The following is a 57,320-nucleotide window of genomic DNA, read 5'->3' on the forward strand; positions in this document are numbered from 1 at the left end:
AGTCGCTGACCGTGATGCCGGTGGCGGAGGCCGCCGCTGCCGCGTTCCCCCGCTGGGACGTCGACGAGCGGCGCGGCAAGCTGCTCCTCAACGGCGTACGTCTGGACATGCCCGAGCAGTACGCGGGCAGCGGGCCCGTCGCCGTGTTCGGCGCGGAGGGTCAATTCCTCGCCCTCGTCGAGGAGTCGAAGGGGAAGGCGAAGAGCCTGGCCGTGTTCGGCTGACGGCTTCGCACGATCGCGGTGGAGCGGCGGTTGCCAGGTCTTCTTGGTGGCCGCCGCTCCACGTCCCCCCTGTTCCCCCTCCCAAGGGTCTATCCGCCGCGCCCCTCCACTTCACCCCATCGAGCAGGCGCTCGGAGTGAAGCGGGGGAGCGGAAGGGGGCGCGTTCGCCTCGCGTCCTGTCCTGCTGATCACCGCGCGCCTACCGTCGACATCAGGGGGCGTGGCGGAGAGCGGCGGGAGGGTCGCGGCATGGTGGATCCGCCGCTGGTTCGGATCTGTGATCTGGCCGGGCGGCCGCGCGGAGCGGGCTTCGTCGCGGACGACCGGGGGACGGTCGTCACCAGCCATGAGGCGGTGGACGGACTCGCGCGCGTGGTGCTGCACGCGCCGGGCGGTGCGACGTGTGTGGTCGGGCCCGAGTCGGTCGTCGAACTGCCGGACGTGGACCTGGCGTTGGTGCGGACCGAAGGGCTCGGCGGGGCGCCGTTGCCGGTGGGTGCCAACGGGCTCATGGAGGCGGGCGCGTACGTCCGGATCCCCGCCGGAGGGTGGCGCGAGGCCCGCGTCCTCGGGCACACGGACGTCACGTACACGGCCACGGACCGCTTCCATCTCCTGGACAGCGCCATGGAGCTGGCGGTCGGCACCGCCGGTACGGATGCGCTGCGGCTCGGCGGCGGGGCCGCGGGCGGGCCCGTGCTCGACGCGGCGACCGGCGCCGTGGTCGCCGTCCTCGGCACCGCGCTGCAGTCCGGGCAGCGGGCGGCCGGGTTCGCCGTGCCGCTGCGCGCGGCCGCCGCTGGGGACGCGCGCCTCGCCGAGCTCCTCGCCCGCAACGCCGCGACCGTGCCCGCGTACGGCTCGGATCTCAACCTCGCGGGGGTGCTCCATCTGACCGCCGTCTCCGTGGGCAGCGACGGGCCCGGCGAGCCGGCGGTGGAGCCGGTCGAACGGCCGGACGTGGCACGGGAGTTGGCGCGTTTCGAGGCGGGTGGGGCGTCCGTGCTCGCGCTCGTCGGGGACCCCGGCAGCGGTCGTACGACGGAACTCGCGGGCCTCGCCGCGCGGCGGGCCCGGGGGGAGAGCGCCGCGCCGACGCTGTGGCTGCGCGGCGCCGATCTGCGCGGGGACGACGCCTCGGTGATGGACGCCGTCGAGCGGGCCCTGGAGCGGTCCTGCCGGATCGTCGCCGCGTCCCGGGACGCCGACCCCGACGAGCTCGGGGACCTCTCCGCCGAGCGCGTCGCCAAGGTGGCCTGCGACGCGGGGCAGCCGCTCCTGCTGCTGCTCGACGGGCCCGAGGAGATGCCGCCCGTGCTCGCGCACCGGCTCGCCGCGTGGTCGCGGGGCACCGAGCGGCGGCTCGTGGCGTCCGGGGTGCGGCTCGTGGTGGCGTGCCGCGGGGAGTACTGGGAGCAGGCCGGGGCGCTGTTCGGCGAGGACGTGCTGCACGGGGGCGGGCTCGCGGGGCGGCTGCCCGCGTGCGTACGGATCGGGGACCTGGCCGGGGAGCAGGCGCGGCGGGCGCGGGAGCGGTTCGGCCTCGCGGAGGGGGCGCTCGCTCCCGCCGACGCGGGGCATCCGCTCGCGCTGCGGCTCCTCGCCGAGGTGCGGGCGGTGCTGCCCGGGGAGGTGCCCGGCTGCCCCGACCGGGACGAGATCTTCGGGGCGCACCTGGACCTGATGTGCCTGCGGGTGGCGGTGCGGCTGGCCGCGCCCGCGGGGATCAGGGGCGCGGGTGTGCGGCGGCTCGCGGCGCGGGTCTCCGGGCGGCTGCACGAGGCGGCCCGGCGCAGTCTGGGGCCGGGGCAGGGGGAGTTGGACCGGGAGACGTTCGAGGAGCTGTTCCCGTGGGGGGTTCGGGACGGGGTGAGCGGGTGGGCGTCGGCCGTGCTGGCGGAGGGGGTGCTCGTGCCCGCGGGGAGCGGGTACCGGTTCGGGCACGAGGAGGTGGGGGAGTGGATCCAGGGGGTGCATCTGGATCTGGACGCGGCGCTCGACGCGCTGGTGTTCCGGCGGCGCAGCGGGGGTTCGGTGCCGGTGCCTCGGCATCGGGCGGGGCCTGTGGTGCGGGCGTTGCTGTTGCTGGAGCGGCAGGGCGGGGTCGGTGAACTCGGGCTTAAGTTGAGGGAGTTGAGTGATCGGGTCGCTGGGTCTTCGCTGGGGCCCGGTGAGTGCGCGCCCGGTGCTGGGGGCCGCCTTGCCCACCCTGCCGCCCAAGGCGGCAGATTGCCCAAGGCGGGCGGCAGCGAGGCCAGTTGGTGGGCGGGGCATCTGGTGAGTGAAGTGCTGCTGCGGGTTCCGGACGTCGCCGCTCATCTCCCGCTGCTCGAAGAGCTCGCCGACGCCGGGGTGTTCGGGCCCTGGCTCTGGACGGCCCTGGGCGTGGACGACGACGTGCGGTTCGCGTTGTTGCGGCGGCTCGTCGTGCGGGACGCTTCGGAGCCGGGCGGGCGGTATCTGGACGCGGTCGCCGAGGCGCTCGCCGCCGATCCGGGGCGGGTACAGCGCCGCCTCACGCGGTGGTTCGACGACGAGCGGCCGCTGCCCGCGCTGCCCGACGCCACGGTGGCGACGGCGGCGCAGGCGCTGTTGCACACCCATCGGCACCGGGCCGTCGACGACCTGATCGAGGCGCTCGTCGACTGCGCGCACCCGCGCGCCGACGAACTCCTCGCCGCCCTCGCCGACGAGGAACCGTCCGCGCTGTGCCGGGCGGTCGACCGGTGGGCGCACGACGAGCGGCCCGCACGGCACGTGGCGGCGGTGGCGTACGGGCTGCGGGCCGCGGCCCGGGTCACCACCGAGGCCGACCGCGGCCTGCTGCGGTACGCGGCGCTCGCCCTGCTGTCCCGCCCCTCCGACTGCACCCTGCACGGCGCCGCGCTCGCCCTTCTCGTACGGGATCCGCAGTCGCGCCCCGTGTATCTGCCGCGGGCCCTGAAGCGGTTCGCGGCCGGGGACCCGCAGTTGCCCGCCGCGGATCTCGCCGCCGCGCTCGCGACCCACCCGGAGCCGGTGTTCGACGCGTTCCGGACGCGGCTGCGGGAGCCGGGCCCGGGGGCCGGGGACGTGCTGCGGACCCTGGCCGGACTCACGGAGCCCGCCCTGGCCCGGCGCGCGGCCGCGCTGGTGGGCGAGGCGGCCGAGGCGCGCCCCGAGGCGACGGCCGGGCACGTGGCGGCGTTCGTCGACCGGCGCCTCGAGCACGGGCCCCCCGCGCGGGCCGTGCTGCTCCCGCTCGTCGTGGACCTGCTGCGGCAGCGGCCCGAGTCCGTCAGGGCCGCGCTCGCGCCCGTCCTGGCCGCGCCCGGCACCGACGCCTCGCGCGGGCTGCGCGGCGAGCTGCTCGACGTGCTGCTCGGGCAGGAGCGGGAGCCGGCCGTCCTGGACGCCGTGCTGAGCGCCGCCGCGTGGGGCGCGGTGCGGCGCGGGCAGCCGCGGACCCGGGACCTCGTGCACCGCACGGGCGCCCTTCTCGTACGGACCCCGGAGGGCGCCGCGTGCTTCGACCGGCGGCTCGTGGAGCTGGCCAGGACCGTGCCGGGGTTCGCCGCGCTGCTGGCCCGGTGGCTGGCGGCCGCGCCCCAGGAGTGGGCCGCGCTGGTGGGCCCCAGCGCCCGCCGCATGATCGAGAACCTGGCCGGGGTGCGGGTGCCCGCCTGAGCGGACCGGCCGTGACCTACTCTTAGACCTGCCCATTGGGGCAATGAGACGTAACGGTCGTACACAGGTTCGCGAGGAGCAATCACCGTGCAGCGCTGGCGTGGCTTGGAGGACATCCCCCAGGACTGGGGGCGCAGCGTCGTCACCATCGGCTCCTACGACGGGGTGCACCGCGGGCACCAGTTGATCATCGGGCGGGCCGTGGAGCGGGCGCGCGAGCTGGGGATCCCGGCGGTCGTCGTCACCTTCGACCCGCACCCCAGCGAGGTCGTGCGGCCGGGTTCGCACCCGCCGCTGCTCGCCCCGCACCACCGGCGGGCCGAGCTGATGGCGGAGCTCGGTGTGGACGCGGTGCTGGTCCTGCCCTTCACCACCGAGTTCTCGAAGCTGTCGCCCGCCGAGTTCGTGGCGAAGGCGCTCGTCGACAAGCTGCACGCGCGCGTGGTCGTCGAGGGCCCCAACTTCCGCTTCGGGCACAAGGCCGCGGGCAACGTGGAGTTCCTCGCCGAGCAGGGACGGACGTACGACTTCGACGTCGAGGTCGTCGACCTGTACGTGAGCGGCAGCGCGGGCGGCGGCGACCCGTTCTCCTCCACCCTCACCCGGCGTCTCGTCGCCGATGGTGACGTCGAGGGGGCCCGCGAGATCCTCGGGCGGCCGCACCGCGTCGAGGGCATCGTCGTGCGCGGCGCCCAGCGCGGGCGCGAGCTCGGCTTCCCCACCGCCAACGTGGAGACCCTGCCGCACACGGCGATCCCCGCGGACGGCGTCTACGCGGGCTGGCTGCACGTGAACGGCGAGGCGATGCCCGCCGCGATCTCCGTCGGTACGAACCCGCAGTTCGACGGCACGGAGCGGACCGTCGAGGCGTACGCCATCGACCGCGTGGGCCTCGATCTGTACGGGCTGCACGTGGCCGTGGACTTCCTGGCGTTCGTGCGCGGCATGTCGAAGTTCGACTCGCTGGAGCAGCTCGTCGAGGCCATCGCGAACGATGTGAAGCGGGCCCGTGAGCTCGTGGAGGCCTACGACCCCGAGCAGTGACCCAGGTCACGCTCCGGGGGTGTCACAGGCCGGCCCCCCTGTCTCGTCCTGTGTGTGTCAGCAACACCGCACGACGCAACAAGGAGCTCGCCATGGAAGCCCGTCTGAACATGTTCGCCAGCAAGTCGGCGGTCGGCTTCGTCAAGCGCCTGGTCGCCGCGCACCAGCCGCTCGCCGACTCGGGCCTGCCCGCTGCGACGCAGGAACTGGTGAAGATCCGGGCCAGCCAGATCAACGGCTGCTCGGGCTGTCTCGACATGCACACCAAGGAGGCCATCGCCGCGGGCGAGACGCCGCTGCGGCTCGCTCTGATCGCGGCCTGGCGCGAGGCCAAGGTCTTCACCGAGGCGGAGCGCGCCGCTCTCGAACTGGCGGAGGCGGGGACCCGGCTCGCCGACGGAGCGGGTGTCTCCGACGAGGTCTGGGCGAACGCGGCCAAGCACTTCGACGAGGACCAACTGGCCGCGCTGGTCTGCCTCATCGCGGGCATCAACGCGTTCAACCGGCTCAACGCGATGGTCCGGCAGCCCGGGGGTGACTATCAGGTGGGGATGAAGTCGCCGCTCGAGTAGTCGCTGGTGGGCGAGCGGAGCTCGCTTCAGGGGCGCGGGGAACTGCGCGAAGCAGGACCACCGGGCTGCGGTCGGCATGCGACCGCAGCCCGGCAGACGCTAATCCGCGTTCTTGGCCATGGCCCAGTGACACGCCACCTGCGACCCGCCCCCGCCGGACAACACCGGCAGATCCTCCGACCGGCACCGATCCGCGACCCCGGCCCGATCCGCCTCCCCTCCGGCAAGGACCTGGCACCGCACGTGGAACCGGCACCCCCCGGGAATCCGCGACGGGTCCGGCGGCTCCCCGGTGAGGACGACCGGATCGCCCGGGGCCTCCGGGAGGACCGACAACAGAGCCTGCGTGTACGGGTGTTGGGGCGAGGTCAGGACGTCCTCGACCTTGCCCGTCTCCACGATCCGGCCCAGGTACATGACCGCCACCCGGTCCGCGATGTTCCAGGCGAGCCCCAGGTCGTGCGTGACGACCAGCGCCGAGAGCCCCAGTTCGTCGCGGAGCCGCAGCAGCAGCGCCAGGATCTCGCCGCGTACCGACGCGTCCAGCGAGGCGACCGGCTCGTCCGCGACGATCAGCTCCGGGTCGAGGACCAGCGCGCCCGCGATCACGACGCGCTGGCGCTGCCCGCCGGACAACTCGTGCGGGTAGCGCAGGAAGAACCGCTCCGGGGGGCGAAGTCCCGCCCGGGACAAGGCACTTGAGACCGCCTCGCGCTCGTCCCCCGCGTACCCGTGGATCCGCAGGCCCTCCGCCACGGCGTCGTAGACCGTGTGGCGCGGGTTGAGCGAGCCGCTCGGGTCCTGGAGCACCAGCTGGACCCGCTTGCGGTACGCCTTCAGCGCGCGCGAGGCGTACTGCAGCGGCTCACCGGCGAAGGTGACCCTGCCCGACGTGGGCCGCTCGAGTCCGAGCAGCGTGCGGGCCAGGCTCGTCTTGCCGCAGCCGGACTCGCCGACCAGGGCCACGATCTCGCCCGGCGCGATGTCCAGGTCGACACCGTCCACGGCCCGCGCCTCGGGGGCACCGCGCCGGCCCGGGAAGGTCAGCTTCAACCGATCGGCCGAGAGCAGGGGTTGAGTGGCCGTCAGGGCACTCGTCTCGGTGTCCGTCATGCCTTCGTGCTCCTTGCCTCGACGTCTCGCACGCCGGTCTCGCCCGCCACGTGCACACACGCCGCCCGCCGCCCCGGCTCCGCGTCCCGCAGCGCCTGGTCCTCACGCGCGCACACGTCGAGCGCCACCGGGCAGCGCGGATGGAACGTGCACCCCGACGGCAGCGCCGACGGGTCCGGTGGATCGCCGGGAAGGCCGCGCGGGGCGAACCGGGACGCCGGGTCGCCGATCGTCGGGAACGCCCCGGACAGGGCCTTTCCGTACGGGTGCAGCGCGTTCTCGTACACCTGCTGCGCCGGGCCCTCCTCGACGACGCGGCCCGCGTACATCACCGCGAGCCGGTCGCAGGTGTCGGAGAGGACCGCCAGGTCGTGGCTGATCATGACGAGCCCGAGGTCCTGCTCCGCCACCAACCGCTCGATGAGGCGCAGGATCTGGGCCTGGATCATCACGTCCAGGGCCGTGGTCGGCTCGTCGGCGATGATCAGCGCCGGGTCGCAGGCGAGGGCCATCGCGATCATCACGCGCTGGCGCTGGCCGCCGGAGAGTTCGTGCGGGTAGGCGTTCGCCCGTGCCGCCGGAAGACCCACGTGTTCGAGGAGCTCGGCGACCTTCTTCTTCGCGCCCGCCTGCGTCGCCTTCTTGTGCAGCAGGATCGGCTCGGCGATCTGGTCGCCGATGCGGTGCACGGCGTTGAGCGAGTGCATGGCGCCCTGGAAGACGATCGAGGCGCCCGCCCAGCGCACCGCGCGGACCTGGCCCCACTTCATCGTGAGGACGTCCTCGCCGCCCAGCAGGATCTCGCCGCCGACCTTGGTGCCCGCGGGCAGGAGCCGGAGCAGGGCGAGCGCCAGCGTGGACTTGCCGCAGCCGGACTCGCCCGCGATGCCGAGCTTCTGGCCCGCTTCGACGGACAGGTCCACGCCGCGGACGGCCCGGGCCCCGCCGGCGTACGTCACTTCGAGGTCGCGTACTTCGAGCAGCGTCACGACCGGCCTCCCAGCTTCGGGTTGAGGACGGATTCGATCGCGCGGCCGCAGAGGGTGAAGGAGAGCGCCACGACGGCGATGGCGATGCCGGGCGGGGCCAGGTACCACCAGTCACCCGCGCTGACCGCACCGGCCTCGCGCGCGTCCTGGAGCATGCCGCCCCACGAGGTGACCGTCGGGTCGGACAGGCCGAGGAAGGCGAGCGTCGCCTCGGTCAGGATCGCCGAGGAGATGATCATCGTGGTCTGGGCGAGGACCAGCGGCATCACGTTCGGCAGCACGTGCCGCGTCATGATGTGGCCGTGGCCGCCGCCGAGCGCCCGGGCGCGCTCGATGTACGGGCGGGACTCCACGGACAGCGTCTGGGCCCGGACGAGACGGGCCGTCGTCGGCCAGGTCGTCACGCCGATCGCGATGATGACGGTCCACATGGATCGGTCCATCACCGTGGCCAGCGCGATGGCGAGCACCAGCGTCGGCATCACCAGGAACCAGTCGGTGATGCGCATCAGCACGGTCGAGTACCAGCCGCGGAAGTGCCCCGCGACGATCCCGATGACCGTGCCGATCGCCACGCACAGGAACGCCGCGAGCAGGCCCACGGTGAGCGAGACGCGGGCGCCGTAGATGAGCAGCGCGAGCACGCTGCGGCCGAACTGGTCGGTGCCCAGCGGGAATTCACCGCTCGGCCCCTCGAGCGGCCCGCCGGGCGCGTCGGTCACGGACTGCGCGTCCTTGCCCGCCAAGGCCGGTGCGAACACGGCGACGAGCGCGATCAGGATCAGCAGGCCGAGACCCCACAGACCGCCCTTGTGCGAGCGGTACGAGCGCCAGAAACGGGCCAGGGACTGGCGCTTGCGGGCGCGGGCCAGGGCGCGCGCGTTGCCCGTCTTCGCGACGGGAACGGACTCGGTCGTCATCGGCCCACCCTCGGGTCGAGCAGCGGATAGAGGATGTCGGCGAGGGTGTTCGCGAGGATCACCGCGGTGGCGAAGACGAAGAACAGCCCCTGGACGAGCGGGAGGTCGGGCACGGACAGGGCCGAGTAGAACAGCCCGCCGAGGCCCGGCCAGGAGAAGACCGTCTCGACGAGGATCTGCCCCGCGACCACGTGCCCGAGGTTCACGAACATCAGCGTGAACGTCGGCAGCATCGCGTTCGGCACCGCGTGCTTGCGGCGCACCGCGTCGTCGCGCAGGCCCTTGGCGCGCGCCGTCGTCAGATAGTCGCTGCCCATCTCGTCGAGGAGGGAGGAGCGCATGACGAGCAGCGTCTGTGCGTAGCCGACCGCGACCAGGGTGATGACGGGCAGGACCAGGTGGTGTGCGACATCGACGACGTACGCGAATCCGGTCTCGCCCCCCGATTCCAGGCCGCCCGTCGGGAACATGCCGGGGATCGGGCCGAGGCCGACCGAGAAGATGATGATCAGGAGCAGGCCCAGCCAGAACGACGGGATCGAGTAGAGGGTCAGCGCGAACGCCGTGTTGAAGCGGTCGCTCTTCGACCCGTTGCGCCAGGCCGTGCGCGTGCCCAGCCAGATGCCGAGCGCCGAGTACAGGACGTACGCCGTGCCGGTGAGCAGCAGCGTCGCCGGGAGCGCGTCGGTGATCTTGTCGATGACGGGCGAGTGGTACTGGTACGAGGTGCCGAAGTCGCCGGTGAGGGCGTCCCCGATGTACGAGGTGAACTGCTTCCACATCGGCTGGTCGAGGCCGAACTGGTGGCGCAGGTTCTCCAGTTGCTGCTCAGAGACCCGCTTGCCGCCGGTCATCTGCTTGACCGGGTCGCTCGGGATGAGCCGGAACAGGAAGAAGCTCGTGACGAGGACGGCGAAGAGCGAGACGACCGCGCCCGCGATCTTCGCCGCCACGTACCGCAGGTACGCCTTGGTGTTGCGGGCCCGTGGGCCGCGGGCCGCCGACGGCGCCCCGGCCAAGGAGGCCGGGGTGCCGTCGGTGCCGTCCGCGGGCTGCACGAGCGCCGGAGTGCTGTCAGCTGTCATGGTTCATGCGAACTCTCGTTACTCGTGCGGGTGTCGGTCCCGGGACGTGCACGGTGTCCGTGCCGGTTACTCCCGATCGTCCGCCGTGGTCCGGCGGCGCATCGCCACGAACACGCCGCCGCCGATGACGACGAGCGCGGCGATCACGATGCCGATCACGACGCCGGTCGAGCTGGAGCCCGAGCTGTCCGAGGACGACGCGGACGCAGGCTCGGCCGACCACCAGCTCCAATACCCGTCCTGGCCGTAGATGTTGCCGGCCGCGGTGGGCATCGTCTGGATGGACTTGATCTGGTCGGTGCGGTACGCCTCGACCGCGTTCGGGTACGCCATGACGTTCATGTACCCGGAGTCGTACAGCCAGGACTCCATCTGCTTGACGTAGTCGGCGCGCTTGGCCGGGTCGTACTCGGCGAGCTGCTTGTTGTACAGGTCGTCGTACGTCTTGTTGCAGATGCCGTTGTCGGTCGCCGCGGTCTCCTTGGCCTTGGTGGGCAGGGCCGCGCAGGTGTGGATGCCGAGCACGAAGTCCGGGTCGGGGTTGACCGACCAGCCGTCGAAGGCGAGGTCGTACTCACCGGCGTACCAGGGCACGGAGACGTCGTCGACGCAGTTCAGCTTGAGGCCGACGCCGATCTTGCCCCACCACTCCTTGAGGTACTTGCCGACCGCCTTGTCGTTCGGGTCGGTCGCGTGGCACAGCATCCGGAGGTCGAGCGGCTTGCCGTCCTTGCCGACGCGCTTGCCGTCCTTGAGCGGGTAGCCGGCCTCGTCGAGCATCTTGCCCGCGGCCGTGGCGTCGTACGACAGCTTCTGGCTGTCCGACGGCTTCCAGAAGTAGTCGCCGAAGCGCGGCGGGATGTAGCCCTCGCCCTGCACGGCGTGGCCCTGGAAGACCTTGTCGACGATGGTCTTGGTGTCGACCGCGCGGAACAGCGCCTGGCGGACCTTCTGGTCGAGCAGCGCCTTGTTGCCGTCGCCGAACTTCTTGCCGTCCTTGGTCTGCCAGCCCGGGTTGACCGCGATCGCGTAGAACCGGCGGCCCGGACCCTCATTGACCTTGATGTTCTTCTCGCCCTTGAGGGACGCCGCCTGAGCCGGCGTCAGGGCGGGGGAGCCGGCGACGAAGGAGACCTCGCCCTTGCGCAGGGCGGCGACCGCCGCGTCCTGGTCCTTGTACGTCTTGAAGACGATCTCGTCGAACTGCGGGGTCTTCGACTTGCGCCAGAAGTCCTTGTTCAGCTTCAACTTCACGTACTGGTCGGTCTTGTAGTCGGTCAGCACGAACGGACCGTTGCCGACGATCGGGAACTTCTGGTCGTTGTTGAACTTCGAGAAGTCCTTGACGTCCTTCCAGACGTGCTCGGGAACGATCGGCACGTCGAGCGCCGTCATCGTCGCCTGCGGCTTCTTCAGCTTGATGACCAACTGCGTGTCGCTGGGCGCCGTCACCGTGTCGAAGTTGCCGACGAACGAACCGTTGGCGGTCGCCGCGCCGTCGTCCGTCATCATCTTGTTGAACGTGAAGGCGGCGTCCTTGGCGGTCGCTTTCTGGCCGTCCGACCACTTCGAGTCCGACCGGATGGTGTACGTCCACGTCAACTTGTCCGGCGACGATTCCCACTTGGTGGCGAACCCCGGGACGACGTGGTTGTCCTTCGGGTCGTAGTTGGTCAGGTACTCGTACATCAGGCGGTGGATGCTGGTGCTGACCAGGCGCTGCGCCAGGAACGGGCTCAGCGAGTCGACGCTCTGCGCGAGCGCCACGGTCAGCGTCTTCTTACCGCTGTCGGCCTTGGCCTGCGCCTGCTGCGGGGCCGGGTTGAGCGGCGAGGCCAGGCCTGCCGTCAGGGTGAACGCGGCGGCACCGGCCGCCAGGAACAGCCGGACGCCGCGCCGGGCGCGGCCTGCTGTTCTGTGGTGCTGATCGTGCTGAACCTGTGTGTCCATCGGTCGGTGACCTCGCGCATCGCTCGCACAGCATGGCTGGTTCTGGGTTTTCAGGTGGAATGAAGTGTTGGTTTATCAGCGCCAGTTGACGCACGTCAACGGCAGATGAACCCCATGTGGCCTGCGGAAATAACGAGTTGACCTGCATTTCACGCGCATTGGTTGAGACCTCTGACGCTTTGCAGGCCAGGGCGTGGCGCCCAGAAAGCAGGAAAATGCTCCGGTACGCGCGAAAGGCCCGCACCATCCAATGGTGCGGGCCTTTCGGGGAGTTGCTGTTGTTCGTTACTGCTGAGGCGGCTGCTGCTGCCACCCCGGCGGCGGTCCGGGCTGCTGGGGCGGCTGCGGGGCGGGCTGGCCCTGCTGCTGCGGGGGCGGCGGCGGGACCTGCCAGCCGGGCTGCGGGCCCGGCTGAGCGGGCGGCGGACCCTGCGGGGGCATCCCCTGCGGCGGGTACGGCGCGGGCGGCTGCTGGCCGGGGTACGGCTGCTGCCCCGGGTACGGCTGCTGCTGGCCGGGCATCGGCGGGGCCATGGTGGGCGGCTGGTGGCCGTCCGCCTGGGTCCACAGGCCCTGCTGCTGCTGGGCCCGCACGAAGTCCTCGGCGACCATCGCGGAGAGGTTGAAGTACGCCTCGCGCACCTTGGGCCGCATCATGTCGAGATCGACCTCGGCGCCGGCCGCCAGGTGCTCGTCGAACGGGACCACGACGACACCGCGGCAGCGCGTCTCGAAGTGGCTGACGATGTCCTCCACCTTGATCATCTTGGCGGTCTCGCGGACCCCGGAGACGACCGTGATCGAGCGGGACACCAGGTCCGCGTACCCGTGCGCCGACAGCCAGTCCAGCGTCGTACTGGCGCTGCTCGCACCGTCCACCGACGGGGTCGAGATGATGATCAACTGGTCGGCGAGGTCCAGGACTCCGCGCATCGCGGAGTACAGCAGGCCGGTGCCCGAGTCGGTGAGGATGATCGGGTACTGCTTGCCGAGCACGTCGATCGCGCGCCGGTAGTCCTCGTCGTTGAACGTCGTCGAGACCGCCGGGTCCACGTCGTTGGCGATGATCTCCAGGCCGGACGGCGCCTGCGAGGTGAACCGGCGGATGTCCATGTACGAGTTCAGGTGCGGGATCGCCTGCACCAGGTCGCGGATGGTCGCGCCGGTCTCACGGCGCACGCGGCGGCCGAGCGTGCCCGCGTCCGGGTTGGCGTCGATCGCGAGGATCTTGTCCTGGCGCTCGGTGGCGAGCGTCGAGCCGAGGGCGGTGGTCGTGGTCGTCTTGCCGACGCCGCCCTTGAGGCTGATCACGGCGATCCGGTAGCAGGACAGGACCGGGGTGCGGATCAGCTCCAACTTCCGCTGCCGCTCGGCCTCTTCCTTCTTGCCGCCGAGCTTGAAGCGGTTGTTGCCGCCGCCGGGGCGGGTGCTCTTGGTCTTCTGCTTCTTGTTGTTGAGCAGCCGGTCGGCCGACAGCTCCACGGCCGCCGTGTAGCCGAGCGGGGCGCCGCCGACGTTCGTGGGCTGGCGCTGGTCGTGCTGCACGGGCTGCGGCCAGGCGGCGCCCTGGCGCGGGTCGGCCGGGGCCGGGGCGGGGTGCCCGGCTTGCGGTGCCTGCGGTGCCTGCGGGGCCTGCGGTGCCTGCGGTGCTTGCGGGGCGGGCTGCTGCGGGAAGCCGTAGCCGCCCTGCGGCTGCGGCTGCGGCTGCGGGGTCGGAGGTTGGGGCTGAGGCTGCTGGTAGGCCTGCGGGGGCTGCGGCTGCGCCGGAGCCTGCGGGAAACCGTAACCGCCTTGCGGAGCAGGGGCGTTGGGCGCCGGCGGCTGGGGCTGGGGGAAGCCGTAGCCGCCCTGGGGCTGGGGTTGGGGCTGGGCGGCCGGGGGCTGGGCCTGCTGCGGCACCGGCGGGCTCTGCGGCGCGGGCTGCGCGGGCCAGCCGGGCTGCTGCGCCGCGGGTGCCACCGGCGGCTGCGGCTGCGCCGGGGCGTCGGTCCACTGCGGGGCGGCGGGCGGCGCGGCGGGCTGGAACGCGGGCGGCAGCGGCGGAACTCCGCCCTCGGGCGCGGGCGGCGGCGTCCAGGCCTCGGCGGGGGCCGGTCCTTCGGCGAGGGCCACGGGGGCGACGGGCGTCGCGGGTGCTTCGGGGGCCACGGGCGCCGGCTCGCCGACGGCCATGGGCTCCTCCGGTGCGGGCTCCTCTTCGACCAGGTCGACCTCGGCCGTCGGCTCCGCGGCGCTCTCGGCGTCGCTGGTCTCGGCGTTCTCGGCGTTCTCGTCGTTCTCGTTGGCCGGGGCCTCGGCGGCCTCAGGAGCCTCGGGCGCATCAGCGGCGGCCAGCGTGAAGTCCGCACCATCGGACTCCGGGTCCGCGGCAGGGGCGGACCCGGCCGGTTCGGCACTCGGGGCGTTCTCACCGGGAGCGGGGTGGGCGTCGACCCAGGACCGCGGGGTCGGGTCGGCGTCGTCCGTCTCGGTGGCCGGGGCGGCGGCCGGGGAGGCGGTGTCCGCACCCGGCGTCTCCGCGGCAGCCTGCTGCGGCTCCTCGGCCTGCGCGCCCTGCTGATTGCCCTGCTCGCTCTGCTCACCCAGCGCGGCCAGCTCCGCGAACTCCCGCTTCAGCGCGGCCGCGGAGAACTTCATGGTCGCGCCGCTCTCCAGGTCCCCGTTCCCGGCACCGGACTCGGGCGCGACGGGCGCCACCGGGGCCACGGGCGCCGGAGTCGGCGGAACCGGTGCCGGCGCAGGGGCGGGCGCGGGGGCAGCGGGCGCGGGCGGCTCGGGCGTGGCCCCCGCACCCGACGCGTTCTGCGTGTACCAGGCCGGAGGGGCGTAGTCGATGGTGAACTCGCCCGTCATCTCGACACTGGACTCCGCGTCGGACTGATCATCGACGGGTGAATCCCAGCCCCCGCGGATATCGTCCCGATCGCTGTTCACAATGCCTCCTGGTGTGGTCGAGCACCTGCCGTACGCGCGCACACGGGTGCCCGCAACACGTTCAACCCCAGCCTAATCACGAAAACCGGGTGCACGGCAGGCCCATCCACCCCGTCTCGGCTGTCCGCTGCGTCACGTGGGGCCCGGATCGCCGAGAGCGAGGGGCACGTACACCAAAACGTGACGAACGAGCGCTGGCACTTGACATTAAATGCCCGAATTGCCAGTAAAAGTGCCGCAGTTCACTCAGTCCATCCGGCGTGCTGTTCCCAACAGTCCGGTCTCGGCGTCCGTCGCCTGCGTCATCACGTACTGGCGGTCGCGGTCGGTGCACCACAGCGTCACGCCGTCGGCGAGCGTCGGCAGCGACTCGTACTCACCGCGCGGCAGCCCTATCACGCGCCCGATCTCGCTCGCCTCGTCCGGCGACACCCGCTGCACGCCCACGAGCCGGGCCTGGCGCATCAGCCGGGGTGCGACGGGGCTCAGGTACGGAAGCAGCGTGAGGACCGACTGCCAGGGCGCGGAGGCGACGCGGCCGCGCGGCGGGCGCATGCCGCAGTCGCGGATCACGAGGACCGGGCCGCCGGCGGACGCGCCCTGCGGCGGCACCCGGCCCACGTCGTGCACGGTCATCCCGGACTGGCCGCCGCCGACGGCCTGGACGAGCTGGGCCCACTGCTGCGAGCGGCCCGTCTCCACGGCCACCCGCGCACCCGTCGCGGCCGCGCGCAGTGCGAGCACCTGCGCGGTCCACAGGCCGCCGATGAGCACGATGTCGTACGGGGTGGGGCGGTTGATGCCCATCACCGCGGGCTGGCCCTCGGCGTCCACGCCGATGACCACGCCGTCGTCCCCGATGGGCAGGGCCAGGGTGTCGAGGTGCTCGGGGGTCAGGGAGTGGCGCGCGTGGCGCGGTCCGAGCAGGCCGAAGCCGGTGCGCAGGCGCTCACCGAGGTCGGGCAGATGAGTGCTGACGGCCATCAGCGGGCACCTCCGAGCGGCAAAGTGGCCAGAACGCCGGGCAGTTGCTCACGGTCGAGCCGGACCAGGCCCGTGCGCACCTGGCGCGCGGCCCGCTCCAGATCGCGGCGCGCGGTGGTCAGCTCGCTGTCGCTGCGCCCGGTGATCCGCATGTGCCCGGTCAGGGTCACGTCCTGCTGGTCGCCCTTGGCGAGCGTGAGGCTGAACGTCGTGGCCAGCGCGGGCACCGTCGTCAGCTGCGCGACCAGCTGGGGCAACTGGATGGTGGACGCGCCCAGTTGGGGCCAGCGGCGCACCCAGTACGTGGTGTGGCGGCGGTTGTCGCAGCGCCAGGCGCGGCCCGACTCCTCGGTCCTGCGCTGCGGGGCCTCGCTCCGTCCGGCCTGCGCGGTCACCATCGGGTTCGCGCACGCGGACGTGGCGACCGCGGAGATCAGCTCCTCCTCGGTGAGCACGCTGGCCCGGAAGCCCGCGCCGGTGAGCCGGCTCGACAGGTGCTCGGCGACCCGGGCGAGGGACTTCTGTGCGCCGACGACGCCACCGCCGCGGGCGGCGACGGCCTCCGGGCACAGCTCGGGGTCGAGCTTCAGCGCGATCCACGTGATGCGGACGGCGGGCGAACCGGTCTGCGCCTGCAGCGGTGCGTAGTTGCTCACCGCCACCGACTGCTGCGGCAGGTGCAGCGCGGGCGCGGGCTGCGTGTGCAGCACGATCTGCGCCGACTCGAGGCGGATGTCGTCCACGGCGAGGGCGTCCCGCACCAGAGCGACCGGCAGCGGCCTGCGGCTGCGCTCGGCCCGCAGGGCGGTGGCGTCGGACTCGACCTGGAGGACGGCGGTCAGGAAGCCGCCGTCGCCGACCATGCCGACCGGGCGCTGGTCCCGGTCGTCGCCTCTGTTGTGGCTGTACGTGCGCAGGCTCGGGTCGCATTCGACGGCGGGGGCCAGACCCGGCTCGGTGCCGGGCGGCACGGGCGTGCTCGCCGCGCTGCGCCGACGGGCCCGCAGCGCGAGGACGGTGCCCAGCCACTCCGGCAGGGAGCGCCCACGGCGGCGTACGAGAGCGAGGAGCAGGAGGACGGCGGCGACGGCACCGGTCGCGATCATGGCGATCATGTTGTCGGCGACCCAGCCGCACAGGGCGAGGGCCGCGGCCAGCTCGATCAGCACGAGCCGCTGCGAGGCGAACGAACCGCCACGTCCGGAGCGCGACTTCAGGTGCGGCGACACCGGGCCGCGGTAGGGCGCCGCGACTCTGGAACCCGTACGGGAATCCTGCCCGTTCTGTGCAGGCACGTGTGACATCTGTGAAGGAGAAGGGGAGCCCTGCGGCGAACCCTGTCCAGAACGGTCACCCGATCGTGACCTCGATTGCGACCGCGATCGGGCCCGCGTTGCGGAAGCCATCACTCCAAACCCCCCGAACTCTCCCGAAATCCCATACGCAAAGGCCCCTTAGCAGGCTCCACAGTCCTCTTTGGAAAGCCCCAGCACCCTACCCGTGCCACACGCGCCACGGCGTAACAGGCATAGTAGGGGCCGGGTCTGACAGACGGGGGAACTCGCCCCCACGGCTCCGCACGGGGAGAGAGCGGACACAGATGGCATCACGGCGGGACGAACTCAACGCCTACACCTTCGCGAAGCGCCGCACCCTGGCGTCCTTCCTGCAGCCCTCACCTTCGGGCTCGGAAGAGGGCGCACCGCGGCCGCTGCGGGCGGTACTGCCCGGCACGATCGTCGGTGTGGTGGTCCTCGCGGTCTTCGGCGGGATCGGTCTCTTCAGCCCTACGGCCCCCAAGGGCTGGAACGCGACGGCGACGAACGTGATCGTCGCCAGCGACTCCACCACGCGGTACGTCGTCCTGAAGACCGGCGACCAGAAGCAGCTGCACCCCGTACTGAACATGGCCTCGGCCAAGCTGCTCCTCAAGGCGTACACGGACAAGGTCGTCACCGTCGATGAGCAGGTCCTCGACAACGGCAAGATCCCGCACGGCGCCACCCTCGGCATTCCGTACGCCCCCGACCGCCTGCCCAGCGCCTCGGAGGCCGAGGCCGCCAAGCGCTGGATGGTGTGCGAGCGGCCCAGCGACGGCGGCCGCGCCATCCAGAAGGCCGCGTTCGTCTTCGCCAAGAAGCAGTGGGGCAAGACCGAGGGGGCGAACCGGCTCTCCGGCGGCCAACTGATGTACGTCGCCGACTCGGTCACCAAGGCGCAGTACGTCGTCGATGCCGGCGGCACCGCGTACAAGATCGCCGACCCTGCGCAGAAGGGCCTGCTCAGCGCCCTCGACACCCAGGGCCGCGCCCCGCAGCGCGTCTCCCAGGAGTGGCTCGCGACGCTCCACCAGGGCACCCCCGTCGCCATCCCCGAGATCAAGGGCGCGATCGGCTCGACGGCGAACGCGGTCGCGGGCAGCGGCAACGCGAAGTACGACAAGGTCGGCACCGTCCTCAAGTCCCTCGACGGCACCAAGACGCAGTACTACGTGGTGCTGCAGGGCAAGGTCGCGCGGATCTCGGAGTTCACGTCGCGGCTGCTGCTCAACAGCGAGAAGCTCGTCAACGCCAACCTCTCCGGGCAGGCGCAGCAGGTGAACCACGCGGCGGTCGACAACAGCGTCCCGTTCGACGGCGAGGGCGCCACCTGGCCCACGCTCCAGGCCAAGACCGTCAACGACGGCACGAGCGCGACCAGCGGCCGCAACACCGTCTGCAACGTGCTGCGTTCGGTCGGCGGCTCGCAGGGCACGACCCTGTCCACCTGGGCGGGCACCGACTTCCCCGAGGACCTGCCCACCGGCTCCTCCAGCGCGTACGTCACTCCCGGCTCCGGCCAGGTCTTCCGCCAGATCCAGGGCACGGAGACCAAGGCGGGCGGCGTCTTCCTGGTCACCGACAGCGGCCTGCGCTACGCACTGCAGACCAACGGCGACAGCGCCACGGACGACAACGGCATCGGCGCGACCGAGAAGCAGCGCAAGGACGAGCAGCAGCAGGCCGACGTCGCCAAGACGCTGCTCGGCTACGACAAGGTGACACCGGCGCCGATCCCCCTGACCTGGTCGACGTTCCTGCCCACCGGACCCCGCCTGTCGCAGCCGGACGCGCGACAGCCGCAGGGTTCGTAACCGCCGCTCCGGTCGGTCCGAAAGGGACAAGGGGGTCAACTCATGCTGAATCACGGCAACTTCACGCCGCGTCCGGTGCGCCTGCGACGCACGGCCGCCCTGGCCGCGGCCACGGCGCTCACCGCCTCGCTGTCGGTCGTCGCCCTGCCGGCGACGCAGGCCGCGGCGGACAGCGGCCAGTGCACGTTCCCGTCGAAGGACTACAAGGGCCGTCCCTGGGCGCTGCAGCGCGTCAACCTGGACGACCTGTGGGCGACCGCGACCGGCAAGGGCGTACGCGTAGCCGTCATCGACACCGGCGTGGACGTCAAGAACAAGCAGCTCAAGGGCGCCGTGGACGTGGCATCGGGCGCCAACTTCCTTCCGGTGAAGGACGACAAGGGCGAGAAGATCGAGGACCGCGGCAACGCGCACGGCACCACCGACACGGTCGGCCACGGCACCCGCGTCGCCGGCATCATCGCCGCCCGCAAGGCGAGCGGCACCGGCTTCGTGGGCCTCGCCCCCGACGCCGAGATCATCCCGATCAAGCAGAACGACGCGGAGGGCCACGGCGACTCCGACGACCTGGCCAGGGCCATCAACCACGCGGTCCAGAAGAAGGCCGACGTCATCAACATCTCGCAGGACACGGAGAAGGCCCTGCAGGCCGGCTCCAACCTGGAGAAGGCGGTCAACAACGCGCTGAGCAGGGGCATCGTGGTCGTCGCCTCGGCGGGCAACGACGGCCTCGGCGGCAACGTCAAGGAGACGTACCCCGCGGCGTACAAGGGCGTCCTGGCCGTGGCCGCCTCCGACCGCAACAACGAACGCGCCTCGTTCTCCCAGTCCGGCGACTTCGTCGGGGTGGCGGCCCCCGGCGTCGACATGATCTCCACGGTCCCCGGCGGCGGCCACTGCTCCGACAACGGCACCAGCTTCTCCGCCCCGTACGTCGCCGGCGTCGCCGCCCTCCTCAAGGAGGACCACAAGGACTGGTCGGCGCAGGAGATCGCGGCCCAGATCGAGCAGACCGCGGAGCGCTCGACGCCCGACCACGACCGGCTGGTCGGCTGGGGCGTGGTCGACCCGGTCAAGGCCGTCACCGACATCTCCGACCCGAAGAACCCCCTCGAGGCCCCCCACCGCGACCAGACCGTCATCAACGCCGAACCCCCGGACGTCGTCCCGGTCCACTTCGGCGAGACCGCGGACGAACGCAACTCCCGGCTCGCCACGTACGTCCTGGTGGGCGGCCTGGTGGCAGTCGCCGCCCTCGGTGGCACGGCGGTGGCGGTACGGGACGCCCGCCGCAGGCGGGGGCAGTCGGGGAGCGGCGCGTGACGGGCATGGCGGTGACGCTGTTCGTACTGGCCGCGGTCCTCGTGGCGATGACGTGCGTCAAGGCGGACTGGATCCGCTCGGTCCGCAGCCGCACCCACCCCTCGGGCGAGGAGCTGTCCACGTCGACGTTCGTGGTGGCGCGGGTGACGCTGCTGGTGATGGCGGCGCTGTGCATCTGGCAGGGTGCCGATGCGACGGCGATGTCCGCCGACAGCGAGTGGAGCGACGACGAACTCACCAGCGCGGTGAGGGAGACGACGGACGACCTCGACGGCTGGATGTACCGTGACGACGGCTACACGACGAAATCCGCCTACTTCGACGACTACGAGTCCCTGCTGCGCGACAAGGTGGTCCGCTACGGAGGCGGCGGCGCGCCCCAGACGGGCGTGAACGTGACACCGGCTCCCACGAACTCGGAATCGGACGCGTCCTTCACACTCTCCGCGTCGGGCACATCGGCCACGTTCTGCACGCACATCCAGCGCACCCGCTCGAAGAAGGACGACCACACGCCGCCGGGCATCGCGGGCGGGGAGTCGTCGATCACGGAGCGGGCTTATGTGTTGGGGGTTGCTTCGCGGGTGGGGGAGTGCTGACGGGGCACGCCTCGTCAGGCTCTACTGGAGCAGCGCCCCTGCCAGTCCGAGCACGATCATCGCCGTCACGAACACTGCGGCTGCGGGCCTGACCTGCCGACGGCGACTGAGTTCGGTACACGCGAGACACACCACGAAGGCAAGACCCATCAGACCGGCCATGAGCCCGGCGCCCTTCTGCACCTGCTTCACGGCGCCGACGAGCATGCCTGCCGCCATCACCACGCCGATCAGGATGTAGGCGCGGTGTTTGTCCTCGGGGTCGCCGGACTCCCGGCCGGGAAGCTCCACGGCTACATCCTCCCCACGAGGGCGCCCACGATGAGCCAGCCGACGCACGCGCCGCAGGCGATGACCAGGGGCCTCCAACTCGAACTTCGACGTGCCTTGATCACCAACCACACGGACGCGGCGGTCACTCCGAGACCCAGCGCGGCCGTGGCCACTTGAAGGGCGCTGTAGTGCGGTCCGCTGCCGGCCAGGGCCCGGCCGATGAGCAACACCGAAGCGAGGCCGAGCAGAGCGGTGAACAGGCTCGTCAGGCCGGAGAAGAGGCGTCGATTGCGGTCGTCCGTCGCTGCCATCGCATCTGAACGATCGCCCAGACGGACACCGTCGCGGAATCTCCCGCTCTCGTTGTTCATCACGCCGGGTACTCTACCGGCACCGCCACCCTGTTTGCTCGTTGCGCTTTGTGTATTGAGAGTGGTGTGCGGCGGGCGGTGAACAGAGGCCTGCCCATGGGGAGTTGGCAGAACGGGTGCGCGAGCATCGGGATGGAATGTCGTAAATGACCTTGAAAGTAACCCCATCTGACCTTGATGGCTACGCCCGGCAGATCGGCCGCGCCGCTGGTGACGCCACGGAATTCAAGAGTCACTGCAACAAGTACACCGGCATCGAGGTCTCGGACCAAGGGCTGCTGAACCTCTTCCTGACCACGCACACGGCCACGGTGCAGACGGTGAACTCGGCTCTGGACAGGCTGCAGGAAGTTCTTTCTGGGGCGAGTTCAGAATTGCGCCTCAGCAAGGCGTATTACGAGAAGACGGACAGGGCTGTCGCGGCGCGCGTCGATGCGACATATCCAGTGGTCAAGCGTCCGGCCGAGTAGGCGCGTTGCCTTCCGGTGTGAGCTGCTGAACATTCACGCCCGTTACACCGTTCTCCATGACGACCAGAAAGATGGCACGGTATCCCTATGGCCGAATTCGCCGACGTTGTTGAGCCGACGACTTTGCTGAAGGCGCCGAGTGCACCGGATGAGTATTCGCAAGGGCCGATCCTGGACACCTTCAATGACTGCGGTGACCTCATGAGCCCGACGTACTGGGTGACGGAGGCGTACAAGGCGGTCTTCGGCTTCAATCCGCTCGACGAGGTGGTGCAGTGGTTCGCCGGTGACTGGGAAGCGTTCGCCAAATGCGCGGACGTCTGGCATCAGTTGGGCGGGGCTGTTGCGGCTGTGTCCGACAATGTCGATGCCGGCAACAAGACGCTCGACCTCACCTGGGACGGCCACGCTGCCGACGCGGCGTACACGTACTTCCACAATTTCGCGTCGAAGCTGGACGCGATCAAGGGCCAGTTCGACAAGCTCAAGACCGAGTACGAGAACCTCTCTCATGCCGCGTACTCCACGGCCGAGGCCATCAGCGGCTACCTCGGCGGCATCATTGACGGTCTGCTGATCACCGCGATCGAGATGGCTGCGGGTACGGCCCTGTCCTGGACAGGTGTCGGCGCGATCGTCGGCTACGGTCTGGCCGGCCTGGAGATCGCCAACATGCTCCGGCTGTGGGGGAAAGCAACGGAAGGCATCGGTAATGCTCAGGGAATTGTGAACGGTGCCGTAGGCGTCGTCGAGACCATTACGGCGACGCTCTACGGAACGATCTCCGATTTCGCGAAAGTCGGCGAGTACGACCATCCGGACCCTTCCGTCTGACCGTACCCACCAGCAAGGCAAGGAACACCGATCAAACATGGCAGACGAATTCCGTATCGGCGACTCTGATTTGATGAGCCTCACCGGGGGCGATCAGGCGAGGGCCCGAGCCCTGCGTAAGTCCCTCCAGAAGCTGGCGGACGACCGGTCGCCTGACGACCCGCTGAGGGAAATGGCCCGCGAGGTACTCAGCGGGCGTATCGGATTGCGTGAAGCATCCCGTGTTCCTGCGTATTCGGAGGCCCTGGGGGACCGCATGCTCCAGGGGTGGCGCGAGTACGACAACCTTTCCGCCCGGGAGCGGAGCGCTCAGGAAGCCGCCGCCCGCGCGTACTTGGCGGAGCAGAGGGCGGAGATCGAGGACGAGCGGCGCGCTCGCTGACGCGTACACGATCGCAATAGCGAAGATCGTTTGCTCTTGACGTGAGGGCCTCGTGAGGTTGAGTGGTTTGCCCCGGTCGCTGGGACTTGCGTCAAGTGTGAAGGCTGTGCGCGCCCTATGCTGAGCGGCCCCGCGCGGGCCGAGTGCACGTCCGGCCCTGCGGTCTCCCCCCTCCTAGGAACGGAACGCGCATGCTCAACTCCCGCCTGCACGCAGCAACTTGGACCCTCGCGGCCGTAGCCGCAGGCGCGCTGCTCGTCGGCTGTTCGGGATCGGTCAGCGTGGGGAATTCCGACCCGAAGATCCCGAAGATGTCGAAGGGCAAGCTGGCCGACCTGGTCGCCGAGAAACTCGCCGCCACGACGGGCCAGCCCAAGCCCGATGTCGCCTGCCCCGAGGACATCGAGGGGAAGGTCGGCACCACCAGCCGTTGCACGCTGACGGCGTCGGACGGCAGTACGTTGGGGGTCACGGTCAAGGTGACGTCCTTGAAGGGCGACACGATCAACTTCGACTTCGAGGCCGACAAGACGCCTACGCCGGCGGCGGGTTGACGGGCGCGGCTACCCGCGTACGGAACGGTTCAGCCGCAGGCCGCCGACTGCTCGACCCCCTTCGTGTAGTCGGTGACCAGCTTCTCCACCCCGTCCTCGTCGTCGATACCGGACGCGAGCACCTGGACGACCGCGTACAGCTTCTGTTCGGGGTGCTTCGACGACGTGCACGATGCGGCCTCGCCGACCCCGCCCGTGCCGGCATGGACGAACCGGCCGTCGTCCGAAGCCGTGCCGTCGTCCAGGCCCGCGTATCCCTTGGCGACGGTCGTCGCGCTCTCCGACGAGGCCCACCACGTCTGACTCAGCCGGAGCGCCTCCTTGCCGTCGACGGACACGTCGCAGCGCTGGGTCCCGCCGTTCGGCTTGGCGGCGGCCGAGGTGAGGGCGTCGCCGCCGGGGAGCAGGGCCTTCACCAGCGTCGGGTCGACGGCGACGCCGCACAGCGACTCGGGGACGGTGTACTTCTTCGCATCCGAGCCGCCCGAGTCGTCGCCGGAGCATGCCGTTGCCGCGGCAGCGAGCACGAGGGCGGCCGACAAGGAGACGGCCGCCTTCTGGGGCGTGCGGTGTCGAAAGAAGGCGGGGACTGACAACTCAGAGGCCTCTCTGGATTTTGGCGGGGCGGAGTGCTTCAGGACCGGCATGCCTTCGTGTCCGCTGCACCGTCGGCGTACGCAGTGACGGCCTTCCGGAGGGCATCCGCGCCGGGCGAGGAATTCTCTGCTCGGATCGTCGCGAACACCTCTTCGCCAGCGGTGTTCTTGGACGCGGAACACCGCACGCGGCTGAGTCCGGTGGTGTCCGACACGGCGGACGGTGCGTGGTCGTCGTCGTGGTGCTGTTCTTCGAGACCGGGCGTGGCAGCCATGACCTTCTGGAACGTGGTGCCGTGCTCCCACCGTTCGACCGCGGCGCTGACGGAGACGCGTCCGTCCACAAGTACCTTGCAGGCGTGCAGCCCGCCGGTGTCCTTCGCCTGCGAGGTGATCTTCTTCCCGCTGGGGAGGAGCGGTTCGAGTACGGGGGACGGCATCGGCACGCCGCAGACGTCAGTGGGTACGGCGTAGTGCGGGCGGTCCTGTTCGGACGACGAGCAGCCCGTGACACCGAGGGCGAGAGCGATTCCGGTGATGGCTACGGCTGCGGCGACGGCGAGGCGCCAAGGTCGGGCGGCTGCGTGTCCAGCGGTAGGGGTCATCCGCGGCATTGCTCCGACTCCTCCACCTGCTTCGTGTAGGTGGAGATGAGCCGCTTCATCGCATCCGCGTCCTTGTGCCGTGATCCGGTGGCTTGAACGGCGGTGTACAGCCTCTGATCGGCGTGCTCACCGCTGTGGCAGTCCTCGGTCCTGCCGAACGCCTCCGTCTCCGAATAGGCGTATCGCCCGTCGTCCGTCCGGTGTTCGGGCTGCTTGTCCGTCAGGCCTTGGGCGAAGTTGAGGACGGACATGTCGTTCCACCACTCCTGGGCGGCGTAGACGATCCGCCGTCCGTCGACCGATACGGCGCAGCGGCGAGCCCTGGAGGTCGACACGGTTTGTTCGACGGCGACTTGTCTTCCAGGCGGGAGGAACGTCGAGAGCGCATCGGAGTCCACTCGCGTGCCGCACAGCGATTCAGGCGTGGTGTACTCGCGCTTCTGCTCGCCCGAGGAGCACGACGTGAGTGCGCCGAGCAAGGCGGGCAGGGCGACGAGGGTGACCGCGAAACGGGCGCGACGTGAGAGCGGGGTGGGGGCCATGTTGTGTAGTCAGAGCTTGGAGTCAGAGTTTGGAGCAGGCGTCCGTGCCGGCCACCCCGTCCGCGTACGCGCGAATGAAGGCCAGCATGTCCTTCGCCTCGGCGGGGTGCGTGGTGCGCGCGGTGACCCACAGCGAGCGTTCCGCCCCGCTCGAACCGGGACACTTCACCTTGCCGACGGCGCCGGTCTTCGCGTAGACGAACCGTCCGTCGTCCGCGACGGAGTCCGTGGGCTCGACGCCCATCGCGGACTTGGCCACGTCCTGCGCCGAGATGTCGGAAGCCCGCTTCTCCACGCTGCTGGAGAACGCCGTCTCGCCGTCGACCTGCAGCCGGCATCGGTCGACGTCCACGGCCGAGGTCGGCTGGGCGGAGAGCTTCTTGCCCGTCGGGAGCAGCGGTTCCAGGGAACTGCTCGGCACCTTCGCGCCGCACAGGTTGTCCGGCACCGCGTACTCACGCTCGGGCGACGACGAGGAGCACGCGGTGGCCGACACGGCCAGCAGCGCCGCGCCGAGCGCGATGGCGGTCAGGCGGCTCCGACGGTGGGGGCTTCCATGCATGTCTTCTTCATTGCCGTTCGTGTGAGCAGGGATGGAGGGGGTGGCGGGGAGGGCGGGGAGGGGTGGGGGGGGGGGGGCGGGGGGCGCCCCCCCCCCCCGGGGGGGGGCGGGGGGGGGGGCCGGGGGGGGGGGGGGGGGGGGGGGGGGGGGGGGGGGGGGGGGGCCCCGGGGGCCCCCCCCCCCACCCCGGCGCGATCAGTCCGGGATCTCCGTGTCGAGATCCTTGGCCATCGCGTGGATGTCGGTGTTCGCGTCGTTGAACCCGGTGGCCGTTCCCTCACTCACCCAGGTGTCGATCTGGTCGGTGTAGTTCGCGTGGTGCGCCTTGGCCGCCTGGTCCGCGGCCGAGTAGTTCACGTTGGTGGTCGTGTCCTTGATGGTTTCCCAGCGCGTCGCGATGTCGTGGCCGGCCTCCGAGCGGTACTGCCCCTGGTCGTCCTTGAAGAAGCCTTCCAGGACCGCGGAGGTGACCGTGCCCGCCAGACCGCCCACGCCCGCGCCCACCGCGGGCGAGGCGATGAAGCTCGTACCGATGCCGACACCGGTTCCTACGATGCCGGAGATCACGTTCTTCTTCTGGCTGACGGCGTAGTCGAAGTCGCCGTCCTTCTCGTTCGCCGGACCGAGGACCGCTTCCTGACGGCCCTGCGCCAGCAGGCCGTTGAACTCGCCGGACTTGCGCGAAAGGCTGGTGATCGTGTCCTTCGCGTCGTGCGGATAGCGCTGGTCCTCGGGCAGGTCCGGGTTGAGGTGGTAGTCCATGAGGCTGGCCGTGTAGGCCTTCTCGCCGACGTTGAGTGCCGCGTAGCCCTCGGGGTTCTGGCTCGCGGTGACCAGGAAACGGGCGACCGCGTTGTGGTCGAGCTTCGCGTCCTCGCCGGCCAGCGGGTAGAGCTTGTTCCAGCTCGACGTGTCGCCGTCGCCCACCTTGGGACCGTCGGCCATCGCCCGGTGGATGTCCGGGAGGTACTCGGCGCCGATCTGGCCGACGCTGTCCGACATGTAGTCGTTGTCCTTGAGGCGGTTCGGGTCCTCGGAGATCGAGTTGACCAGGTCCCGCATGAGACCCGCCTGGTCGGCGTTGTGCGCAGGAGTGTCCGCCGTCGGCAGCTCGCCCGCGGGGTGGCCGGTCGTCGCCGCTTCCAGGGCCAGCGCCAGGTTGTTCTGCCCGGTGTGCAGATCGTCGCCGTGCAGGTCGGTCTCCTCGGGCCACTTCCGGTCCTCGAAGAGGTATTTGAAGTTGTTGACCGCTTCCTTGTCGCCGTCCTTCGGCTTGTACTCCTCGTTGAAGAAGTCGGTCGCCGCGTCGGGGGAGTTGGACAGGCCCTTGAGGTAGCCGGTGAGCGGGTCGGCGCCGCTGTCGTCGCCGATGCGGTTCAGCCACGGCATGTTCATCCCGCGCGTCCACATGCGGTTGTCGAGCTCGCCGTCGTGCGTGATCTTGCGCTCGGTCTCCATGAGCTTCGTGCCGTAGCTCTTGAGGAAGTCGTCGTCGTAGTCGCCCGTGCGCATCAGGTTGCTCATGACCTGGAAGCCGGTCGGACCAAGGCTGTTCGGGCCCACCGTCTGGTCGCCCAGCCTGATCATGTTGCCCTTCCAGCTGGTCATGTCGGCCGAGTCGCTCTTCGTGGCGGTGGCGAGCGTCATGCCGAGGTTGCGCTGGAGGTCGTCGAGCTTGTCGAGGCGCTCGCGGCCCACGTTCGGGTTCACGTGCGGGTCGTTGATGCCCTCCCAGAACTCGAGGGTCTTCTTCGGCCCGAGCTGGGTGGCGAACCGCTCGGCGAACAGCGGGTCGTCCTTGTACTTCTCCAGACCGGCGTTGATCTTGTCGAAGTCGGCGGGCGTGAGGTCCTTGGGATTCTTCGCCGCGATCTTGGCGAGGTCCTCGGCGGCCTGCACGGCGTCCGCGGCGGAGTCGCGGTCCTTGTAATTGGCGTCGGCGAAGCCCATCTGCGCCTGGTCCGCGATCGCGGTCAGGACCTTGCTGGCCGAATTGTCGCTCTCCGAGGCCTTGGTGAGGATTCCCTGCACCTCGTCGCGGAGCGCGGTGACGTCGCTCTCGCTGTGCTCGGGAACGGTGGTGCCCTTCGCGGCCCGGTCCGGATGGATGTTCATGGTGACCGTGAAGCCGCCGTTGCCGGTGCTGGTCACGGTGAGGTTCTTCTTGAGTCCGCGCGAGATGGCGTCGTCAAGATCCTTCTTGTACTGCTTCAGCTCGTCCCGGGTGTCGCTCAGGATGTTGTGGATGGACGTGGCCTGCGTGTGGGCGTCCGCGAACTCGCCGGCCGTCTTGCCGATGAACTCCTTGGACACCTGGGCGTTGACCCCGGCCCAGTTGGCCTTGTTGGCGGCCTGGTGCAACCCGTCCTCGGCGTCCTTCTTCAGGTCCGCGAGGTGCCGTACGAGAAGGTCCCAGTCGGAGACGGCATCGTCGAGCGTCTTGAAGTTGGCGAAACGCAGCGCGTCGAGCTCCATGAGTGATCGTTACTCCTCTTCGTCCCTGATGTCTCTGCGCGTCGCTACTTCTTCTTCGGCTCTTCGTAGACCGGGTTCTTCTCCCCGGGCTTGCCCACCCGCTCGTCGAACCCCGCGTCCAGGGCGTCGATGCTGCTCATCTGCCGCTGGATGTAGTGGTCGTCGCCCGCGTGCACCTTCTTGGTGACCTGCATGTGGTTCGAGATCTGCGCACATGCGTCCATCAGCGACTTCAGCTGCTCGTCCCACCGGTTCGACACGTGCTTGAGACCGCCGCCCAGCGCGAAGCCCTGCCCCGACAGGTCGCCGGCCGCCGTGTCACTACTGGGGATGGAGACGCGCGCCTTGTCCCACAGCTGGTTGTACAGCGTGTGCGCGCTGCTGCCGATCTTGTTCAGATCCGCGTCCGTCACCTTGAGGTCACCGGTCGACCCGGGCAGCGCCGCAGACCCCCCGCCGTCCCCGGGGTCGAGCTGGTTCAACTGCATATGAGTCGACTGCCGTCCGGCGGCATCCGCCTTGAGCTGCTCCCACTCATCCCATGCCATGGGCGATCCTTCCCCCGTGCGACAAGAGCCGTGACGCCTCCGCTGGACGCCTTGGTTCCGGGTCAAGTCAGGTTCCCGGTCAAGTTAGCAACTGGTCAAGAAACCCATACGGGGGAGTCGGGATCGTTCCGGTCCTGGATGTGGACGTTCGGTGGAGAGTTCTCGACCGACTGCGGCTGTTTGTCGGATTCGTCCGCACGAGGATGGTGTGCGCGGCAGGGAGCGGTGAGGGGGTTGTATGCATTCACCCCGGAATGCTGCATCTCTTGATGCAGTCTCGTAACGGAGTGGCTGACGGGCCGCCGCTATTTCCCGGAGACGGGCAGCGGGGTGAGCTTGCCCAGCGTCTTCGGGAGCTTGCTCTCCTTGAAGCAGCCCAGCTCGTTCGCCATCTTCACGGAGGCCGAGTACGCCATGCGCATGGCGGCCTCCCGACGCGCGGCGGAGTCCCCGGACCGGAACGGGTCCGTTCTGAGGGTCGTCGTCACGTACCCCTGCTGCACGACGCCCGCGTCACTGATCGCGCTCGGCGTGCAGGCGAAGGTGATCCGGCCGCTGGTATCGCTCGCCGACGCGAAGCGGGTGAAGTCGTACGCGGTCGCCCGGCGGGTGGACACGGCGGCAGGGCCGGTCGGAGTGCCGTCGTCCGTCAGGGCCAGGGCGAAGCGGAGTTCGGCGGCGGGGCCGGAGTCCTTGCCGGTCGCGCGGAACTCGCAGAGGGTCCGGCCGAGGTCGGGGTCGGAGCCGTTCGACGTCTTCACCAGGTAGTCGGCCACGCCGGAGAAGCTGTCGGTGATGTGGCCCGCCGACACCTCCCGGAACTCCTTCGCGCCGCTCACCGACTCCAGGGCAGCGGCCCCGGAGCCCTGGAAGGCACCGTCGCACACGGCGGGGGCGGCGACCTTCGTGTCCTCTTTGTCGGTGTCGCCCTGCGAGCACGCGACGAGGAGGGAAAGCCCGCCAAACCCGGCGCATGCTCCAACCAGCAGTCGGGCAGGGCGTGTTCGGAGGCGTCGGATGCGCGCGTGCTGCCCGCCCTGGTCCACGGTCTTCGACTCCCTCTTCGTTTCCGACGCCGATTCCGACGTCGTCCGCGGCTTCGTTCTCTGCACGGTTCTCTGCATGGTTCTCAGTTGGTGACCGGGAGGTTCCCGGCCTGCTGCTGGGCGTGGCTGCCCGAGTTGTAGCCCGTCTCCTGCGCGTTCTTCAGGTTCTCGCGGATCTGGTAGTACGGGTCACCCTTCCACTGGTCACCGTCGAGACCCTGGAGGGTCTTGCGGCCGGGCTCCCAGGACGAGGTGAAGCCCGCGTCGTAGATGCGCTTGGACTCGCCCTGGCGGACGTCCCCGAGCTGACGGTGCTGACTCTCCCCGTAGTCCCCGATGTTCTGTTCGATCTGGCCGGAGACCTGGCCCTCCACCGTGTCCGCCGCGATCGGCACCAGGAGGGCGCCCGCACCCGTCTCGGGCTCCGGCATGAAGGCGAACGCGCCGCCGACGATGGCTCCGGCGATGGCCTGGTTGCGCGCGGTCTGGTCGTCGACGGCCTTGTTGTACTCGGCTTCCTTCGCCGCCCCCTCGGCCTCCAACTGATCGGCACGCGACTGATCGATGATTCCCTGCACCTCCGCGCCTGTACGGACAGCGGTCTCGGCGGCGGCCGAATGGACCACGCCGTTCGCGTCGAGGGTGGGCGGGTGCCCGTGGAGCACACTGGTCGTGTAGACCTGCTGGGCCGTGCCCACTTTCGCGTACGCCTCCGGATCCTGCCCGAGCGTGCCGAGGAACCCTCGCACGTCGGAGGACTTCATGTGGGCGCGCTCGTCCATCGTCCGGCCCGTGCCGTCCTGCGCGTACACGGAGCGTTTGTCGTCGTCGTCGAGGCCCCAGTCGAGGTCGTCGATGTACGCGGCGCCGATACGGCCGAGACTGTCCTGGATGCCGTCCTGTTTGTGCATGAGCGCGGCACCGCTGACCTGGGTGCGCTTCTCGTCCGTCCCCTCGGCCGCCTGTCCGTACCGCTCGACGACCTTCTCGGCCACCGATGCGGTGTCGGCGTCACGATGCAGCGCCGGCGGGTGCGCATCGTAGGCGGAGCCCGTGGTCGCGGACTCCAGCGCGTGCCCGAGGGAGTCGTACCCCGCGACGTTCTTCGCGTCGGTGGACACGAAGTCCTTGGGCCACTCGCGGTCCTCGGTCAAGTAGTCGAAGTTGTCACCGGAGTTGAAGAAGTCGGTCGAGGCGTCCGCGTTGTGCCCCATGGCCTCCATGAAGCCGGTCATGGGGTCGGCGCCACCGTCGTTCCCGGCGCCGTAGTGCAGCCGCTCGTACTGCGCCGACCGATCCCACGGCAGCACGTCCTCGCGCATCTTGTTGCGCTGCAGCCCCCCGTACTCGTCGGTCTTGTGCTCCTTCTCGTACGAGATCAGCGCATCGCCGTAGTCGTGCAGGAACTCCCCGTCGTACGTCCCGTGCCGCATGAGGTTGCTCATGACCTGGAAGCCGTACACCTTGTTCTCGCCGCCGGGCCGCACGTTCGCCCCGCCGAGTTCGATCGCGTCCCGCTTCCACTGCGCCATGTCGGCGCTGTCGGAGTGCGTGGCGGTCCCGATGGTGGCGCCGAGCTGCGTCTCCAGGCCGCCGATGAGCTTCTGGCGTTCCTTCTGCACGGCCGAAAGCCCTTGCCGGGAACGGGGGTTGACGGCGAACTGTGCGTCGTCGGTGATCTCCCCGTAGAACTCCATGGTCCGCTTCGGCCCGAGGTCGGTGGCGAGCTTCTCGGCGAACAGCGGGTCGTTCTTGTGCTTGCTCAGGATGGAGTTGAGGGACGCCAGCTCGGTGTTGGAGACGTCGTCCGGGTCCTTCTTGAGCGTCTCCTCCGCCTTCTTGGCCGCGGCGATGGCGTCGGCCGCGTCGTCGCGGTCCTTGTAACTGGCGTCGGAGAAGCCGTACTGGGCCTGGTTGACGATGAGTTGGAGCGCCTCGGCCGCGGTGCTGTCGCTCTGCGTCGCCTTGTCCAGGATGGGCTGGATCCGGTCGCGCAACGCCTCGGCCCTGCTCTTGGCGCCCTCGGGGTCGGTCGTGGGGGCGGGGACGACGCTGAACCCGCCGTTCGCGAGGGTGGCCACGGTCAGGCCCTTCCCGCTGCCCTCGCTGACGACCTGGACGAGCTGCTTGTGGAAGCCGCGCAGTTCGCCCGCGGTATCACTCAGCAGGGCGTGGACCGTCGTCGCCTCGGTGAGGGCGTCGGCGAACTCACCGGCGGTCTTCCCCACGAACTCCTTGCTCACCTGGGCGTTCATACCCTGCCAGTCGGCCTTGTCGGCCGCGCCCTTGAGCCCCTTGCGGGCCTGCTCCTCCAGCTCTTTGAGGTGCGTGACCAGGGTCGACCAGTCGGTCACGGCGGAATCGAGTTTGCTGAAGTTGGCGTGGTACAGCGCGTCGAAGTCCATTCAGATATCCCCGTACGTCCCCGTGGCCGTCCCGGTCGTCCCGGTCGCCCTGGCCGCTCTCGTCACTCTGATCATTTGCTGAAGCCCTCTTCGAGGGTGTCGATGCTGCTCATCTGCCGCTGGATGTAGTGCTCGTCGCCCGCGTGCACCTTCTTGGTGACCTGCAGATGGTTCGAGATCTGGGCGCAGGCGTCCATCAGGGACTTGAGCTGCTGGTCCCAACGGTTCGACACCGTCTGCAGTGCGGCTCCCAGCGCGAAACCCTGCGAAGTGAGGTCGGTGGCCGCGGAATCGCTGCTCTCGATGGGAGTACGGGCCTTGCTCCAGAGGCTGTCGTACAGGGTGTGGGCCTTGCGCCCGATGTCCGTCAGTTCCTCGTTCTTCACCTTGAGATCACCGGTCGTGCTCGGCAGCGCGGCGGGCCCCTCGCCGTCGGGCAGGTGGTTCAGCTGCATGCGCGCCGGAGCGTGCTGGGCCTTGATCTGCTCCCACTCGTCCCATGCCATGAGCGAGGTCCTCCCCGTGAACCGCGATGATCTCGGGCGCGTTGATTTTCAGCACGCTAGCAATGCCCATTCAAGATCGAGTAAATGGTGCCGGTAATGCCAGCTCCGGAAATGGGAGGGAATTCGAAAAGTAACGTGCCGGAAACGGGGCGAGGTCGCGTGCGTGTGAACGCCGCCGATGGTGTGGACGGTGTGTCCGGGGCGTGATGCGGACAACTCGGCTTGTGGCGACGGATGTCGAGCCGGGGACGGCCGTCGGTCCGAGGCCGTACACAAAGTCGTAAGTGAAGGTTGCGCGAAGATCGCGGAAGCGCCCGGTGTGCGTGCGCGCGTGCGTCCGCTGCCCTGCTCCGGCCGAAGCGCGGCGGAGTCGATGCAGCGAGGCCGTCAGGACGGGGCGCACCGCGGGTGCGTGTGGGGTGAACCGGGCAAAACGGCGCCCCTGATGCCGTCTCGTGACGGAGTTATCGCAGAAGCTCGGTTGGAGCCGATGTACGTGATGACTACAGTGGTAATTGCGTTGCAAGGCGCGAGGCTTCTGCGCGCGCGACGACGACGCGCGACAGACGGATGACGGTTGGACGGTCGGACAGCTTCGGCTGAGCCGGGTGTACGGGGAAACGGGGAGGAAGGCGTCGTGCTTCCAGCAGACATGGTGGGGGGACCGTCGGCGACCAGGGCGGCCAACCTGGAGGTCACCAGTGAGGCGCTCACGACGTTCCGGAAGCGTGTGAATGCGGTACTGCGCGACCTGGACGGCTCGGCGGGCAACCCGGCGAAGGTGAACGCGCAGACGATCAACAAGTCCTCGTTGCACAACGAGGGCGCACACGCCTTCCCCGAGGCCGAGAGCCTCTTCACCGCGTACCACTCGGTCCACGGCGAACTCGTCACCCTGTCCAAGACGCTCAACCTGCAGATCGAGGCGATCGGCATCGCCGTGCAGGGCGCACACCAGGGCTTCGACAACCTGGAAGAGGACCAGCGCCGCCGCTTCTGGGCGATTCAGACGCAGGTCTCGGAGATGCAGAAGCAGCAGGACGAGAAGCGTGAAGGCACGCATCGTACGAACGATGCGACGAAGGACGCGGGGCTCTGATCATGACGGACAACAAGCACGAGGCGGACCACGAGCGGGTCTCGCAGCAGAACTCCTTCACGAACTTCGCCCAGGACATCGAGGACAACCGCAAGGGCGGCGGCTGGGTCAACGGGATCTTCCGCGCCGCCGTCGGCGCCACCCCGGTCGGCCAGGCGCTCGCCGGCCGTAAGTCGGACTTCGAGGACCGCGACCTCAACGCGATGCTCGACATGGTCCACCAGACGAACCCGGAAGACCTCGAGGCCTCCGGCACGGCCCTGTGGGACGCCCGCGACGCCATCAAGTCCGCGGCCTCCGAACTCGACGGCCACATCACCAAGGTCCACTGGGTCGGCGAATCCGGCGACAGCTTCCGCCAGTGGGGCGGAAAGCTCGTCACGTACGCCGAGCAACTGAGCACGTACGCGGGCTCCGCAGGCGACCAACTCTCCGCGGCCTCCTCCGGCTTGGCCTCGGTCCGCAGCGCCATGCCCCCGCGCGACACCCGACTCAACGCGGGCCAGCGGCCGAGCCAGATCCCGGTGGTCAAGCAGGTCGAGGGCAACAAGGAGTACGAAGCGGCGGTCGCGGTCGAGAAGGACCGCCAAGAGGCGATCAACCAGATGAACCGCCTGTCGTCTTACTACGTGGTCTCCGCCGAGCAGTTGGAGACGCTGCAGAAGAATCCGCCGAAGCTTGAGGCTATGCCTGATGTGGGGGTGCCGAAGCCTTCTGGCGGTGCGGTCCTCAGGCGTCGGGGGGGAGCCTCCGGTAGTTCTGACGGTACGACCGAAGTCACGACGGGTAGTCAGCACTCTTCCGATGGCACGACCCACCCGCAGGTCGACAGCACCGGCACGACCACGCCTCCGGCCAAGCATGCGACTGGCACGATCACTTATCCGGACCGCCCCGTCGGCACAGAGATCAACAGCATCGACACGCTGCCGTCTCCCACCACCACGCCGCCGACCACCGGGCCCACTCCGGTCACCAGTGGTCCGAACCTCACGGGGCCGTCGGCCACCGGATACAGCAACGGCTACGTCCCGCCGGTGACGAGCACGACCGGCCGCACCATGGGACCGACGGGTACTCGCACGCCGTTCTCGGCGCAAGGGCGTTCCGGCGGTACCTCGGGTACGAACAACTCGGGCACCCCGCGCTCCATGGGACGTGGCGGTACAAGTGAGATGGGCCGGTCGGGATCGACTGCCCGGACCGGCGGCACGACAGGGAAGACGTCGCCCATGACAGGGCGAGGAATTTCGGGCGGGACTCCGCGAGCCACCGGCGGTACGACTCCTCGCACGTCCGGTGGCACGGGCGCAGGCCGCAATGGCGTGGTGGGCGGTCGTCCCACCAACTCCCGCCCGGGGGCGACAGGGCAGAACGGCTCGCGTATCCCACGTGGTTCGGTCATGGGTGCTTCGGAGTCAGCGGGGAACGGTCGATCTACCGCGGGGCGCGTGGGCCAGCGAGGCGTCATCGGAGCACCCGGCTCCACCGGCAAGCAGGCAGGCCCGAACGCGGCCGGGGCGCGGAACGGGATGACGCGCGGCGGCGCAGGCCTGGTCCGTGGCCCAGGCAAGAACGACAAGCCGCACGAGGAAGAGACGGATGCGGCGGAGCGCCCCGACTACGTCGTCGAGGACCCGAACACTCACCTGCCCGCCAACCGGCGCGACGTGCCGCCGGTCGTCAACTGAAGCCGAGCGAGGACAGAAAGCACCATGATGTCAGGGACCAGCCGACGCCCCGATCGCCCGGCAATGCTGAAGGCCTGCGGCGGTAGACGCCTACGCGCGGTCGCGGCAGTCGTTGGCGCCCTGGCTGCAGTGGGTGTCGGGTTCGCGCCCAGCGCCGCGGCGTACGACGCTCAGTCCAAGCAGTGGTACTTGGGGCCGATGCAGACCGAGCAGATGTGGAAGGTCAGCACTGGCAAGGGCGTCAAGGTCGCAGTCATCGATACGGGAGTGAACCCGAATACGTCGTCCCTGAAGGGGCAGGTACTCGCGAACGAAGTCCCCAAGTCGGTCTCGTACCATGCCACCCAGGACTACTCAAGCCATGGAACGACCATGGCGGAGCTGATCGCAGGAACAGGGGCGGGCGGCGGTCTGAAAGGGGTCGCGCCCGAAGCGAAAATTGTCCCCTACCGGATCAAGCTGTCAGAGCTGAAGGACAAGGCAGAGCTGAGCAAGACACCGGATCCGGCAGAGGCGATCAAGGCCGCGGCGGACTCCGACGCGAAGATCATCAACATGTCTTTCAGTTCGGCCACGATTGACCCGGACCAGGAGGCTGCACTTAAGTACGCCGCGGCCAAGGGAAAGCTCTTGATGGTTGGCGTGGGTAACGAAGGAACCACCACCGGGCACATCGGATATCCGGCGGCATATCCCTATGCGATTGGTGTGTCGGCAGTCGACTCGTCAGGCAAGGTCACGAAGTTCTCCTCCAACGGGAACTATGTCGACCTTGCGGCGCCAGGTGAAGACATCCCTGTGTGGTGCGACAACACCTTCCGTTCCTACTGTGACGGGGGACAGGGGACGAGCGCGGCAACCGCCATCGCCTCCGGCTCCGCCGCCCTGATCTGGTCCGCCCACCCCGACTGGACCGCGAACCAGGTCCTGAGCTCGCTGATCGACACGGCGAGCCGCACCTGGAAGAAGAACGACCCGAGCCGCTACCTGGGCTACGGAACGGTCCGTCCCCGCAAGGTGCTCGAGAACCCGAACTACAACGCAGGGCCGGCCCAGCAGGACCCGCTGGCCAAGGAGAACGGCGCCGCGGCGGCAAAGGAGTCCGCTCCTTCCGCTTCTGCATCAGCCTCGTCACAGCCCTCCCAGAAGGCTTCAGAAGTTCCGGCCGAGGCGGCAGGATCGGAAGCGAAGTCCTCAAGTGACAGCAATACGTTGTGGATTGTGCTCGGTGCTGTCGCTGCGGTGATCGTGATCGGGGGCGGCGGATTCGCTGTGATGCGAGCGCGGCGCAGCTGATGAGACTTTCAACCGTGCGTCCCTGCATTTCTCGGACGGGCCACGGGGGAGCAGCTCGGTCCTCAAGTAGGCGATGAGGCAGAGCAGTTACTGGTAACGGAACACCGAAGAAGGGCAGGAGACATGGCCAGCGGCCAGCAGAAGCTCGAAGATCAGCAAGTAGTCCAGCTTGAGAAGCAGATGTCGGAGAAGTACGACGGCATCCGCAAGCGCGTCCACAACCTGCAGGGCATCATCGATGGCCTTGAAGGGCAGTGGAAGGGCATCGGTAAGAGCGCCTTCGACAAGAAGCAGTTCGAAATCAACGAGTCCCTGGGCAACATCGGCCGGATTCTCGCTGACGTCATCGACGCGATGAACAAGACGCGCAACATCAAGGACAGCTCGGAAGACGACGTGCGTGCGTCGGTGGACAAGATCGACGTGAGGGACGGCGCTTCTTCGGTGCCGGGTTCCTCTCTGAGCTCGTACTAGAGCGAGCCGTACCACCAACGACACCACAGGCACAGACGAGCGAGACGAGGTAGGCGGAAATGGTCAGTAACGGTGACGGGCTGCTCGTAACTTACGACGGGCTCGACCAGGCGGCGACCCAGATCGGCAACGAGGCGAAGACCCTCGAGCAGGACCTGCAGGAGCTTCGCCAGATGGTCGTGCGGAGCCAGGAGTTCTGGGCCGGCGAGGCGCAGGGCACCTTCGGCGAGAAGCTGCAGAAGTGGGACAAGGAAGCCGCTGACATCCACACGGCGCTGACCAGCATCGGTCACGTCGTCGGTCAGTCCGGCGGTACGTACATGGACGGCGACAAGAAGGCGTCCAGCTACTTCCAGTAAGCCGAAGCGCTTTCTGTCTCGGGGTGGGCACGTGCGGGAGGTGCCCACCCTTTCTGTTGTCCGAAATCATCCCCACCCGCCACGCGCGACTTCCCGGCGCTGAGACTTCGAAAGGTTTGACCGTCATGAGCTTCGGCCCACCGCCTTCTCCGTTCACGCAGTCGCAGCGTGCAGCGGACGAGCGTGCCAAGCGTCGGCGCACCAGAATGTGGGGTGCCCTTGTCTTGGTATTGGCGGCGATTGTCGGCGGGACCGGCTGGCTTCTTTTGGGCGACAGAGGCGGTGACAACAACTCGCCTCTTGAGGCCAAGTCCACTCACCAGCCCGCGGCCGATGAAGTGCGAGAGACGGTCGAACGCCCGCCAACGGGTGGCGCCGGACGCCTGGTGGCTGCCATCGGCGATGACAAGCTGAAGCCGGTGGAATCGCAAGTCACCGGTGGTACTTGGGCAACGGACAAGGTGCTGGCGAAGGGCATAGGGAGCGTCATCCAGGGCATCAAGATCGATGCCGATGACGAGCTTGTTTGGCACCGGCAACTGTCTGGCGAGATCTGCGGATGGACCCAAGACGTAACCGTTGACGGACGCACCGCTGTTCTGTTCAAGGACAAGGCTGGCGGCGCCTGCACCAAGTTGCTCTTCTTCGAGGTCGATACGGGCGTAAAGGTCTGGGAAGTCGATATTCCCTGGAAGGAATCCGCCTATGACCTGTACCCGAATGTCAGCTTGACCAAGGGCGTCGTCGCAGTCGCCTATGGGTCGGGGTCCGCCGGTTTCGACATGAAGACCGGTAGCAAGCTGTGGACGCGCAAGGGGACGTCAGCATGCCGTGAGGGTGGGTTCACGGGAGGGCGTGCTTTGTTGCTCAGGCAGGATTGCCATACCAAGGACTGGAAGTCCTCCTATCGGGTTCAGAGGATCGAACCTCGGTCCGGCAAGGCGGAATGGACGTACCAGGCGAATGAGCACCTGAACTTTGTCTACCTTGTCTCCTCGGATCCAGTCGTCCTTGCCGTGTCGGCGGGAGAGGTGGGATTGTCGGACTTGATCTCCCTGAACGACGACGGAAAGTACCAGACAACCATTCGTTTCTCCGGTGACCACTATCAGGTGAAATGTGCGGATGGCCTCGAGGGTGCTTCGGAGGACGCGCTGAAGTATTCGGCGGTGAACCAGTGCACCCAGATCGTTGTCTCCGGTGACCAGGCCTTTGTGACCACGGGCGAGGTTACTGAGGGGATCGCGCACGAAACCAATTCCATCGTGGCCTTCGACCTGAAAACCGGGAACACCGGGATCAAGTTCGACGCCGGCAAGGACCAGGAGTTGTTCCCCTTGCGGATGAGCGGCGACCGAATTCTGGCTCTCAAGGTCGGAACGGACAATTTCGCCCCGAACCAATTGGTCAGCCTCGACCCGGCGACGGGCAAAGAGTCCAGCTACTACTCGTTCGAGGCCTTTCAAGAGGTTCGTGCCTTGGTCACTGCAGCCGAGAGCGACGTTGTTGTTGAACACGGAAGGATCTTCTTCGGAAGCCGTGCCGTGCAGGGCGGAGGGACCAAGAATCAGCCGGCCTATGTCTGGCGGGCATTTGGCGTCGGGAGCGCCAAGTAGGTGGTACGCCGGGCCTGTTCGCAGGCTCCCGCGTCCGTCAACCTCAGGGCACACTCCCACCCACCCCCGGATGGTTTGCCGCATGCCCCCCGACCTCCCGTGGCAGATCTCCCGGCGGACGGGCGCGTCTCTCAACGTCGCCCGGAGTCAATGGGAGTGGGAGCACAGCATGAAGTTCCGTACTGCGGTCGTCTCGGTGGTTCTCGTGGTCGGTGGGGTGTTCGGTGCCGCCGGTGCCGCCGTGGCCCACGACGGGGGCGCAGGAGCCCAGGGCGCCGCCGTCGGCTCGCCGGGGGTCCTCTCCGGCAATGTCGTCCAGGTGCCGGTCAGCATCCCGGTGAACGTATGCGGAAACAGCATCAACGTCATCGGCCTGCTGAATCCAGCCGTAGGCAACACCTGCATCAACGGCTGAGCCGTGGGCCGGGGGCGCGAGCCCAAGTCGGCCCCGTTCAGATCCGATCCGGGAAGGTGCCACCCCACCAGCCGCGGGTGGCACCTTCCCGCGTTCCGTTCGGGCATGGCGGCCAGAAGGTCCTCTTGGGCGCTCCCTTGGTCTGCCACGCCGCCCGACCCGCCCGACCCGCCCGGCCCGCCGGGGCTACCGGGGCTACCGGGGCTACCGGGAAGAGGCCGCAGTCGGGGGAGTGGGGAGCGCACCGTGAAGCGACGCACCCGGCGTCGGATCACTTGGGCCCTGGTGGCCGCGACCGCCCTCGGCGTCGCCGCATACGTCGCCGAGCCCGCCGCCCGCGACTGGCTCGCGGCCCGGGGCGTGTGCGACGGGGCCGTCCCGCAGTCCGTGATCGAGCAACTCGCCCCGGAAGACGTGCACTTGAAGGAGTCGCGGGCCCGCCGCTTCGAACCGCTCGGCACCTACACGTGCACCCTCACCGCGATGCCGCGCGAGCGCCAGGCCAAGGGAGTTGGTGGCGGCCGCCGGGTCGCCGACGAGCGTCCGGGTGCTCGCCGGGACACTCCAACAGGGCGCGGCGTCCGCCTCGTCGAGAGCCAGCAGCACGATCACGGTGGTCGTGAGCACGGGCGCACCCGCACCCGCACCCGCACCCGCGGCCCCGGCCGCCACCCGGTGCCGGAGCAACCAGGAGCGGGCCCCGCCGTCGCCCGTCGCCACTGCCGGTCACTGCGTGTCCGCAAGCCCTCCGTTGTGCGGCGCAGGCTCCAGATCGAACTCCCCGTCCCGCGCCCCGAGCACGAACGCCGTCCACTCCGCCTCGGTGTACCGCAGCACCGTCTCCGGCTCCAGCGACGACCTCATCGCCACCGCGCCCTCGGGCAGGTACGCGATCTCCACCCGCTCCTCGTGCTGCTCGGTGCCCGGCGCGCTGTGCCACTCCACGCCGGAGATGTCGAGTGCGTAGAGCTCGTTCTTCTCGCGCTCCTTGCGGGCCTTGATCTCCTCCGGGGTTTCCTTCGGCGTCCCGATCGAAGCCTCGATCGGCTTCTCGGCCGTCGGCTCCCCGGCGTGCTGCTCCTGTGCTTCGGCCATGCTGGACGGCCCCTTCCAGACGTACAACGACGTACCAACGAACTGTCTGGTCAGCCTACTTGGCAGCGTGTGACGGGCGGGGCGGAATGTGGTCGCCCGCCCGAGACTGCCCGACCGCCCGCGCGGGATTGCCACGGGACCGTCACAAGGTTTCGACGGTCGGGTTCCGCGCGGCCGACCGCGCGCACCTCGCCGCTACTGTCGTGGGCATGACTTCCCAGGCGCTCGAGATTCTCGCCGGCCGCGGCTACCACCACCACTACAGCTCGGGCCACAGCGGTGGCGGCGGCACCGACGCATGGTGGTTCTGGCCCCTGATGATCGCGCTCGTCGTCCTCATCATCTGCCTCGTCGTGTGGGACCGCCGCAGGCAGAACCGCGGCTAGTACGGCGGGCAGTACGGCAGCGCAGTACGGCAGAACGACGCGGGGGCCCGGGTGGTCGCACAACCACCCGGGCCCCTCGCCCCGTTCACTTCACCGCGAGACAAGCCCCGCGGCAGCCTCGATCAGCCCTGATCAGCCCTGATCAGCCCTGATCCACGAGCCCGACCTGGACCAACGGCTTGCCCCGCTTGCGCGACACGAAGACGCCACGGCCCGCCGGCATCGGCCGCGGCCGCACCCCGCCGAGCAGATCGCCCTCGGCCGGGTCGCCCGCCAACACCACGCCCTGCGCGCCGAGTTCCTTGATGCGCTGCATGAAGTTCTCGTACCCGGCACGGCCCGAACCGGCCGTCGAGCGGGCGATGATGAAACGCACGCCGACGTCCCGCGCGAACGGGAGCAGTTCGGTCAGACCCGACAGCGGGTTCCCGCTCGACGTCGACACCAGGTCGTAGTCGTCGATGACGACGTACACCGTCGGGCCGCGCCACCAACTGCGGTCGCGCAGCTGCTGAGCCGTGACGTCCGCGGTCGGCGTGCGGCGCTGCATCAGGTCGGCCAGCGCGTCCATGTGGTGCTGCATCTGGTTCGACATCGGGATGTACTCGGCCAGGTGCGAGGCCGGGGTGACGTCGAGCAGCGAACGGCGGTTGTCGACCACGAACAGCTTGCAGGTGTCGCCGCTGTAGCGCTGCGTGAGCTGCTGGATGAGCAGCCGCAGCATGTTCGACTTGCCGGACTCGCTCTCGCCGAAGATCAGGAAGAACGGGTCCTGGTCGAAGTCCACGAACACCGGCTCGAGGTTGTCCTCGTCCAGCGCGAACGCGATGCCGCGCTCCGGGAAGCGGTCGCCAGGCGGCAGCTGGCGCGCCGAGAACTCCCGCGGCAGCAGCCGGACTTCGGGCGCCCCGGGCTGCGTCCAGTGCCGGGTGACCTCGGCCGCCAGCGCGCTCGTCGCCTCCGCCAGGTCGGTGTCCGACGACAGGCCGTCGATGCGCGGGACCGCCGCCATGAAGTGCTGCTTCTGCGGGGTCTGGCCACGACCGGGCACACCCGTCGGCACGTTGGCCGCGACCTTGCGGTCGAACTCGGAGTCCATCGTGTCGCCGAGCCGCAGCTCCAGGCGGTTCATGAGGTGGTCCTTCATGTTCGCCCGGACCTCCATGGACCGCGACGCCGTCAGGATCACGTGGATGCCGTAACCGAGACCGCGCGCCGCGATGTCCAGGACGAGCGGCTCCAACGCCTCGTAGTCGCTGCGGAAGTTGCCCCAGCCGTCGATGACCAGGAACACGTCGCCCCACGGCTGGTCGGTCATCGAGATGTCGCCCCGCGCGCGGCGGTTGCGGAAGTCGGCGATCGAGGCGATGCCCGCCGTACGGAAGTACTCCTCGCGGCGGGTGAGCACCCCGTAGACCTCGGCCGCCGTACGGCGCACCTTCTCGGGGTCCAGACGCGAGGCCACACCACCCACGTGCGGCAGACCGGCCACGGCGGCCATACCGCCACCGCCGAAGTCGAGCCCGTAGAACTGCACTTCCTGCGGTGTGTGCGTCAGCGCGAACGACGCGATGATCGAGCGCAGCAGCGTCGACTTGCCGGACTGCGGGCCACCGAGGATCTGCATGTGACCCGCCGCACCGCCGAAGTCGACCCACAGCGGGTCGCGTCGCTGCTCGTACGGCTTGTCGACGAGACCGACGGGGATGACGAGGCGACCGGCGCCCTCGTACCCGGGCTGGGTGAGACCGCGTCCCTGTACGGCGGCGAGACCGGGCAGCAGCGAGTCGAGCGACGGCGGGCTGTCCAGCGGCGGCAGCCACACCTGGTGGGCCGCGGGACCCTGCGCCTCCAGGCGCCGCACGATCACGTCGAGCACGGTGTCGGCGAGCGCGTCGTCCTTGTCGTCGCGCGGAGCCTCCTCGCGCTGCTGCGGCACCGGCACGTACTGCACGGGCACCTCGGCCGCCGTGAACAGCGCGGGCCTGCGGTCCACCGGGAGCGGTCCGCCGGGCGTCGCCACGCGCGCGGAGCCGGTGCGGTAGACGCCCGACACGTACGCCGCCTTGAAGCGCACCATTTCGTCGGTACCGAACTTCAGGAAGCCGGAACCCGGCACGTTCGGCAGCTCGTACGCGTCCGGGACGCCCAGGGCCGCACGGGACTCGGCGGCCGAGAAGGTGCGCAGACCGATGCGGTACGAGAGGTACGTCTCCAGGCCGCGCAGGCGGCCCTCTTCGAGGCGCTGCGAGGCGAGCAGCAGGTGCACGCCCAGCGAACGGCCGATGCGGCCGATCTGCACGAACATCTCGATGAAGTCGGGCTTCGCCGTCAACAGCTCGGAGAACTCGTCGATCACCAGGACGAGTGACGGGATCGGCTGCAGCGGGGCACCGGCCGCGCGCGCCTTCTCGTAGTCGTGGATGTTCGCGTAGTTGCCCGCGTCGCGGAGCATCTCCTGGCGGCGGTTGAGCTCACCGCGGATCGAGTCGCCCATGCGGTCGACGAGGGTGAGGTCGTCCGCCAGGTTCGTGATGACGGCCGCGACGTGCGGCATCTGGGCCATGCCCGCGAAGGTGGCACCACCCTTGAAGTCCGCGAGCACGAAGTTCAGCGTCTCGGAGGAGTGCGTCACCGCGAGACCGAGGACGAGCGTGCGCAGCAGCTCCGACTTGCCGGAACCGGTGGCGCCGACGCACAGACCGTGCGGGCCCATGCCCTCCTGGGCGGCTTCCTTCAGGTCGAGCATCACGGGCCGGCCGTCGTCGCCGACACCGATCGGTACGCGCAGGCGCTCGGCCTGCGAGCGCGGGCGCCAGGTCCGCTTGGTGTCGACGGTCGCCGCGTCGCCCAGGTTCATCAGGTCCGTGAACTCGAGGTTCGCGAGCAGGGGTTCGTCGTCGCTGTCGCCGCCCGACGCCATGCGCAGCGGCGCGAGCTGACGCGCGAGCGCCTCCGCGGCCGCGTACGACAGCACGTCCGGCGTGCCCTCGTAGACCATGCCGTGCGCCGACTCGAGGCGCAGCACCTTGGGGTGTACGACGACGGAGAGGTCGCCGCGGCCGGCCGCGAGGTCACCGGGGACGACCTCGAGGACCGTCACGCCCTGCAGCCCCTCGGGGCTCGCCAGGATCGACGTGGGCGGCAGGGAGACACCGTCCAGGACGATCACCAGGTGCGGCTGCTCGGGCACGGGGGCACCCGCGGGGTGGAAGCGCGGCCGGCCCTCCAGGCGGGTGCCGAGCAGGTCCTCGAGCTCGGCGGGGTCGGTCGTGATCAGGCGGCGACTGCCCGCGCCGTCGGTGAGCCCCGGCACCTGGTTGTGCGGGAGCCACTTCGCCCACTCCCACTCGGGCACCGTCTGGCGCCCGGCGGCGACCGCGATCACGAGGTCCTCGGGGGAGTGCAGCGAGGCGAGGGAGGCCACCAGGGAGCGGGCGGAGCCGCGCACGGTCGTCGGCTCACCGCTCACGGACACGTGGTAGAAGGCGCGCAGCGAGACCGCCATCGGCAGGTCCTCGAGCGTGCTGTGCGTGGCGAGGAAGCGCTGCATGGCGCCCGCCGTCAGCGGCTCCAGCTCGTCGACCGGGGCGGTCTGCGGCGGCACCAGGGGAGTGGCGAGCCCCTGCGGGCCGAGGCCGACGCGCACCTGCCCGAAGTCCTCGTCACCGGTGCGCCGCTCCCAGACGCGGCTGCCCTCGGCGACCAGCGCCCACAGTTGCTCGGGCGAAGGGTGCAGGTAGTACTGCGCGTCGCGCTGCTTGCGCGCGGTGCCCAGGGCGTCCTTGCGCGTCTGCGACAGATAGCGCAGGTAGTCGCGGCGCATGTCCGCCATCTGTCCCTGGTTGCCCTTGCGGTAGCGGGCCAGCATCGCGATGCCCATCGCGATCGTGGACGCCACCATGACCATGCCCATGATCTTCATGAAGGGCTGGGCCTGCGGGTTGAAGAAGAACACGACGGAGCCGCCCATGCCGAGCATGGGCAGGATCTGCATCAGCGCGCCCTCTTGCTGCCCGCGCGGAAGCTCCGGCGGCGGCTGCAGCACCACCTCTTCCGTGGGCACCTCGGACGGCAGTGCCCGAGGTGGGCGCTTGACGACGATGTGGCTCACTTAGCACCAATTCCCTTGCCGGACCGAGCTTTTCCGTCCGCCGCCCCGTGTCAGGCGGACGTCGATCGCGGTTCGCGATCCTACTGACAACTACTGACAACGGTGGGCGGTAGGGTGCCGGTGGTACGCGTGAGCAGTTGCGAATCCGCCCAGGAAAATCGGGCAATCCGCACGGTTCGGAACGTGCGGCTCCCCCCGATCCGGGGCGGGACAGCGCATGTGACCGGCTTCGCGGGACGCGCAGCGCAACGTACACAGGATCTTTACAGAGGGACGTGCGCGGTACAGACAGCACCGCGCCCGCTCTCGCACCGACAAGGGGGAACAGCAGGTGAGCATGACCGCCTCCGCGCCGGCCGGCCGAGCCGGCGCACAGGGCACCGGAGCCCCTGCGGGGGCGGGCACGGGCCTCGGCTTCTGCCGCGTCACCATCGTGGCGCCCGACAGCCGCATCGACGTGGCCCTGCCCGACGACGTACCGGTCGCCGACCTGTACCCCGAGATCCTGCGGCTCTCCCAGCAGAGCCCGGCCGAGGGCGCCCCCGTCGGCTACCACCTCGTACGCCGTGACGGCACCGTCCTCGACAGCGCCCGCTCCTTCGCGGCGCAGCGCATCCTGGACGGCGAGCTGCTCACCCTGCGCCCGTTCTCGGAGTCGCTGCCGCCCGCGGTCTTCGACGACGTCTCCGAGGCCGTGGCCTCCGCCGTCACCAAGGACCGCACCCTGTGGAGCGGCGACCTCACGCGCGCGGCGGGCCTCGTGGCCGGCGGCATCCTGCCCGCCCTGATCGCGTTCGTGGCCTGGAACTCCCAGTTCACGAGCCTGCAGGTGCGGCACGACATGCACAGCCTCCAGGGCATCCTGGCCGGCATCGCGGGCATCCTGCTGATCACCCTGGCGTGCGTCCGCGCGCGGATCTACGACGACCGGGGCTCGGCGATCGCGCTCGGCCTCGGCGCCCTGCCGAACGTCGCGGTGGCGGGCTCCGGACTGCTGCCCCTCTCCGACGGCCAGGGCATCGGCCGCCTCCAGTTCCTGCTGGCCTGCGGGGCGGTTCTGGTCGCCTCCGTGGTGCTCACCCTGGTCTCGCCCGGCGGTGACGGCCCCTTCGTGGCGTTCGTCTTCGCCTCCCTGATCGGCCTGATCACCACTTTCATCGCGATCCTGACGCACCTGAAGCCGATCGAGACGGCCGCGATCTGCGCCCCGCTCTCGGTCAGCGCACTGGCCTTCCTGCCCGGCCTGTCCATGCGCTTCGCGCGGCTGCCCATCGGCTTCGAACCGCCCAACCCCGCGCGCGCGGGCTACGACACGTCCGTCGACCCGGCCGAGCACGAGGCCGTCGACGCCGAGCGCGTCGCCGCCCAGGCCCGCCGCGGCCACGAGCTGCTCGTCGGTCTCGTCGGCGGCTGCGCCCTGGTCGCCGTGGGCGCGTCCATCGTCCTCGGCTTCTCCACGAACGTATGGGGACAGCTGCTGGCCCTGGCCACCGGCATCGCGATGCTGATGCGCGCGCACCTGTTCCGCTACACCGCGCAAGTAGGTGCCACGCTCGCCGCGGGCCTGGCCGCCCTCGTCTTCCTGGGCCTCGGCCTGGCGCTGCACCCGCCGCTCGACTACCTGAGCGACGCGATTCTCAAGCACGACAGCACGGCCCTCGACATCCGCACGGTCTGGGTCGCTGCTGCCATCGGGGCGGCCACCGCCCTGGTCACCGCCGTCGGCCTGATCACTCCGCGTCGCGGCGTGACCCCCTTCTGGGGCCGCTTCCTGGAGATCGCCGAGACGTTCGTGCTGCTCACGCTGATCCCGCTGGCCCTCGCCGTCTTCGACGTGTACGCGTCGGCCCGGGCGATGACCAGCTGAACGGGTGACCAAAGGCCCGGTCGGGTGCACTCCGGGCGGCTGGTACGCTGTGTAACGGCCGTTTGTGTACGCGCCCCCGGCAAACCCTGGGGGCAGCGCCCAGCGAGCCTCGCCTCCCGAGTTACGGAAGCTCCCCTGAGATGTGGACCAGGGGCACTCGGTGGCCACGAAAAAGACTACGAGGAGTACGCGTGCCGCTCGACGCCGCTACGAAGAAGCAGATCATCAGCGAGTTCGGCCAGAAGGAGGGCGACACCGGCTCCCCCGAGGTCCAGGTCGCCATGCTGTCCCGCCGTATCTCGGACCTGACCGAGCACCTCAAGACGCACAAGCACGACCACCACTCCCGTCGTGGTCTGCTGATCCTGGTCGGCCAGCGTCGCCGCCTGCTGCAGTACCTGGCCAAGAAGGACATCGCGCGCTTCCGTGTCCTGGTCGAGCGCCTCGGCATCCGCCGCGGTGCGGCCGGCGCCCGCTAAGACGCCGTGAAGGGAGCGGTTCCCGTTTGAGGGGGCCGCTCCCTTTGCTGTACGTGCGCACTGTCACCGACGCTTTGTAGTCTGGTGACGTACCACCACGATGTATGAGGAGAAGCGCACCCCCGCCGCCGCCGGTCCTCGGTAGTGGCCCCCGGAGACGCAAGAGGATCCCCGGGAGCTTCGATCGAAGACCGGCCCGCACTCAAGGCGCGCTTCTCCGTTCCGTCCGACTGCCACACGGGCAGATACGGACAAAAGACGAAACAGACGAAAGTAACGGAGAAAACGCTAGTGGAGAACGAGACCCACTACGCCGAGGCCGTCATTGACAACGGCTCCTTCGGCACCCGCACCATCCGCTTCGAGACGGGCCGCCTGGCCCGCCAGGCCGCCGGCTCCGCCGTCGCCTACCTCGACGACGACACCATGGTGCTCTCGGCCACCTCGGCCTCGAAGAACCCCAAGGACCAGCTCGACTTCTTCCCCCTCACGGTGGACGTCGAGGAGCGGATGTACGCCGCCGGCAAGATCCCCGGCAGCTTCTTCCGCCGTGAGGGCCGGCCCTCCGAGGACGCCGTCCTCACCTGCCGCCTCATCGACCGCCCGCTGCGCCCGTCCTTCAAGAAGGGCCTGCGCAACGAGATCCAGGTCGTCGCCACGATCATGGCGCTCAACCCCGACCACCTGTACGACGTCGTGGCGATCAACGCCGCGTCCGCGTCGACGCAGCTGGCCGGTCTGCCCTTCTCCGGCCCGGTCGGCGGCGTCCGCGTCGCGCTGATCAACGGCCAGTGGGTCGCGTTCCCGACGCACACCGAGCTCGAGGACGCCGTCTTCGACATGGTGGTCGCCGGTCGCGTCCTGGAGGACGGCGACGTCGCGATCATGATGGTCGAGGCCGAGGCCACCGAGAAGACCATCCAGCTGGTCAAGGGCGGCGCCGAGGCGCCGACCGAAGAGGTCGTCGCCGCCGGCCTCGAGGCCGCGAAGCCCTTCATCAAGGTCCTCTGCAAGGCGCAGGCCGACCTCGCCGCCAAGGCCGCGAAGCCGACCGCCGAGTTCCCGATCTTCCTGGACTACCAGGACGACGTGTACGAGGCCCTGACCGCCGCGGTCAAGGCTGAGCTGTCGGCTGCCCTGACCATCCCGGGCAAGCAGGACCGCGAGGCCGAGCTGGACCGCGTCAAGGGTCTGGCCGCCGAGAAGCTGCTCCCGCAGTTCGAGGGCCGCGAGAAGGAGATCTCCGCCGCGTACCGCTCGCTGACCAAGGCTCTGGTCCGTGAGCGCGTCATCAAGGAGAAGAAGCGCATCGACGGCCGCGGTGTCACCGACATCCGCACCCTGGCCGCCGAGGTCGAGGCCATCCCGCGCGTGCACGGCTCCGCCCTGTTCGAGCGTGGCGAGACCCAGATCCTGGGCGTCACCACGCTGAACATGCTGCGCATGGAGCAGCAGCTGGACACCCTCTCCCCGGTGACCCGCAAGCGCTACATGCACAACTACAACTTCCCGCCGTACTCCGTCGGTGAGACGGGCCGCGTCGGCTCCCCGAAGCGCCGCGAGATCGGCCACGGCGCGCTCGCCGAGCGCGCGATCGTGCCGGTCCTGCCGACGCGCGAGGAGTTCCCCTACGCGATCCGTCAGGTCTCCGAGGCCCTCGGGTCGAACGGCTCGACGTCCATGGGCTCCGTCTGCGCCTCCACCATGTCGCTGCTGAACGCCGGTGTGCCGCTGAAGGCCCCCGTCGCCGGTATCGCCATGGGCCTGATCTCCCAGGAGATCAAGGGCGAGACGCACTACGTCGCCCTCACCGACATCCTCGGTGCCGAGGACGCGTTCGGTGACATGGACTTCAAGGTCGCCGGTACCAAGGAGTTCGTGACGGCCCTCCAGCTGGACACGAAGCTCGACGGCATCCCGGCCTCCGTCCTGGCCGCCGCCCTCAAGCAGGCCAAGGACGCCCGCCTCCACATCCTCGACGTGATGATGGAAGCGATCGACGTCCCGGACGAGATGTCCCCGAACGCGCCGCGGATCATCACGGTCAAGATCCCCGTGGACAAGATCGGTGAGGTCATCGGCCCCAAGGGCAAGATGATCAACCAGATCCAGGAGGACACCGGCGCCGACATCACGATCGAGGACGACGGCACCATCTACATCGGTGCCGCCCAGGGCTCGCAGGCCGAGGCCGCCCGCGCCACGATCAACGGCATCGCCAACCCGACCATGCCGGAGGTCGGCGAGCGCTACCTGGGCACCGTCGTGAAGACGACGACCTTCGGTGCGTTCGTCTCGCTCATGCCGGGCAAGGACGGTCTGCTGCACATCTCGCAGATCCGCAAGCTCGCCGGCGGCAAGCGCGTGGAGAACGTCGAGGACGTCGTCGGCGTGGGCCAGAAGGTCCAGGTCGAGATCGCCGAGATCGACTCCCGCGGCAAGCTCTCCCTCGTCCCCGTCATCGAGGGCGAAGAGGGCGACGACGCGAAGGACGACACCGACAAGTGACGTCTCGTAACACCACGGCGACGGCCCGCACCTCCTCGGAGGCGCGGGCCGTCGCCCGTACCCAAACCCTGATCAAGGGCAGCAACGGCATCGGGACGGTCCGCAGGACCACGCTTCCGAACGGTCTGCGCATCGTCACCGAGACCCTGCCCTCCGTCCGCTCGGCGACCTTCGGCATCTGGGCGCACGTGGGCTCCCGCGACGAGACCCCGACACTGAACGGCGCGACGCACTACCTGGAGCACCTGCTCTTCAAGGGCACCTCCCGCAGGAGTGCGCTGGACATCTCGGCGGCCATCGACGCGGTCGGCGGCGAGATGAACGCCTTCACGGCGAAGGAGTACACGTGCTACTACGCGCGCGTGCTCGACACCGACCTGCCCCTCGCCATAGACGTCGTCTGCGACATGCTGACCGGCTCCCTCATCGAGGAGGCGGACGTCGACGCGGAGCGCGGCGTGATCCTCGAAGAGATCGCGATGACCGAGGACGACCCGGGCGACTGCGTGCACGACCTGTTCCAGCACACGATGCTCGGCGACACCCCGCTCGGCCGTCCGGTCCTCGGCACCGTCGACACGATCAACGCGCTGAGCCGCGGCCAGATCTCCCGCTTCTACAAGAAGCACTACGACCCGACGCACCTGGTCGTGGCCGCCGCGGGCAACGTCGACCACAACAAGGTCGTACGCCAGGTCCGCGCGGCCTTCGAGAAGGCGGGCGCACTCGGGACCACGGCGGCGGCCCCCGTCGGCCCGCGCGGCGGCCTCAAGACCCTGCGCACGGCCGGCCGCATGGAGGTACTCGGCCGCAAGACCGAGCAGGCCCACGTCATCCTCGGCATGCCGGGCCTGTCCCGCACCGACGACCGCCGCTGGGCCATGGGCGTACTGAACACGGCACTGGGCGGCGGCATGTCGTCCCGCCTGTTCCAGGAGGTCCGCGAGAAGCGGGGACTCGCCTACAGCGTGTACTCGTACACCTCGGGCTTCGCCGACTGCGGCCTGTTCGGCGTGTACGCGGGCTGCCGCCCGAGCCAGGTGCACGACGTCCTGAAGATCTGCCGTGACGAGCTCGACCAGGTCGCGCAGCACGGCCTCACGGACGACGAACTCACCCGCGCCGTCGGCCAGTTGAAGGGCTCCACGGTCCTCGGCCTCGAGGACACGGGCGCGCTCATGAACCGCATCGGCAAGAGCGAGCTGTGCTGGGGCGAGCAGATGTCGGTCGACGACATGCTGGAGCGCATCACCGCCGTGACCCCGGACGAGGTGCGCGCGGTGGCACGCGACATCCTGGGGCAGCGCCCGTCCCTGTCGGTCATCGGCCCGCTCAAGGACAAGCAGGCGGCGCGCCTGCACGAAGCGGTCGCGTAAGAACACTCAGGCCACTCAGGTCAAGGAAACGGACAGAAGATGAGCAAGCTGCGCGTGGCGGTCCTCGGAGCCAAGGGCCGCATCGGCTCCGAGGCCGTACGAGCCGTCGAGGCCGCCGAGGACATGGAGCTGGTCGCGGCCCTGGGCCGCGGCGACAAGCTGGACGCCCTCGTCGAGTCGGGTGCCCAGGTCGCGGTGGAACTGACCACGCCGGACTCGGTGATGGAGAACCTGGAGTTCTGCCTGAGCCACGGCATCCACGGCGTCGTCGGCACCACGGGCTGGACGGACGACCGCCTCGCGCAGCTGGACCAGTGGCTGGCCGCAGCGCCGGGGACGGGCGTGCTCATCGCGCCCAACTTCTCCATCGGCGCGGTCCTGACCATGAAGTTCGCCGAGGTGGCGGCCCCGTACTTCGAGTCCGTCGAGGTCATCGAGCTGCACCACCCGCGCAAGGTCGACGCCCCCTCCGGCACGGCCTCCCGCACGGCCCAACTGATCGCCGCCGCCCGGCAGAAGGCGGGCAGCGCCCCGCAGCCCGACGCGACGGCCACGGCGCTCGACGGGGCGCGCGGCGCGGACGTGGACGGCATTCCCGTCCACTCGGTCCGGCTGCGCGGCCTGCTGGCCCACCAGGAGGTCCTCCTGGGCGGCGAGGGCGAGACCCTCACGATCCGCCACGACTCGCTGCACCACAGCAGCTTCATGCCGGGCATCCTCCTGGGCGCCCGCAAGGTCGTGTCGACGCCGGGCCTCACCTTCGGCCTGGAACACTTCCTCGACCTGAACGGCTGACCCGTACCGATGCGCGCGAAAATCACGTACGCGATCACGGCAGCGGTCCTGGTCGTCTACTTCGTCCTGGCCGGCGACCGCGGCGTCATGCTCATCCGCCAGGGCACGGCGCTGACGATCACCTTCGGCATCGCCGTGCTGATCCTGCCGCTGATCGGCGTCTGGTTCCTGTGGGCGAACACCCAGTTCGTCCGCAAGGCCAACCGCCTGGCCGAACTCCTGGAGGCGGAGGGCGGGTTGCCCGTCGACGAGCTGCGCCGCGACGGCTACGGCCGCATCGACCGGGACTCCGCCGACGAGGTCTTCGCCCGCCGCAAGGCCGAGACGGAGGACACCCCGGGGGACTGGCGCTGCTGGTTCCGCCTCGCGGTCGCCTACAAGGACGCGCGGGACACCCCGCGCGCGCGGAAGGCGATGCAGCGCGCGATCGCGCTGCACGAGGGCCGCTCCCTGACGGTCTGAGACATACGAGAGGGGCCGCACCGACTCCGGTCGGTGCGGCCCCTCACTCGTGAGCTCACGCGCGCGGGCGGTACTCCTCGGCCCACACCTCGACACTGTCCGCGGCCCGGTCGAACGCCGTGCTGCGCCCGAGGAAGTCCCCGTTGTGGCTGGTGAGCAGCGTCGACTGCTCGCCCCGCTGATCCCGTCGTACGAGGACGAGGGCCTGTCCCTGGACCGTGCGGGGCAGCCCGAGCCAGCGCACCGGCTGCTGCACCGTGCGCGCCGCCGCGACCTTGTTCCACGGCACCGTCTGCGTCGTGAAGAAGGTGACGTGGCGCAGCCCGCGCGCGCTCACCCAGGCGCCCATCCGCAGCATCCGCAGGGCCGACGCGATGATCAGCACCGCGAGGACGCCGCAGATGGTGGCCGCGGTCGGATCACCGGCCACCGCGATGATCACGGCGGCGAAGAGCACGTACGACGCCAGGAGGAGCAGCAGCGCGGCCGCGCCCACCCGGTACGGGCCGGGGCGGTACGGGCGGCGCCACTGGTCGCGGTCGTCGAACGGCAGCGCGGCGTCCGCGGCCTCGTCAAAAGCTCGGTCGGCCGTCAGGAAGGGCAGGGGCACGACGGGTCCTCACTCGATCCACGCTGGACTGGGCTGTGCCCGGTGAGGCTACCTAGGCGCGCGCGGGCCTTCCACCCCAGGGGGCCGGACGAGTCAGCGCCCGTCCGAGGCCTCCGACTTCTGGGTGTGCGCGGGTGACTGATCTGCCGACAGCGCAGGCATCCCGAACAACAGGGAGCCGACGAGACCTGCGACGACGGTCAGCCCCACCAGCGTGCGCCCGGCGACCTGACCGGCGGACAGGCGCTCACGCTCGGGCGGCGTGACGTTACTGCGGAACTTGTCGGCTTCGGCGATGAAGGCGAACGGTACGGGCTCGCGCCGACGAAACATGGGCGGTGCTTCTCCTCAAGGGGTTCGAACGAAGTGTGTTCATCTACACAGACGCACGAACGCACCAAAAGGTGCCCTGTTTCGCCAAATTCACTGAAGTTCGCTCGCGTTCGGTCCCGTTCGCCGGAATGCCCGGTTGTCAGTGGCGGCCCGTAGAGTGGGCGCCGCCCGAGGAAGTGATGGGAAGGACCCCCCAAGCCGTGACCGAAACCCCTGCTGAAGACCTCAAGCCGACGTTCCGTGGCGACGTCACCGTGGAGTTGGTGAAGCACACCGCGAGCGACTCGGACGTACTGTTCGCGGCCCGCGTCTCCACCGTGGGCGAGCAGTCTTTGGACGAGCTGTCGAAGGACCCCGCCCGCTCCAAGGGCTTGATCAACTACCTGATGCGGGACCGTCACGGCAGCCCCTTCGAGCACAACTCGATGACCTTCCTCATCAGCGCCCCGATCTTCGTCTTCCGCGAGTTCATGCGCCACCGCGTGGGCTGGTCGTACAACGAGGAGTCGGGCCGGTACAGGGAGCTCCAGCCGGTCTTCTACGTTCCCGACGCCGACCGGAAGCTGGTCCAGGAGGGCCGCCCCGGCAAGTACGAGTTCGTCGAAGGCACGCAGGCGCAGCAGGAGCTGACGGCCCGTTGCATGGAGGACTCCTACCGGCAGGCGTACGAGGCGTACCAGGAGATGCTGGCCGCGGGCGTGGCCCGCGAGGTCGCGCGCGCGGTGCTCCCGGTCGGCCTGTTCTCGTCGATGTACGCGACGTGCAACGCGCGCTCGCTGATGCACTTCCTCGGCCTGCGCACCCAGCACGAGCTCGCCAAGGTCCCGTCCTTCCCGCAGCGGGAGATCGAGATGGTCGGCGAGAAGATGGAGGCGGAGTGGGCGCAGCTCATGCCGCTGACGTACGCGGCGTTCAACGCCAACGGCCGCGTGGCGCCGTAGCCCTTGACCTGGGTGCCCCTTGATCGCTGACTCGCGCGTGGCGGCACAGATGTGCGGGTCGACCGACCGAAGTGTCCGTATTGCGGCATTTCGGGAAGTTCATCTAGCCTGATCAAACGGACCCGGCACTGCTTGAACCCCCGAGCAGGCAGTGCCGGGCTCCATCTTTGTTATGACTTGTCGCATCCCCCGAGGGGGGACCCGGTACTGAGCAGCGAGTAGCGTGTTACCCATGGCTCCGACCTCCACTCCGCAGACCCCCTTCGGGAGGGTCCTCACCGCCATGGTCACGCCCTTCGCGGCGGACGGCGCACTCGACCTCGACGGCGCGCAGCGGCTCGCCGCCCACCTGGTGGACGCAGGCAACGACGGCCTGATCGTCAACGGCACCACCGGCGAGTCGCCGACCACCAGTGACGCGGAGAAATCGGAGCTCGTACGAGCTGTCGTGGAGGCGGTCGGCGACCGCGCCCACGTCGTCGCCGGAGTCGGCACGAACGACACGCACCACAGCATCGAGCTCGCCCGCGCCGCCCAGCAGGCCGGCGCCCACGGCCTGCTCACGGTCACGCCGTACTACAACAAGCCCCCGCAGGAGGGCCTGTACCGCCACTTCACGGCGATCGCGGACGCGACCGAACTCCCCGTGATGCTCTACGACATCCCGGGCCGCAGCGGCGTACCGATCAACACGGACACGATCGTCCGCCTCGCCGAGCACCCGCGGATCGTCGCCAACAAGGACGCCAAGGGTGACCTCGGCCGCGCCAGCTGGGCCATCGCCCGCTCCGGCCTCGCCTGGTACTCCGGCGACGACATGCTGAACCTGCCGCTGCTGTCGGTCGGCGCCTGCGGATTCGTCTCGGTCGTCGGCCATGTGGTCGCCCCCGAGCTGCGCGCGATGCTGGACGCGTACGTTGCTGGAGACGTGCACAAGGCGACCGAGATCCACCAGCAGCTGCTCCCGGTGTTCACCGGCATGTTCCGCACGCAGGGCGTCATCACGACGAAGGCCGCCCTCGCCCTGCAGGGACTACCGGCCGGACCGCTGCGCCTGCCTCTCGTCGAGCTCACTTCCGACGAAACGGCTCAGCTCAAGATCGATCTTGCGGCCGGCGGGGTACAGCTCTAACCACAGACTTCGCAAAGCTTCACAACTGAATCAACAGAAGAAGAGCAACACCCGAGAACCACCAACAACTGCTACTGCACGAACGTCACGCGCGCCACGTGCCCACAGGTACGTGGCGCGCGTGCTTAAAGGAGAGTCTTTTGAGCCATCCGCATCCTGAACTCGGCGCCCCGCCGAAGCTCCCGAAGGGCGGCCTGCGGGTCACCCCGCTCGGCGGCCTCGGTGAGATCGGGCGCAACATGACCGTCTTCGAGTACGACGGCCGTCTGCTGATCGTCGACTGCGGAGTGCTCTTCCCCGAGGAGGAGCAGCCCGGAATCGACCTGATCCTGCCGGACTTCTCGTCCATCAGGGACCGCCTCGACGACATCGAGGGCATCGTCCTCACGCACGGCCACGAGGACCACATCGGCGGCGTCCCGTACCTCCTGCGCGAGAAGCCGGACATCCCGCTGATCGGCTCCAAGCTGACCCTCGCCCTCATCGAGGCGAAGCTCCAGGAGCACCGCATCCGCCCGTACACGCTCGAGGTCGCCGAGGGCGACCGCGAGCGCCTTGGCCCGTTCGACTGCGAGTTCGTCGCGGTCAACCACTCCATTCCGGACGCGCTGGCCGTCGCCATCCGCACCCCGGCCGGCATGGTGGTCCACACCGGCGACTTCAAGATGGACCAGCTCCCGCTGGACCGTCGCCTCACGGACCTGCCGACCTTCGCCCGGCTCGGCGAGGAGGGCATCGACCTGCTCCTCACCGACTCGACGAACGCCGAGGTGCCGGGCTTCGTCCCGCCCGAGCGCGACATCTCGAACGTCATCCGTGGCGTCTTCGCGGGCGCCCAGAAGCGGATCATCGTCGCGTCGTTCGCCAGCCACGTGCACCGCATCCAGCAGATCCTGGACGCCGCGCACGAGTACGGCCGCCGGGTCGCCTTCGTCGGCCGCTCGATGGTCCGCAACATGGGCATCGCCCGGGACCTCGGCTATCTGAAGGTTCCCGCGGGCCTGGTCGTGGACGTCAAGACGCTCGACGACCTGCCCGACAGCGAGATCGTCCTCGTCTGCACGGGTTCCCAGGGCGAGCCGATGGCAGCGCTCTCGCGCATGGCCAACCGCGACCACCAGATCCGCATCGTCTCCGGCGACACGGTGATCCTGGCGTCGTCGCTCATCCCCGGCAACGAGAACGCGGTCTACCGCGTCATCAACGGCCTGACCCGCTGGGGCGCCAACGTCGTCCACAAGGGCAACGCCAAGGTGCACGTCTCGGGCCACGCCTCCGCGGGCGAGCTCCTGTACTTCTACAACATCTGCAAGCCGCGGAACCTGATGCCGGTCCACGGCGAATGGCGCCACCTGCGCGCCAACGCCGAGCTCGGCGCCCTCACCGGCGTCCCGCACGACCGCATCGTGATCGCCGAGGACGGCGTCGTCGTCGACCTCGTCGGCGGCAAGGCGAAGATCGTCGGCAAGGTTCAGGCCGGTTACGTCTACGTGGACGGCCTCTCCGTCGGCGACATCGGCGAGCCCGTGCTCAAGGACCGCAAGATCCTCGGGGACGAGGGCATCA

At 69.4% G+C, this 57,320-nt stretch carries 52 protein-coding genes (2 of these 52 cut by a window edge); 28 read left to right on the forward strand and 24 right to left on the reverse strand.

The annotated features are described in order from the left end of the window. The 4 genes from truB to ACIBUY_RS30335 form a co-directional block, all read left to right on the forward strand. Window positions 1-224, forward strand: partial view of a tRNA pseudouridine(55) synthase TruB gene (truB, locus tag ACIBUY_RS30320; protein WP_399154301.1) — the 3' end only. The gene continues 682 nt to the left of window position 1, outside the view; only the last 224 of its 906 coding nucleotides appear in the window; its start codon lies off the left edge, out of view; the stop codon is at window positions 222-224. 250 nt (window positions 225-474) lie between these two features. Beyond that, entirely contained in the window at window positions 475-3,891 is a 3,417-nt protein-coding gene (locus tag ACIBUY_RS30325; RefSeq protein WP_399154302.1) for a trypsin-like peptidase domain-containing protein, read from the forward strand. An 87-nt stretch (window positions 3,892-3,978) separates the two neighbouring features. Then, window positions 3,979-4,935: a bifunctional riboflavin kinase/FAD synthetase gene (locus ACIBUY_RS30330; RefSeq protein WP_365579103.1), complete on the forward strand. Its 957-nt coding sequence runs from the start codon at window positions 3,979-3,981 to the stop codon at window positions 4,933-4,935. 92 nt (window positions 4,936-5,027) lie between these two features. Beyond that, window positions 5,028-5,507 (forward strand): carboxymuconolactone decarboxylase family protein, encoded by a 480-nt coding sequence (locus tag ACIBUY_RS30335; RefSeq protein WP_365579101.1) that lies wholly within the window; start codon window positions 5,028-5,030, stop codon window positions 5,505-5,507. A 99-nt stretch (window positions 5,508-5,606) separates the two neighbouring features. Here the strand turns inward: ACIBUY_RS30335 and ACIBUY_RS30340 are convergent, their stop codons facing one another. From ACIBUY_RS30340 to eccE, 8 genes are all read right to left on the reverse strand, one after another. Continuing rightward, window positions 5,607-6,620 (reverse strand): ABC transporter ATP-binding protein, encoded by a 1,014-nt coding sequence (locus tag ACIBUY_RS30340; RefSeq protein ID WP_365579099.1) that lies wholly within the window; start codon window positions 6,618-6,620, stop codon window positions 5,607-5,609. Beyond that, the gene (locus tag ACIBUY_RS30345; protein ID WP_399154303.1) at window positions 6,617-7,609 is read right to left on the reverse strand and encodes an ABC transporter ATP-binding protein; all 993 of its coding nucleotides are present in this window, start codon (window positions 7,607-7,609) and stop codon (window positions 6,617-6,619) included. The genes ACIBUY_RS30340 and ACIBUY_RS30345 overlap by 4 nt, the downstream gene beginning before the upstream one ends. After that, complete coding sequence (locus ACIBUY_RS30350) at window positions 7,606-8,529, reverse strand: ABC transporter permease (protein ID WP_365579095.1); 924 nt, start codon at window positions 8,527-8,529, stop codon at window positions 7,606-7,608. Before ACIBUY_RS30350 ends, ACIBUY_RS30345 begins: the two co-directional genes overlap by 4 nt. Then, a complete protein-coding gene (locus ACIBUY_RS30355) occupies window positions 8,526-9,614 on the reverse strand; it encodes an ABC transporter permease (protein ID WP_399154304.1) in 1,089 nt (362 codons plus the stop codon). Before ACIBUY_RS30355 ends, ACIBUY_RS30350 begins: the two co-directional genes overlap by 4 nt. 66 nt (window positions 9,615-9,680) lie before the next feature. Beyond that, window positions 9,681-11,564 carry an ABC transporter substrate-binding protein gene (locus ACIBUY_RS30360; protein ID WP_399154305.1) on the reverse strand — a complete coding sequence of 628 codons (1,884 nt, stop codon included), beginning with the start codon at window positions 11,562-11,564 and terminating at the stop codon, window positions 9,681-9,683. A 285-nt stretch (window positions 11,565-11,849) separates the two neighbouring features. Beyond that, complete coding sequence (locus tag ACIBUY_RS30365) at window positions 11,850-14,498, reverse strand: SCO5717 family growth-regulating ATPase (protein WP_399154306.1); 2,649 nt, start codon at window positions 14,496-14,498, stop codon at window positions 11,850-11,852. Between the two features lie 246 nt (window positions 14,499-14,744). Then, complete coding sequence (locus ACIBUY_RS30370; protein WP_365579087.1) at window positions 14,745-15,482, reverse strand: hypothetical protein; 738 nt, start codon at window positions 15,480-15,482, stop codon at window positions 14,745-14,747. After that, the gene (eccE, locus tag ACIBUY_RS30375) at window positions 15,482-16,888 is read right to left on the reverse strand and encodes a type VII secretion protein EccE (RefSeq protein WP_365579085.1); all 1,407 of its coding nucleotides are present in this window, start codon (window positions 16,886-16,888) and stop codon (window positions 15,482-15,484) included. The genes ACIBUY_RS30370 and eccE overlap by 1 nt, the downstream gene beginning before the upstream one ends. A gap of 194 nt (window positions 16,889-17,082) precedes the next feature. Between eccE and eccB the strand changes: the two genes are divergently transcribed. From eccB to ACIBUY_RS30390, 3 genes are read left to right on the forward strand one after another with little or no spacing between them, the layout of a single operon-like run. Next, window positions 17,083-18,615 (forward strand): type VII secretion protein EccB, encoded by a 1,533-nt coding sequence (gene eccB, locus ACIBUY_RS30380; protein ID WP_365579083.1) that lies wholly within the window; start codon window positions 17,083-17,085, stop codon window positions 18,613-18,615. A 42-nt stretch (window positions 18,616-18,657) separates the two neighbouring features. Continuing rightward, entirely contained in the window at window positions 18,658-19,938 is a 1,281-nt protein-coding gene (gene mycP, locus ACIBUY_RS30385) for a type VII secretion-associated serine protease mycosin (protein ID WP_365579081.1), read from the forward strand. Next, window positions 19,935-20,537, forward strand: coding sequence for a hypothetical protein (locus tag ACIBUY_RS30390; RefSeq protein WP_365579079.1), 603 nt, complete (start codon window positions 19,935-19,937; stop codon window positions 20,535-20,537). Before mycP ends, ACIBUY_RS30390 begins: the two co-directional genes overlap by 4 nt. 21 nt (window positions 20,538-20,558) lie before the next feature. Here ACIBUY_RS30390 and ACIBUY_RS30395 read toward each other — a convergent pair whose 3' ends face one another. Beyond that, complete coding sequence (locus tag ACIBUY_RS30395) at window positions 20,559-20,828, reverse strand: hypothetical protein (RefSeq protein WP_365579077.1); 270 nt, start codon at window positions 20,826-20,828, stop codon at window positions 20,559-20,561. Between the two features lie 2 nt (window positions 20,829-20,830). Then, entirely contained in the window at window positions 20,831-21,121 is a 291-nt protein-coding gene (locus ACIBUY_RS30400) for a hypothetical protein (protein ID WP_365579075.1), read from the reverse strand. A gap of 206 nt (window positions 21,122-21,327) precedes the next feature. Between ACIBUY_RS30400 and ACIBUY_RS30405 the strand changes: the two genes are divergently transcribed. From ACIBUY_RS30405 to ACIBUY_RS30420, 4 genes are all read left to right on the forward strand, one after another. Further along, entirely contained in the window at window positions 21,328-21,651 is a 324-nt protein-coding gene (locus tag ACIBUY_RS30405; RefSeq protein ID WP_365579073.1) for a type VII secretion target, read from the forward strand. An 87-nt stretch (window positions 21,652-21,738) separates the two neighbouring features. Continuing rightward, the gene (locus tag ACIBUY_RS30410; RefSeq protein WP_399154307.1) at window positions 21,739-22,485 is read left to right on the forward strand and encodes a hypothetical protein; all 747 of its coding nucleotides are present in this window, start codon (window positions 21,739-21,741) and stop codon (window positions 22,483-22,485) included. A gap of 37 nt (window positions 22,486-22,522) precedes the next feature. After that, a complete protein-coding gene (locus ACIBUY_RS30415) occupies window positions 22,523-22,867 on the forward strand; it encodes a hypothetical protein (RefSeq protein ID WP_365579069.1) in 345 nt (114 codons plus the stop codon). 191 nt (window positions 22,868-23,058) lie between these two features. Then, a complete protein-coding gene (locus ACIBUY_RS30420; protein WP_399154308.1) occupies window positions 23,059-23,421 on the forward strand; it encodes a DUF4333 domain-containing protein in 363 nt (120 codons plus the stop codon). Between the two features lie 29 nt (window positions 23,422-23,450). On the opposite strand, the gene ACIBUY_RS30425 is transcribed toward ACIBUY_RS30420, so the two are convergent. From ACIBUY_RS30425 to ACIBUY_RS30465, 9 genes are all read right to left on the reverse strand, one after another. Beyond that, window positions 23,451-23,963: a hypothetical protein gene (locus ACIBUY_RS30425; protein ID WP_365579065.1), complete on the reverse strand. Its 513-nt coding sequence runs from the start codon at window positions 23,961-23,963 to the stop codon at window positions 23,451-23,453. Between the two features lie 92 nt (window positions 23,964-24,055). Further along, window positions 24,056-24,622, reverse strand: a complete 567-nt coding sequence (locus ACIBUY_RS30430) for a hypothetical protein (protein WP_365579063.1) — start codon at window positions 24,620-24,622, stop codon at window positions 24,056-24,058. Further along, a complete protein-coding gene (locus ACIBUY_RS30435) occupies window positions 24,619-25,164 on the reverse strand; it encodes a hypothetical protein (protein ID WP_365579061.1) in 546 nt (181 codons plus the stop codon). Before ACIBUY_RS30435 ends, ACIBUY_RS30430 begins: the two co-directional genes overlap by 4 nt. A gap of 22 nt (window positions 25,165-25,186) precedes the next feature. Next, window positions 25,187-25,726, reverse strand: a complete 540-nt coding sequence (locus tag ACIBUY_RS30440) for a hypothetical protein (RefSeq protein ID WP_399154309.1) — start codon at window positions 25,724-25,726, stop codon at window positions 25,187-25,189. Between the two features lie 195 nt (window positions 25,727-25,921). After that, a complete protein-coding gene (locus ACIBUY_RS30445; protein ID WP_365579576.1) occupies window positions 25,922-28,201 on the reverse strand; it encodes a hypothetical protein in 2,280 nt (759 codons plus the stop codon). 44 nt (window positions 28,202-28,245) lie between these two features. Further along, the gene (locus ACIBUY_RS30450) at window positions 28,246-28,749 is read right to left on the reverse strand and encodes a hypothetical protein (RefSeq protein WP_365579574.1); all 504 of its coding nucleotides are present in this window, start codon (window positions 28,747-28,749) and stop codon (window positions 28,246-28,248) included. A 305-nt stretch (window positions 28,750-29,054) separates the two neighbouring features. After that, window positions 29,055-29,636 carry a hypothetical protein gene (locus ACIBUY_RS30455; RefSeq protein WP_399154310.1) on the reverse strand — a complete coding sequence of 194 codons (582 nt, stop codon included), beginning with the start codon at window positions 29,634-29,636 and terminating at the stop codon, window positions 29,055-29,057. Between the two features lie 242 nt (window positions 29,637-29,878). Then, window positions 29,879-32,200, reverse strand: a complete 2,322-nt coding sequence (locus ACIBUY_RS30460; RefSeq protein WP_399154311.1) for a hypothetical protein — start codon at window positions 32,198-32,200, stop codon at window positions 29,879-29,881. A 71-nt stretch (window positions 32,201-32,271) separates the two neighbouring features. Beyond that, entirely contained in the window at window positions 32,272-32,706 is a 435-nt protein-coding gene (locus ACIBUY_RS30465; RefSeq protein ID WP_399154312.1) for a hypothetical protein, read from the reverse strand. Window positions 32,707-33,343: 637 nt separating this feature from the next. On the opposite strand from ACIBUY_RS30465, the gene ACIBUY_RS30470 reads away from it, so the two are divergent. The 7 genes from ACIBUY_RS30470 (at window position 33,344) to ACIBUY_RS30500 (ending at window position 39,656) form a co-directional block, all read left to right on the forward strand. Further along, the gene (locus ACIBUY_RS30470; RefSeq protein WP_365579566.1) at window positions 33,344-33,805 is read left to right on the forward strand and encodes a hypothetical protein; all 462 of its coding nucleotides are present in this window, start codon (window positions 33,344-33,346) and stop codon (window positions 33,803-33,805) included. A 2-nt stretch (window positions 33,806-33,807) separates the two neighbouring features. Beyond that, on the forward strand, window positions 33,808-35,496 hold the full coding sequence (locus tag ACIBUY_RS30475) for a hypothetical protein (RefSeq protein WP_399154313.1): 1,689 nt from the start codon (window positions 33,808-33,810) through the stop codon (window positions 35,494-35,496). A 63-nt stretch (window positions 35,497-35,559) separates the two neighbouring features. Beyond that, complete coding sequence (locus ACIBUY_RS30480; protein WP_399154314.1) at window positions 35,560-36,792, forward strand: S8 family serine peptidase; 1,233 nt, start codon at window positions 35,560-35,562, stop codon at window positions 36,790-36,792. A gap of 123 nt (window positions 36,793-36,915) precedes the next feature. Beyond that, window positions 36,916-37,266: a WXG100 family type VII secretion target gene (locus ACIBUY_RS30485; RefSeq protein ID WP_399154315.1), complete on the forward strand. Its 351-nt coding sequence runs from the start codon at window positions 36,916-36,918 to the stop codon at window positions 37,264-37,266. 59 nt (window positions 37,267-37,325) lie between these two features. After that, window positions 37,326-37,625, forward strand: coding sequence for a WXG100 family type VII secretion target (locus tag ACIBUY_RS30490; protein ID WP_399154316.1), 300 nt, complete (start codon window positions 37,326-37,328; stop codon window positions 37,623-37,625). Between the two features lie 125 nt (window positions 37,626-37,750). Then, window positions 37,751-39,241, forward strand: coding sequence for a PQQ-binding-like beta-propeller repeat protein (locus tag ACIBUY_RS30495; RefSeq protein ID WP_399154317.1), 1,491 nt, complete (start codon window positions 37,751-37,753; stop codon window positions 39,239-39,241). A 169-nt stretch (window positions 39,242-39,410) separates the two neighbouring features. After that, window positions 39,411-39,656: a chaplin gene (locus ACIBUY_RS30500; RefSeq protein ID WP_365579554.1), complete on the forward strand. Its 246-nt coding sequence runs from the start codon at window positions 39,411-39,413 to the stop codon at window positions 39,654-39,656. A 204-nt stretch (window positions 39,657-39,860) separates the two neighbouring features. On the opposite strand, the gene ACIBUY_RS30505 is transcribed toward ACIBUY_RS30500, so the two are convergent. Next, window positions 39,861-40,283, reverse strand: coding sequence for a hypothetical protein (locus ACIBUY_RS30505; protein ID WP_399154318.1), 423 nt, complete (start codon window positions 40,281-40,283; stop codon window positions 39,861-39,863). A 99-nt stretch (window positions 40,284-40,382) separates the two neighbouring features. Then, window positions 40,383-40,751: a DUF397 domain-containing protein gene (locus ACIBUY_RS30510; protein ID WP_365579552.1), complete on the reverse strand. Its 369-nt coding sequence runs from the start codon at window positions 40,749-40,751 to the stop codon at window positions 40,383-40,385. Between the two features lie 209 nt (window positions 40,752-40,960). Between ACIBUY_RS30510 and ACIBUY_RS30515 the strand changes: the two genes are divergently transcribed. Beyond that, a complete protein-coding gene (locus tag ACIBUY_RS30515) occupies window positions 40,961-41,137 on the forward strand; it encodes a hypothetical protein (protein WP_399154319.1) in 177 nt (58 codons plus the stop codon). Between the two features lie 142 nt (window positions 41,138-41,279). Here the strand turns inward: ACIBUY_RS30515 and eccCa are convergent, their stop codons facing one another. After that, window positions 41,280-45,251 (reverse strand): type VII secretion protein EccCa, encoded by a 3,972-nt coding sequence (gene eccCa, locus ACIBUY_RS30520; RefSeq protein ID WP_365579548.1) that lies wholly within the window; start codon window positions 45,249-45,251, stop codon window positions 41,280-41,282. A 337-nt stretch (window positions 45,252-45,588) separates the two neighbouring features. On the opposite strand from eccCa, the gene eccD reads away from it, so the two are divergent. From eccD to ACIBUY_RS30550, 6 genes are all read left to right on the forward strand, one after another. Then, entirely contained in the window at window positions 45,589-47,118 is a 1,530-nt protein-coding gene (gene eccD, locus ACIBUY_RS30525; protein ID WP_365579546.1) for a type VII secretion integral membrane protein EccD, read from the forward strand. Window positions 47,119-47,309: 191 nt separating this feature from the next. Further along, the gene (gene rpsO, locus ACIBUY_RS30530) at window positions 47,310-47,597 is read left to right on the forward strand and encodes a 30S ribosomal protein S15 (protein WP_018533604.1); all 288 of its coding nucleotides are present in this window, start codon (window positions 47,310-47,312) and stop codon (window positions 47,595-47,597) included. 291 nt (window positions 47,598-47,888) lie between these two features. Continuing rightward, complete coding sequence (locus tag ACIBUY_RS30535; RefSeq protein WP_365579543.1) at window positions 47,889-50,105, forward strand: polyribonucleotide nucleotidyltransferase; 2,217 nt, start codon at window positions 47,889-47,891, stop codon at window positions 50,103-50,105. Further along, window positions 50,102-51,481, forward strand: coding sequence for a pitrilysin family protein (locus ACIBUY_RS30540; protein ID WP_365579541.1), 1,380 nt, complete (start codon window positions 50,102-50,104; stop codon window positions 51,479-51,481). The genes ACIBUY_RS30535 and ACIBUY_RS30540 overlap by 4 nt, the downstream gene beginning before the upstream one ends. Window positions 51,482-51,520: 39 nt before the next feature. Beyond that, window positions 51,521-52,276, forward strand: a complete 756-nt coding sequence (gene dapB / locus ACIBUY_RS30545) for a 4-hydroxy-tetrahydrodipicolinate reductase (RefSeq protein WP_365579540.1) — start codon at window positions 51,521-51,523, stop codon at window positions 52,274-52,276. Window positions 52,277-52,285: 9 nt separating this feature from the next. Beyond that, entirely contained in the window at window positions 52,286-52,738 is a 453-nt protein-coding gene (locus ACIBUY_RS30550; protein ID WP_365579539.1) for a hypothetical protein, read from the forward strand. Between the two features lie 55 nt (window positions 52,739-52,793). Here the strand turns inward: ACIBUY_RS30550 and ACIBUY_RS30555 are convergent, their stop codons facing one another. Together ACIBUY_RS30555 and ACIBUY_RS30560 are read right to left on the reverse strand one after the other, a co-directional pair. Beyond that, entirely contained in the window at window positions 52,794-53,348 is a 555-nt protein-coding gene (locus ACIBUY_RS30555; protein WP_365580835.1) for a hypothetical protein, read from the reverse strand. Between the two features lie 93 nt (window positions 53,349-53,441). Further along, a complete protein-coding gene (locus tag ACIBUY_RS30560; RefSeq protein ID WP_365580832.1) occupies window positions 53,442-53,681 on the reverse strand; it encodes a hypothetical protein in 240 nt (79 codons plus the stop codon). A gap of 200 nt (window positions 53,682-53,881) precedes the next feature. Here ACIBUY_RS30560 and thyX point away from each other — a divergent pair, with 200 nt between their 5' ends. The 3 genes from thyX to ACIBUY_RS30575 all read left to right on the forward strand — a co-directional run. After that, on the forward strand, window positions 53,882-54,622 hold the full coding sequence (gene thyX, locus ACIBUY_RS30565) for an FAD-dependent thymidylate synthase (RefSeq protein WP_365580829.1): 741 nt from the start codon (window positions 53,882-53,884) through the stop codon (window positions 54,620-54,622). A 232-nt stretch (window positions 54,623-54,854) separates the two neighbouring features. Then, complete coding sequence (gene dapA, locus ACIBUY_RS30570; protein WP_365580826.1) at window positions 54,855-55,754, forward strand: 4-hydroxy-tetrahydrodipicolinate synthase; 900 nt, start codon at window positions 54,855-54,857, stop codon at window positions 55,752-55,754. 140 nt (window positions 55,755-55,894) lie between these two features. Beyond that, window positions 55,895-57,320, forward strand: the 5' portion of a protein-coding gene (locus tag ACIBUY_RS30575; RefSeq protein WP_365580823.1) for a ribonuclease J. It continues 260 nt past the right edge of the window; 1,426 of the gene's 1,686 nt are visible here — the first part of the coding sequence; it begins with the start codon at window positions 55,895-55,897; the stop codon falls past the right edge of the window.

The sequence above is a fragment of the Streptomyces sp. NPDC050085 genome (genome assembly GCF_044460595.1).
Classification (GTDB): Bacteria; Actinomycetota; Actinomycetes; order Streptomycetales; family Streptomycetaceae; genus Streptomyces.

Excerpts from the sequence above, each read along its gene's own strand:
- eccB (WP_365579083.1), top strand. The coding sequence starts at position 17,083 with ATGGCATCACGGCGGGACGAACTCAACGCCTACACCTTCGCGAAGCGC.
- ACIBUY_RS30420 (WP_399154308.1), top strand. The coding sequence starts at position 23,059 with ATGCTCAACTCCCGCCTGCACGCAGCAACTTGGACCCTCGCGGCCGTA.
- ACIBUY_RS30370 (WP_365579087.1), bottom strand. The coding sequence starts at position 15,482 with ATGGCCGTCAGCACTCATCTGCCCGACCTCGGTGAGCGCCTGCGCACC.
- ACIBUY_RS30560 (WP_365580832.1), bottom strand. The coding sequence starts at position 53,681 with ATGTTTCGTCGGCGCGAGCCCGTACCGTTCGCCTTCATCGCCGAAGCC.
- mycP (WP_365579081.1), top strand. The coding sequence starts at position 18,658 with ATGCTGAATCACGGCAACTTCACGCCGCGTCCGGTGCGCCTGCGACGC.
- ACIBUY_RS30430 (WP_365579063.1), bottom strand. The coding sequence starts at position 24,622 with ATGACCCCTACCGCTGGACACGCAGCCGCCCGACCTTGGCGCCTCGCC.
- ACIBUY_RS30515 (WP_399154319.1), top strand. The coding sequence starts at position 40,961 with ATGACTTCCCAGGCGCTCGAGATTCTCGCCGGCCGCGGCTACCACCAC.
- ACIBUY_RS30510 (WP_365579552.1), bottom strand. The coding sequence starts at position 40,751 with ATGGCCGAAGCACAGGAGCAGCACGCCGGGGAGCCGACGGCCGAGAAG.
- ACIBUY_RS30460 (WP_399154311.1), bottom strand. The coding sequence starts at position 32,200 with ATGGACTTCGACGCGCTGTACCACGCCAACTTCAGCAAACTCGATTCC.
- ACIBUY_RS30335 (WP_365579101.1), top strand. The coding sequence starts at position 5,028 with ATGGAAGCCCGTCTGAACATGTTCGCCAGCAAGTCGGCGGTCGGCTTC.
- ACIBUY_RS30490 (WP_399154316.1), top strand. The coding sequence starts at position 37,326 with ATGGTCAGTAACGGTGACGGGCTGCTCGTAACTTACGACGGGCTCGAC.
- ACIBUY_RS30435 (WP_365579061.1), bottom strand. The coding sequence starts at position 25,164 with ATGGCCCCCACCCCGCTCTCACGTCGCGCCCGTTTCGCGGTCACCCTC.
- ACIBUY_RS30325 (WP_399154302.1), top strand. The coding sequence starts at position 475 with ATGGTGGATCCGCCGCTGGTTCGGATCTGTGATCTGGCCGGGCGGCCG.
- ACIBUY_RS30410 (WP_399154307.1), top strand. The coding sequence starts at position 21,739 with ATGGCCGAATTCGCCGACGTTGTTGAGCCGACGACTTTGCTGAAGGCG.
- dapA (WP_365580826.1), top strand. The coding sequence starts at position 54,855 with ATGGCTCCGACCTCCACTCCGCAGACCCCCTTCGGGAGGGTCCTCACC.
- ACIBUY_RS30445 (WP_365579576.1), bottom strand. The coding sequence starts at position 28,201 with ATGGAGCTCGACGCGCTGCGTTTCGCCAACTTCAAGACGCTCGACGAT.
- ACIBUY_RS30405 (WP_365579073.1), top strand. The coding sequence starts at position 21,328 with ATGACCTTGAAAGTAACCCCATCTGACCTTGATGGCTACGCCCGGCAG.
- ACIBUY_RS30415 (WP_365579069.1), top strand. The coding sequence starts at position 22,523 with ATGGCAGACGAATTCCGTATCGGCGACTCTGATTTGATGAGCCTCACC.
- ACIBUY_RS30450 (WP_365579574.1), bottom strand. The coding sequence starts at position 28,749 with ATGGCATGGGATGAGTGGGAGCAGCTCAAGGCGGATGCCGCCGGACGG.
- ACIBUY_RS30400 (WP_365579075.1), bottom strand. The coding sequence starts at position 21,121 with ATGGCAGCGACGGACGACCGCAATCGACGCCTCTTCTCCGGCCTGACG.
- eccE (WP_365579085.1), bottom strand. The coding sequence starts at position 16,888 with ATGGCTTCCGCAACGCGGGCCCGATCGCGGTCGCAATCGAGGTCACGA.
- ACIBUY_RS30485 (WP_399154315.1), top strand. The coding sequence starts at position 36,916 with ATGGCCAGCGGCCAGCAGAAGCTCGAAGATCAGCAAGTAGTCCAGCTT.
- eccD (WP_365579546.1), top strand. The coding sequence starts at position 45,589 with ATGACCGCCTCCGCGCCGGCCGGCCGAGCCGGCGCACAGGGCACCGGA.
- dapB (WP_365579540.1), top strand. The coding sequence starts at position 51,521 with ATGAGCAAGCTGCGCGTGGCGGTCCTCGGAGCCAAGGGCCGCATCGGC.
- ACIBUY_RS30500 (WP_365579554.1), top strand. The coding sequence starts at position 39,411 with ATGAAGTTCCGTACTGCGGTCGTCTCGGTGGTTCTCGTGGTCGGTGGG.
- ACIBUY_RS30355 (WP_399154304.1), bottom strand. The coding sequence starts at position 9,614 with ATGACAGCTGACAGCACTCCGGCGCTCGTGCAGCCCGCGGACGGCACC.
- ACIBUY_RS30480 (WP_399154314.1), top strand. The coding sequence starts at position 35,560 with ATGCTGAAGGCCTGCGGCGGTAGACGCCTACGCGCGGTCGCGGCAGTC.
- ACIBUY_RS30475 (WP_399154313.1), top strand. The coding sequence starts at position 33,808 with ATGACGGACAACAAGCACGAGGCGGACCACGAGCGGGTCTCGCAGCAG.
- ACIBUY_RS30495 (WP_399154317.1), top strand. The coding sequence starts at position 37,751 with ATGAGCTTCGGCCCACCGCCTTCTCCGTTCACGCAGTCGCAGCGTGCA.
- ACIBUY_RS30550 (WP_365579539.1), top strand. The coding sequence starts at position 52,286 with ATGCGCGCGAAAATCACGTACGCGATCACGGCAGCGGTCCTGGTCGTC.
- ACIBUY_RS30440 (WP_399154309.1), bottom strand. The coding sequence starts at position 25,726 with ATGCATGGAAGCCCCCACCGTCGGAGCCGCCTGACCGCCATCGCGCTC.
- ACIBUY_RS30465 (WP_399154312.1), bottom strand. The coding sequence starts at position 32,706 with ATGGCATGGGACGAGTGGGAGCAGATCAAGGCCCAGCACGCTCCGGCG.
- ACIBUY_RS30340 (WP_365579099.1), bottom strand. The coding sequence starts at position 6,620 with ATGACGGACACCGAGACGAGTGCCCTGACGGCCACTCAACCCCTGCTC.
- ACIBUY_RS30360 (WP_399154305.1), bottom strand. The coding sequence starts at position 11,564 with ATGGACACACAGGTTCAGCACGATCAGCACCACAGAACAGCAGGCCGC.
- ACIBUY_RS30350 (WP_365579095.1), bottom strand. The coding sequence starts at position 8,529 with ATGACGACCGAGTCCGTTCCCGTCGCGAAGACGGGCAACGCGCGCGCC.